The following is a 55771-nucleotide window of genomic DNA, read 5'->3' on the forward strand; positions in this document are numbered from 1 at the left end:
ATTTTGAATAATAGAATTGTAAAACTTCACAGCAGCTCTAAACCAATAAAACTGGAGGGGCTCTTGGCCACACTCGCGCAACACAGCCCAATTTGGGGTACCACTTTCCTATTTAGATTAACAGCCAAATACAAAGGCAATTGAGCAGAAGGCTTGCTCTCAGAGTAATCTCTCAAGGGTAAACCAAACCAGTTGTGGTACACTGTAATCTTCTTCCTGTATGTCCTCAAAAACCCGGGCGGTTCGTCCGCCCCCCGAGCGGGCTCCGGTCGCGGAGTGAATCGTGGCTACCGCCCGTCGTAATCTGGATGCCACCGGGACTGAAATTCGAACCGTGCGCCGTGGGGATCCGTATCCGTGAGTTCGAACCACCAGCCGTGGGCGTCGGCGATTGCCTCGACGATCGTGAGACCGATTCCGGTGCCGCGTTCGAGCGTCGTGTAGCCGAATTCGAAGACCGAATCGCGGTTGTCGGCAGGGATTCCGGAGCCATCGTCCTCGACGTAGAAGCCGCGATCCAACGGACCGACGCGGACGGTTGCGCTCGGACCGACGTGATCGACGGCGTTCCGAAAGAGGTTCTCGAACAGCTGTAGAACGCGGCCACTCTCCCCGTGTATCGTCCCGAGAGCCCCGTCGATGGTGAGAGTCGCCTCGGCCGTCTCCACGTTCGACCACGCGGATTCGACGAGCGGTTCGAGCTCCAACTCTACCATGCCATCGACGGTCTGTCCGTAGCGACCGAGGGAGCGGAGATCGGTGATGAGCGTCCCCATCCGCTCGAGGGCGTCGCGGACCTTATCCAGCGGCTCCGTCGAATCCTCCTCGATCGCGACGTCGAGCCACCCGGACGCGACCGAGAGCGGGCTTCGAAGATCGTGACTTACCGTCGCGGAGTACTCCTCGAGCCGCTCGTTTTGCTGTTCGAGCAACCGGCGGTACTCGCGGCGCTCAGTGACGTCTGAAACCACCGTTACGACCCGGTCGACCGTCCCGTCGGTGTCGAAGATCGGCGCGGCGTTCACCGAGAGCCAGACGGTAGCTCCGTTTGGGCTCTTGATCCCGTGTTCGAAATCGAAGACCGCCTCACCGTTTTCGAGGGCGATGGCTACAGGCAGTTCCGATTTCGGGAGAGCCGTTCCGTCATTCTTCATCGGATGCCAGCGGTCGTCGCCGTAGGTCCGATCCGTTATTTCGTCGTGATCGAGTCCGAGGACGGATTCCGCGCGATCGTTCGCATCGAGGATAGCACCGTTCGCGTCGACGATGACGATGCCGACCGGACTCGTCTCGAACATCCTACCCAGCATTTCGGTGTGGTTCGATAGTTCCACACGGCCGGGTTCACGTTCGGAGACGTCCCGGATCGCCGAGAGGTGGACCCCGGGACGGATGTCCGCACTCGCGGCGTATTCGACGGTCCGAACCTCCCCGTCGGGACGGTGAATATCGAGTTGTCCTCGGGAGCGACCGTTCGATACGAAGTCTTCCCACATCGCTTCGGCGTCGATATCCGCCGAAACGAAGTCCGCGATCGACCGTCCGATGAGCTCCTCCCTTGAGCAACCGAACAGCTCACAGGAGGCCTCGTTCGCGTGGATATAGATTCCGTCGTCGTCCGTCAAAAGGAGCGCGTCGAGCGTTCCCTCGAACACCGCTCGGAACAACCGGTCATCGGTCGGCACTGCGGCCATACCTGCGACATACACCGGTGGTATCAAAAGGGTTCGTACCGGGGAACCGCCCGTCTCAGTCCTGACAGCAGCCGCCGGCGGTCTGCCCGAACTCGACTTCAAGCGGCTCAGAGATGATGTAATCGATCTCCTGCAGCTGGAGTTCGACGTCCGACTTCGCGCGAAGGTACTCGGCCATCTTGGCGTTGTCGTGGAGTTCCTCCTGGGCGGCCTGCAGTTCCCGGAAGTCGTCGTTCGAGGCGGTCCCGGCCTCTCGAGCCATCAAGAACTCCTCGCGAAGCCGTTCGAACGACTCCATCTCGCGTTGGAGCTGTCTATCCGTCTCGATAGCCTCCTTCGCTTCGATGAAGGCCCCGTAGGCCGGGAGTTCGGTGATCGCTTCGCCGAGTTCCTCGGCGAGTGTCGTCGCCTGTGCTTCGGGGGTCGTCTCGACGCTCATTGGCCGCGCTTCGGATCGGTGTCGTATAGACGTGCCGGATGCGGACAGCTGTCGACCTCGACGCGGCAAAGGGAGCGTACCGAAACGCGGCTGTTTTACGCCCGCACCCACAATCGATCGGTAATGAGCCACGAATCGGACGCCGAACGAACGCCGGGTGACCTCCGGAACACCGGGATGGCGCTCAAACACGAACGCACGTGGGACTACGAACTCGATCGGATCGTCGAGGCGGTCGAAGAACGCGACGCAAAGAAGGTGGGCCTGCAGTTTCCCGAGGGGCTAAAGCGCCGCGCCGGCAGGGTCGCGGACGATCTCCGGGAACTGCTGCCCGAGGGAACGAACGTACTTATCTCGGGACAGCCCTGCTACGGCGCCTGCGACCTCGATACGTATATGATGCGGCGGACGGACGTGTTCGTCCACTTCGGACACTCCCCGATGAAGGAGTCCGAGAAGATCATCTACGTGCCGCTGTTTTCGAACGTGGGCGTGACGTCGATCATGGAGGAATCGCTGGAAGAGCTCACCCCGCCCGACGAAGACGACACCGTCGGCCTCGTGACGACGGCCCAGCACATGAACAAATTCGACGAGATGCAGTCGTGGCTCGAAGCCCGCGGCTACACCGTCGAGACGCGTCGCGGCGACGAGCGATTGACTCACGAGGGGCAAGTGCTCGGCTGCAACTACGCGTCAGCGGACGTCGACGCCGAGCAGATCCTCTATGTCGGCGGCGGGAAGTTCCACCCGCTCGGACTGGCGATGGAGCACCCCGACAAGAGGGTGATCATCGCGGACCCCGTCAACAACGTGGTCACGATCGCCGACACCGAGAAGTTCTTAAAACAGCGTTACGGCGCCGTCCACCGGGCGATGGACGCCGAGGAGTGGGGCGTCGTCTTCTGTACGAAGATCGGGCAGGGGCGGTGGGACGCCGCCGAGGAGATAGTCGAGAACAACGAGAACGCCTACCTGTTGACCATGGACGAGGTCACTCCGGATCGGCTGACCAACTTCGGCTTCGACGCCTACGTCAACACCGGTTGTCCGCGAATTACGACCGACGACGGCCCGCAGTTCAAACAGCCGATGCTCACCCCCGGCGAGTACAAGATCGCCATCGGTGAGGAGCCACTCGACAGCCTCGAATTCGACACGTTCCACGGCACGTGGTAAATCTGTAGTAACGCCGAACCGAAATTATCGCCGAGCGGTATAGGGCGCTCCGAGATATTGATCGGAGACGGGAGAACGAAATACAGAGAGAATCCAGGCATCTGGAAGGACCTCTGGCGTGCACTTCGTCACACCGATCATCTCGGTGTGGGCCCCATCGACAACGCGCTATGGGATCTTGCGGGGCATCACTACGACGAGAGCGTCTCCACGTTACTGGGCGGCTACCGTCATAGTCTCCCTACTTACGCGTCGACCACGTTCGTCGACGACAACCGGGGCCTCGACAGCCCCGGGGCGTTTGCCGACTACGCTGAAGACTACCTGGAACGCGGGTACGAAGGGTTCAAATTTCACGGCCATCCAGATACACGCCCCGAGTTCGATATCGCCATCTGCGAAGCACTGGACGAACGCGTTGGTGGCGAGTTGGACCTGATGATCGACTCCTCGAGCCTCTATGAGACCTACGCTAACGCGGTGAAAGTCGGGCGCGCACTCGATGATCTCGACTTTTTTTGGTACGAGGATCCGCTCTACGACGGCGGCGTGAGTGGGACCGTGGTTCGGAAACTCGTCTCGGAATTCGACACGCCGATTCTGGGGCTCGAACACGTCCGGACCGGGCCATACGGTACCGTCAACCACCTGGCCGACGAGGCGGCTGACCTCGTCCGAGCGAGCGCTCACCTGGACGGCGGCATTACGGGCGTGATGAAGACTGCCAACGCCGTCGAGGGGTTCGGTCTCGACGTGGAACTACTGCTCGGCGGCCCCGCACACATGCACGCGATGAGCGCACTGCGAAACTCCAGTTACTTCGAGCACGGTCTGCTCCACCCCGAGAGCAACTGGTTGCTCAATCAGGGATACGAGGGTGAGCCCGAATCGATCGCTGAGGACGGGACAATGACGGTCCCAGACGGACCGGGTCTCGGGGTCGATATCGACTGGGAGTTCGTCGAGGAACGACTCGCCGATCATACCGCCATCAGCGCGTAGTGTAGGGCGATAGTTAGTTCGAAAATAGTAGCCGTTTCAGTAGCGTTTCGACCGTCGAGTCACTAGTTCTCCGCCTTCTCGATCGACGGAGCCGGGCGGTACAGTTTCGGCCGAGTATACTCGTTCACAAAAATAACTGAAACGATCGCCGACAACGCCGATAGATTCCGAGACGGTAGATTTACCCCGGCCTTGTCGATAACACCGAAACGGTTTCCAGCACAGAGTATGGCCGCCGAAGCGCGTCACCGACAGAGGGTTTCGACGGGATCGAACGGCTCATTTCTACGTGAGTAGGACAGATATCAGGGTAGTGTTTAAGCGAGTACCGTTCGGCCGGAACCACCCTCGGACGGGACTGAAGCGGGCTACACTCGACGAGGTCACTCCTATTTATCCACGACCGCGCGCACAGGCCAAACAGTCATAGGGGTTCGGCCGAAATGGCCGCCAAATGGCTTCCGCCGACACGGCCGACGGGGACCGACTCGTCGGGCTATACCGGACGTACATCGGGGAACCGGACCGCCGGACGGACGTGTATCTCGGGTTCGCGCTCTTTTTCGGCGGCTTGGGTCTCGGAGTTCTCGGACTGTTCCTGTTCGTCCTCGAACGCGCCGTCCTCGACGGGCTTGTCTTTTCGATCCGGGAGATCGCGTTCGCGATCGGCGCGCTCGGGCTCCCGCTCGTGCTGGTCGCCGTCGTCGTCCTCTTGCCCGCCGACCGCCGCGCGCTGTATATCGCGGTGGGTGGGTTCGCCGTGGTTGTCGTAGCGGTCGGGTTCTTTATTGCCGTCTATCCGTCGAACTGGAACTACGGCACGCCGGATTACAGCCTCCACGGCGTGACGGTCTACGCGGTCGGTCTGATAAGCACGCTCGCTGCAACCGGTTCCGCGCTCGTCGGCTACCACGTAGAGCGCGTCGAAGGCGGGACAGCGACCGTCGAAGCGACGGCCGAAACGAACGAGACAGCGGGGACGATCGAGGCCGAAGATCCCGCGGCCACGGCGGCGAAGGTACAACAGGACATCGACGAGGCCATGTCCGAGACCGAGATCAACTGGGGCGGCGTCGAGAAAGTCGAGACGGAGCGGCTCCGGATCACGCCCGACGAGAACCTCGAGGGTGAGTCGCTCGATCGGGAGTCGGCGAAGGTTCATCGCTCGGCGGGCATCGACGACCAGCTCTCGGCGCTTCGGGGGATGAAAGGCGGCGAACAGCGGACCGACAGCGGCAGCGGCGTCGACGAGCAGGCGGCGGCGTTACAGGAGCTTCGAGAGCAGAAACGACGGGAGGCCGAAGCGGAGGAGACTGGGCTCGTCGATCAGGTGAGATCGTATTTCGGCAGGTAGCGACCGATCGGAGTTCGGACGGAGGCGACCGATTACGACGCGATCCATACAGTGTGAACGATACGCATCGGTAGACAACGGGACGGAAAACGGGGACTAGTTTTATTAGGCCACCAGCGACGGTTCTGGTATGGCCCGTGGCATTGACGTCGGGACGATGAATCTCGTCTCGGCCAAACAGGACGGCAGCGAGACGGTCTTCGTATCGCAGCGGAACTCCTTCGTCGAAATCGATTACAGCGACATGGCCGAGCGGATGCTCAGCCGATCCGACGTCCTCCACATCCGAAAGGACGACAACGTCTACGTCGTCGGCGACGACGCATTGAATTTCGCGAACATCTTCAACGAGGAGACGCGTCGCCCGATGAAACACGGGATCCTCTCCTCGGAGGAGAAATCCGCGATCCCGATGATCAAACTCATCCTAGAGCAGGTGGTCGGCGAACCGGACCGGCCGAACGAGCGTGTCTACTTCTCAACGCCGGCAGACCCGATCGACTCGGATCTCTCGACGCTGTACCACCAGAAGACGCTCGAATCGTTCCTCGGCGACATCGGCTACGATCCCGAGCCGATCAACGAGGGGATGGCCGTCATCTACTCCGAACTCGCCGATCACAACTTCACCGGCCTCGGGATCTCTTTCGGCGCGGGGATGACGAACGTCTGTCTATCCTACTACGCGGTCCCAGTCATGACGTTCAGCGTCGCCCGCGGCGGCGACTGGATCGACGAGCAGACCGCGACCGCGACGGGCGAGAACGTCGATAAGGTCACCTCGATCAAAGAGGAGGACTTCCGACTCGACTTCACGACCGACGCCGGCGGGGTCGAGGGCGCGCTGTCGATCTACTACGACAACCTGCTCGATTACGTCATCGAGAACGTGGTTCAGGAGGTCAACGACGAGGACGTAGAGGAGGGTCTCGACGTTCCGGTGGTCGTGACCGGCGGTACCTCCAGCCCGCCGGGCTTCGAAAAACTTTTCCAGGAACGCATGAGCAAAGCCGACATCCCGTTCTCGATCAGCCACGTCAGAAAGGCCGACGAACCGCTCTACAGCGTCGCCCGTGGCGCGTTGGTCGCGTCGCGAACCGAGGAGGGAAGCGGTACTAGCGGAGCCGAAGCCGGGGCCGAAGTCGAAGCCGAGGACTGACGACGGAGAGCCGTACCCCGCTCAGGGCTCCCCGCCCTTTTCGCCCGAGTGGACCGCGAGATGGCTGTAGAGCTCTCGCTGTGTGTCGAACGCCGATCCGCAGATCCCACAGACTAGCCGGTCGGCCGATCCGTCGGCCGCCTCGAACGCCGCCGCGAGGGCGGGGTCGGGACGATCGACGCGGACGACGGTCGGTTGGGGCGCGGCTTCGTCGGCCGGCTCAGCGCCGAGAACGAGTTCGATCGCCGGCTCGCCGTCGATCACCTCGACGGTCACCGAACCGGACGCGGCGGCATCGGGATATCGTTCGATCGCGTCCTCCCACGAGTCGAGCGATCGCTGTTCACCGCGATGTTCGACCGGAACGCCGACGTAGCCGCACGTCTCACAGCCGACGGTCCCGCGCCCCCCGAAGCTGTATCTGTCGAGTTCGCCACCACAGCGGGGACACTCCATACCTGGCGTTACACCGGCGGTGAAAAGAATGTACGCCCACGGGTGAATAACTTTCAAGCATATACAGATTTATACGTATGCCTACAGAGTATTATACGACGATGACAGAGGGGACGCCGGGCGCGACACGACGGCGGTTGGCCCAGGAACTGGCGGTCGTCGCGGGCTTCGAGAATCCGCGTGCGCCGCTCGAACAGTACCACACGCCGCCGGATCTGGCCGCACATATCGTCCACGTCGCCGATCTACAGGGGGACATCGAGGCGCAACCGATACTCGATCTCGGCTGTGGGACGGGAATGCTCGCACTCGGGGCGGCGCTTCGAGGTCCCGAACGGGTCGTCGGGCTGGACATCGATCCGGCACCGCTTGCGACGGCGAGTGAGAACGAGCGGCGCGTGGGCGCGATGACCGACGTCTCGTGGGTTCGCGGCGACGTGACTGCGGTCCCTCTCGTCCGGAACGGGCTGGCCACGGTCCTGATGAATCCGCCGTTCGGTGCACAGTCCGGCAACGAAGGCGCGGACCGGGCGTTTTTGAAAACGGCCGCGGAGATCGCGAGCGTCTCGTACTCGGTACACAACGCGGGCAGCGAATCGTTCGTCGAAGCGTTCGCCGCCGACAACGGCGGCACCGTGACGCACGCCTTCGCTGCCGAGTTCGAACTGCCGAAACAGTTCGACCACCACACGTCGGCGTCCCGATCGATCGACACCGAGGTGTACCGAATCGAGTGGACCACCTAACTACCGGGGCTTTTGGGCGATTCGTACCCGCGTCTCATCCCGTTCGACGAACAGGCTTCGCTCCTCACGAGCGAAGGTGAGTCCGCCAGCGGTCGCCGTTTCGTTGTCGGCCGGGAGCGCCGTCGAACCGATCAGATCGCCCCGGTAGTACACCGTGGCCTCGAACCGGTCCTCGACGGGGACGATCGAGACGTTTCGACCGTCGACGATCGCATCCGAACGCGCGGGATCGGCTCTGAATACGATCGGTCGCTCCTCGGCGGTCGTGGGGCCGAGACGGACGTTGTGCGTCGAGTTCCCACCGGCGACGGCCCACGCGTTTCGCGTCGCGCGAAGGTCCTCGTTCCAGGTGAGTCCGCCGATCCGGATGGTGGCGGCCTCGTTCGCTTCGAGACGCGCAGCGGAGACCTCTTCCCACCAGATGTTCCGTCGTTCAGAGACGACGATAACGCCGCTCGCGTTGATGCGTCCGTCGGTCACGTTTTCGCCGCCGGGGATCGGGATCGCGGGGACGAACTGGTTTCCGACATCCTCGGCGTAGAAGACGGTATAATCTCTGACTTGGATCGGCTCGGCGTCATCGAAGCCGGTGGCTGGATCCTCCACCGTATAGAGGTTTAGCGGGACAGCTACGAACGAGATCGACAAGAGCACGGCCAAGACCAAACCGAACGCCGCCTCCCGACGCGAGAGGTTGATACTCGGGAGCAGCTCGCGGGGCGTCGCGGTCGCACCGCTCGCCACGAGCGCCGCGAGGACGAAGACCGAAGCCATTCCGAGCGCGCGAAAGAGCCGAAAGGTCTCAGAGCCCTCCGGGACGTAAATCGCCCACAGCCCTCGATCGACGGCGAACGCGAGCGCCGCGAGCCAGACGTGTTCCGGTTTCGGCCGAACGTTGCGGTGATACAACAGCGCGGTCCCGGCCGTCACCCCGACCAGGAGGCCGAGCGCGTGGCCCTGGATCGCGACCCCTGCCCACCACGGCCGTGAAAAGGTTTCGATGGCAGTTCGCTGGAGTTCGGGGACCAACACCGCGTTGTACAGTTGCGTGACGATCCGGGTCGAGAGAGCCACGACAGCGGTCGCGATCGGGAATCGAACGAGGGCGAACCCGACGAAGGCGAAGACGACACCTGAGAAACCGATCACGGGACCGAGCCCGAAGACCGACGTCAAAATGGCTACCGTGGCGATCGCACAGACCCAGAGTACGATCCTGACGAAGGGGTTCGAAAGCGGCGACGAAAACGAGGCGCTCCCCCGACGACGCGGGAAGTGACTCCACGCGTACTCCGCGAGCGAACCGAACACAAGCGTCGAGAGCAGATTGCTCGTGACGTGTCCAAATCCAGAGTGGGCGAAACCCGACGTGAGCATCCCGAGCGGGTACAGATAGCTGTACGCTCGAAACGGGATATCGATCGGGTTTCGCGGATTCGCGAGGCCGTCTTGGACGAACAGATAAAAGCAGGCCACACCGACGACGGCAATGAGCGTTCCCCAGGGAACGCCCATGACGAGCCGTTTTCGAGCCACCAGTCCCCACCGACCGCGAGGGTGGCTCAGGTACACGAGCGCGGCGAGAGAGACGAGAACCCCCACGACGAGGACGAGATACCACGCGAGGGTCACCGAATCCATACCCGGAGCGTGGATCGGGCGGACAAATAAGCTCCCGGTTGCGTCAATGGGGCCGCTTAGATCGTCATCTCGCCGTCGATGATGGCGAGCGCCTGCTCTGCGAGCGCGGGAACACCATCCCGCATCTTCGGGTACATCGGGTCGTCAGCGTTCCCTTCGAGGTGTCGGCGGAAGAACATCTCACCGAGCCCCGCGAGCTTGTACGTCGCGAGCACCCAGTAGAACGTCGGGTCGTCGTATTCGAAGCCGGTCTTTCGCTCGTAGCGATCGATGAGGTCCCGGCGCGTCGGATAGCCCTCGCGCGTGATGAACGGCTGTGCGAGCGACGGTGTGGCTGGTTCGGGATCCTTCCGTTCGCGCCAGTAAAAAAGCATCCAACCGAGGTCGGTGAACGGGTCACCGAGCGTCGATAGTTCCCAATCGAAGATCGCCGCGATCTCCGGGGCGTCAGAGGGACCGAACATCACGTTGTCGAGTTTGTAGTCGCCGTGAACGAGCGTGTGGGGGTATTTTTCATCAGCGGGGACGTTCGCCTCGAGCCACTCCATGACCTCGTATAACTCCTCGACCTCGCGTTCGTCTTCCGTGACTTTGAACGCCCACTTCAACTGTTTCGACCACCGCTTGACCTGCCGTTCGGTGAACCCCGGCGGGTAGCCGAAGTCGCCCTCTTTGAGCCCCACGGCGTCGTAATCGACGTTGTGAATCTCGACGAGCCGATCGACCATCTCGTAGCCGATCCGCTCTCGCTTTTCCGGCGTGCCGAACCGCTCCGGTTCGGTGTCGCGGAGCACGTCACCGTCCTGTCGCTCCATCGCGTAGAACTCACTGCCAGTGACCGATTCGTCCTCGCACGCGAGAACTGTCCTCGGGACGCGCACGTCGGTGTCCTGAAGCGCGTGGATGACCCGGTACTCCCGAAGTACGTCGTGGGCGTTTTCGGCGATGTCGCCCGGCGGAGGACGGCGAATGACCAACTCCAGATCGCCCCAGGTGACGAACAGCGTCTCGTTCGAGTGACCTTCCTGGTGGTGTCGGACATCGTACTCGTCGACGGAGCCCAACTCGGCCGTCAGATACGATCGGAGCGAGTCCTCGTCGACGATTCGACCGAAGTACTCGGGGTCGGTCTCCGTCATGTCGACTCACCACCCGATGTTACTAACATTGTAAGATCACATGTGAGATACTCTCCCAAATATCTGCCGAAGTGCCTCGAAATACGGGCGCGAACGCGGAAATCGGACGGCTATACCGAGCCACGGGATTTACAATGTTTTACACACAAGCGGTGACATGGACTATCACGAGTCACCCGAAGCGACGAAACTCGCCGAACGCGCCCGCGAGTTCGTCGACGAGATCGTCATTCCGACGGAGCGCGAACAGCTCGGCGGTGGGCCACCGGACGACGACGTGATCGCCGATCTCCGCGAGAAAGCCCGCGACAGAGCGGTGTATTGCCCACAGATTGACGAGGAATACGGTGGGATGGGACTGGAGTTTCGGGACGTGTTGCCGCTGTTCGAGGAGGCCGGCCGATCGCTTCTCGGTCCAGCCGCGATGCGCGTCGACGCACCGGACGAAGGCAACATGCACACGTTGGAACTCGTGGGTACCGAGAGACAGAAGGCGGAGTACCTCGCGCCGCTCGTCTCGGGTGAGATTCGGTCGGCGTTCGCGATGACCGAGCCGCGAGACGGCGGTGGTTCGGATCCGAAGATGCTCTCGACGACGGCCGAGTCCGACGGCGACGAATACGTGATCAACGGCCACAAGTGGTGGACGACGCAGGGACGCCACGCCGATGTGTTGCTCACGATGGCGATCACCGACCCCGATGCACACCCGTACAACGGTGCCTCGATTGTTCTGGTTCCAGCGGACGCCGACGGCGTCGAATTCGTTCGCGATATCCCACACCTCGGCCCTGATCTGGACGGACACGGCCACTCGGAGTTCCGTTTCGACGACGTTCGGGTCCCCCGTGAGAACCTTCTCGGCGAGGAACACACCGGATTCACGATCGCCCAACAGCGACTCGGGCCGGCCCGATTGACCCACTGTATGCGGTTTTCAGGTATGGCGACGCGCGCACTCACCATCGCAAAGGCGTACATGTCCGACCGCTCGGCGTTCGGGACGAGTCTCTCGAACAAGCAGTCGCTGCGGTACGAGATCGCCGACGCCGAGACCGGCCTTCACGGTGCGCGAACGATGATACGTCACGCGGCCCGTGAGATCACGCGCGGCGAAGAGTCTCGAATTCCAGTCTCGATGTCAAAAGTCTTCGCCGCGGATGTCGCACAGGACGCGATCGATCTCGCCATTCAGTGCTGCGGCGGTGCCGGGATGTCTCGCGATCTGCCGCTGGCCGACTTTTATGAGGCCGTCCGTGCGTTCCGGCTCGTCGACGGCGCGGACGAGGTGCACAAACGCGTCATCGCTCGCGACGCCTTCGACGGTGCGGTCGATCACCTCGACGAACTGGAGAACTTGCCGAGGTTTTAATCGCGTCGGGGAGCTCACCGAGGGGCCACGTCAACCGTCGATCCCAACGATCCCCAGCAGTTCGTCGAGACCGTCTATCTCGTACGTCGTCTTCGGTCCCGTCGCGTCCGATCCGTACCCCACGGTGTCGATACCGAGTGCCGCCGCGCCGACGATATCGTGACCGTACCGATCGCCGATCATGAGCGTCGCGGACGGATCCGCGTCCAGCGCGTCGAGCGCGTTCCGAAACATCCGTTCGTCCGGTTTCGTGTACCCGACGGCTTCGGACGTCGTAACGTGATCGAAGCGTTCGCGAACGTCGAAGGCATCGAGTATCAGGTGGGCTTCCCGCGTGTCGATATCGGAGACGATCGACTGTCGAACCCCGGTCTCCGAGAGTCGAGTGATCGTCTCGACCGCGCGTGGTTTGGGTCGAACCGCGGCCGACACCGCCGCTTCGAGTCGGTCCATCCAATCGGTTGGTGGGGTCTGGTCGAAGAGTTCCGCCGTCGCTTTCTCGTAGCCGTCGCGAGCGAGGCGGTATCGGGGCTTCTCCCGCCGTTTAAAGTGCTCACCGAGGGTCGAGGTCCACCGATCAAGCGCAACGTCCGAATCTAGCCCCGCTTCGGCCGAAATACCCTCGATAAACGCCGCATATCCCTCCCGAATCGATCGAAGTTCCACAATGACGCCGCCGATATCCCAAAACACCGTTCGGTACGACCTCATACGTGGTATCGCTGGACTCCGTCGATACTATCGCTTTCGAGTCGTCCCGTCGTTTCGAGGTACGCCAGGGCGCTCATCGTCTCAGGGATGAGGTAGTTGACATCGTGTTCACCAGCGATGGCCGCCGCGAGCGAGGGCGCCGTCTCGGTCCCCTCGGCGACCAGTTCGACGAGTCGATCGAGGCGACGATTGAGGCTCGATCGGTGGTGCTCGACAACCGCGTCGAGATCGTCGTGAACGGGTCCATGACCGGGGTAAACCCGATCGACCTCGAGGTCGGCCAGTCGATCGAGTGCGGTGTAAAACGCGCCGAACGCGTCGCGATAGCCGTCGTCGAGTCCGTCGTGTATGACGATCGGCCGGAACGAGCGAATACCCATATCCCCGGCTAAAAGCACTCGTTCACCGTCGATGGTCGTCCGATAACCCAGGTGATCCGCTTGATGGCCAGGCAGATGGACCGCGTCAACGGTGAGGTCGCCGACCGTTGTCGAATCGTCGGGCTCGATCCACGTGTCGACGGCTGAGGACGGCAGCAGTTCGGCATTCCGTTCGAGTGATCTGACGGCCATCCCGACGACGGTTTCGAGTCGTTCCCCCGAAAAGCCCGCCTTGAGGCAGTTACGTCGGACACGATCACCGAGTGCATCGGGCGACCCCCCGAATCGCTCGCGCACACTCGCAGGCGCGTATACGGTCGGATCCGTCGCTTGGAGAACGTTCGAGACGCCACCAATGTGATCGATATGTGGGTGTGTGATCAGGACGTGTTCGATCTCGGAGAGCGAACACCCATGTTCCGCGAGGGGCGCTTGAAACGCGTCATCACCCTGCGGGAACGCCGCGTCGACGAGAATCGGTTCGGGCCCATCGATGAGATAGCACGCGACGTGACCCGGTGGCCACTCGACGTCGAACTCCAACCGATGAATTCGCCACCGCCTGCTCCGTGTTTCCATTCGCTGAAATCTCGATTTCCCGGCGGTATAAATCTTTGTTTCGTACAACCTCTTTTTTGTTTACCAATGTTTGAAAAACCCACCTCGAACTTACCTTTATTAATGGTTGGGGCGAAGCGAGGAGTACATGCCATCGACGAATCTCCGGGCGGGGACGAGGAGTGAGAGACGGTGACTCAACGGTTTTCGGTCGACGGGAAGACGGCCGTGATTACCGGATCGAGCCAGGGAATCGGCGCTGTCACGGCAAAACAGTTCGCCGCTGAGGGCGCGAACGTCGTCGTCACGTCGCGATCACGAGACCGGATCGAAGCGGTCGCGACGGAAATCAACGGAAGTGACAGCCCCGGCGAGGCGATCGCACTCGAGTGCGACGTGCGCGATCGCGACGCCGTCGCGAGCCTCGTCGACGGGACCATCGACGAGTTCGGCCGGATCGACTCGATGATCAACAACGCCGGCGCGTCGTTCATGGCGAACGTCGACGACATCTCCGAAAACGGCTGGAAGACGATCGTCGACATCAACCTCCACGGTACGTTTCACTGCGCACAGATCGCCGGACAGCGGATGCAACAGCAGGACCACGGCGGGACGATAATCAACTTCTCGTCGATCGCGGGGACGATGGGCTCACAGTATATGAGCCACTACGGGGCGGCGAAGGCCGCGGTCGTCAACTTCACCACGTCGCTGTCGGCCGCCTACGCGGAACATGGGATCCGCGTCAACTGCGTCGCACCAGGACTCGTCGGAACGCCGGGGGTCGCGTCCCAGATGGGGATCGATCCTGCCGATGTCGATCGCGAGGATATCCCGAAGGAGATCGGGCTTCCCGAAGAGATCGCCGACATCGTCCAATTCCTCGCGAGCGACGCCTCATCGTACATTGTCGGCGAAACGATAACCGCACAGGGCGTTCCACCGCTAGAGGACGCCCACCTGTAACCGACCATGACAGACCGAGACCTATTCTTGCCGGTGGCGGCACAGCCCAGCGTCGACTCGCTCGTCGATCAAGCGCGGCTCGCCGAGGAGGCCGGTTACGATACGGCGTGGCTCCCGGAAACGTGGGGACGCGACGCCGTCACGACGTTGAGTTGTATCGCCCGTCAAACCGACGAGATCGATATCGGAACGTCGATCATGCCCGTGTACTCGCGATCGCCGGCGCTCATCGGCCAGACCGCGGCGACCCTTCAGGAAGTATCGGAGGGACGATTTCGGCTCGGACTCGGGCCGTCAGGGCCGATCGTCATCGAAAACTGGCACGGAGCCGAGTTCGGGAACCCGCTGCGCCGAACGCGCGAAACGGTCGAAATCGTCAAGAAGGTGCTCTCCGGAGACGAAGTGACCTACGACGGCGAGTACTTCGATCTCGGCGGATTCCGCCTTCGGTGTGAGCCACCGAATCCGGCACCACCGGTCGACACGGCGGGCATGGGACCCAAAGCCGTCGAGTTGGCCGGGCGGTTCGCCGACGGTTGGCACGCCCTGTTATTTACCAGAGCGGGACTGAGAGATCGGCTCGAAGACTTCGATCGCGGGTCGGATCTCGGCGAGCGTGATCGATCCGAACAGCGAGTCACCCTCTCGTTGACCTGCTGTGTCGACGACGATCCGGAGACCGCCAAGCGACTCGTCAAGCAGCACACCGCGTTCTACGTCGGGGGGATGGGAACGTTCTATCGGGATAACCTCGCCAGGCAGGGGCACGAGGAAGTCGCCCACGAGGTCCACGAAAGTTGGCAAGCGGGTGAAAAAGAGACGGCCATGGACTCACTTCACGATGATCTGCTCTCGAAACTCGCCGTCTGGGGACCCCCCGAGACAGCGCGCGAACGCTTCCGGCAGTTCACCGATATCGATGGCCTCGATGCGACCTCGGTGTCGTTCCCTCGAGCCGCTGACTCGGCGCAGATCGAGACGACGCTGCGAGCGCTCGCCCCTGAGTGAGCACACATCGGCGGGCGGATTTATATCGCTGGCCTCACCAGCAGGTTCCATGACGGATTCGTACACCGGCGCGGACCTCTTCGTGGATGCGCTCGAACGGTACGGCGTTCGCCACGTGTTCGGTAACCCCGGAACGACCGAACTCCCGTTGATGAACGCTCTCTCGGCGAGCGACGTCGAGTACGTTCTCGGTCTTCAAGAAGACATCGCGACGGGGATGGCTGCGGGTTACGCCTCGACGCGAAGATATCACGCCGATCGCGATTCGAGTATCCGCCCAGTCGGCGTCGCGAACCTGCACGTCACGCCGGGACTTGCCCACGGACTCGGGAACGTCTTCGGCGCGATGTACGGCGGCGCGCCCGTGGTCGTCACGGCCGGCAATCACGAACTCGATTTTCGACACGAAGAGCCGATACTGACCGGCGACCTGGAGAAGTTAGTCGAACAGTTCTGTAAGTACTCCGCGGAAGTCACGCACGTCGAGGCGCTGCCGATGCTCGTCCGCCGGGCGTTCCGAACCGCGTTGACGCCGCCGACCGGTCCGGTCTTTCTCGCCCTCCCAGCGGACGTACTGATGACCGAAACGGACGCTGCTCCCGAACGGCTCGGTCCGATACCCGACGCCGGTCGCGGCGATCCGACACAGATCGAAACGGCGGCGGACGCCTTCGTCGAAGCCGATCGGCCGGTGCTCGTGCTCGGCGATCAGGTGGCCCGTGCCGGCACCGGTGCGATAGAAGCGGCGATCGAACTCGCCGAATCGGCGGGCTGTCGCGTCCACGGGGAGATCCTCGCGAGCGAGGTAAACTTCCCGACCGACCACGACCAGTGGGTCTCGTTTATCGGCCCGAGCGAAGGGATCGCATCGGCACTGATGAACACTGACACCCTCGCGTTGGTCGGCTGTTCGACCAATACGACGCTGCTCCGCCACGAAAATCCGCTCATTTCCGAGGAGACGACGACCATCCAGCTGTCGAGCGACGCCTTCGAGGTCGGGAAGAACCATCCAGCAGACGCTGCCATCGTCGGCGATCCGGGACACGTCATGCGCGAAATCGCGACACTGGTCTCCGATCGTCTCGACGAAGACGAGCGAACTGCTCGGCTCGATACCGTTGCCAACGCGAAGGCGAGCCTCGAATCGACGATGAAAGCACTCGGCGAGGACGAAGCCCCCGAAGGTGATTCTCGTGCGTCGAAGGGCGAACTCGTCGACGCCATGCGAGCGGTCGACCCCGACGTATACGTCGTCGACGAAGGTATCACTTCGACGTTCGCGCTGTTGACCCGATTTCCACTCCACGCCGAACAGTACCTCTCGAACAAGGGGGGCGGGCTGGGGTATGGACTCCCGGCCGCCGTGGGGGCCGCGCTGGCCGAATCGCTCCGGGACGATCCGCGGCGGGTCGTCGGTTACATCGGGGACGGATCGTATCTGTACTACCCGAACAGCATATATTCCGCCGTTCGCCACGATCTCGATCTGACCGTCGTGGTTTCCGATAACCGGAACTACCGCATTCTGAAGGAGAACACCGTGAAGATGCTGGGCGGCGACGAAGACGGCTACGAGTTCGTCGGGATGGATTTCGAACCGGCGGTCGACATCCCGGCGAACGCCGAGAGCCACGGCGCCCGCGGCCACCTCGTCGAGACCCCCGAGGCGTTCCACGACGTGTACGAGCGAGCGCTCGAGCGCGATGGAACGGACGTTATCGACGTTCTCGTTCACGATTGAGCGCCGGGCGATTTATATACAAGCACGGGGCCACACCGACCCATGCGCTGAACCATCGCCGGCGGATCGCCGAGGCCGTAGCGTGACGCATTCGCGTCCGCGATCCACGTCCGCCGATCGAGTCCGGATCGCCTGCTCGTAAGTCGGCAGGGATTTGTTCGCCGCGCTACAACGCCGTATCGTGTCACAGCGTTTGCAGCGGTATCTCCCCGCGTTGCTCCTCATCCTCGCGATTTTGTGGGGACTGTCGTTCCCAGCGATTTCCCTCGGACTGGAGTACCTCCCACCGCTGCTGTTCGCCGCGTTCAGGTACGACGTCGCTGCTGTGTTGCTGTTGGGATACACCGTCGTAACGAGCGACCACTGGTTCCCCTCGGGTCGGGACAACGCCGTCGCGATCGTTGGCGGTGGCGTATTTCTCATCGGCGGGAACGGGCTCTTATTTATCGGTCAACAGACCGTTCCGAGCGGCGTCGCTGCAATCTTACAGGCGCTCATCCCGATCGTCACCGCGCTGTGGGCGCTCGTTTTACTCGGCGAGCGCCTCTCGACGATGGGTATCGTGGGCGTCGCCGTTGGCTTTGTCGGGATCGGACTTATCGTCCAACCCGATTCGGGGAATCTACTCGACGGCGACACCGTCGGTCGGCTCATTATCCTCGGACAGATCGTGAGCGTCTCCCTCGGGGGCGTGCTCATCCAGCGTGCGAAACCGTCTATGGATCGCATCGCGATGACCGGCTGGGCGATGCTGGTCGGGGGCATCGTGCTCCACGCACTGAGCCTCACGTGGCGAGAGCGCGTTACGATGACCGCGACCGAACCGTTGGCGCTCGCCTCGATCCTCTATCTCGGCGTCTTTTCGACCGCTATCGCGTACATCATCTACTTTTTTGTGCTCGAGGAGCGCGGCGCGTTCGAAGCGAGTCTCGTCACGTATCTCGTTCCGATCGTCGGCACCACCGCTGGAGTATTCTTCCTCGACGAATCGATCGGTGTGGGATCGATCGTCGGCTTCGTCGTCGTGGTCACCGGATTTGCGCTGATGAAACGGCACGTCGTCGAAGATATGATAGCAGCGACCGGATAGGGGGGAACGCCGTCCGAGTCGAGTTCACGTAATGTCTGCAACGTCCGGCGGCGCGTACTGACCACCGAACCAGGCACGGTGAGTCCTCCCGACGGCGCTCGTCAAAGCTCGTCGATCGCCGCTTCGATCTCGGCTCTCGGAACCGGATCGATCCACTCGTCGGTCTCCCACGCGTACAGGATGACTCCGTCGTCGTCGAGGACGAACACCGCTCGCCTCGACGTCTCCGCTCCCGCCATTCCATCGCGTTCGACGAGTAAATCGTACGCATCAGCGACACCGCCGTCGCTGTCCGAGAAGATCGAAAAGGGGCTGTCGAGCTGGCGAAGAAATTCGTTAATCGAGTAGGGCCCATCGCGAGCGATTCCGTAGACGGCGAGACCGTCGAACGTGTCCCAACCGCGGGCGTCGTATCGCGTCCACCAATTCCGTGCGATGGCCGAAAAGACGAATCCGTCGAAGACCAGAACGCATCCTCGATCGCCGAGCGAATCGGACAGTGCGGCCGGGCGAAACGTTTCTCCGTTACACAACAGGGCTTCGAACGACGGTGCGGTCTCACCGACGGATGGTGGCATATCGAGGGATACGATCGCAGTCACTTAATTACGTGGCTGAAACGCCGTGGTATTGATCCCACACTCACCGGCCGGAATCGAAGGCAACGCCAGCCTCCGTCGTTCCGTGGCGGACGAAGGAGAGATAAAAGGGCTCTCCACAGCCATCCGCGTCCGGTTCCTGCGTCGATCCATCCGCTCCACAGACTAATCGGACGCCGTCCACGTCGTCGGCGTCGTAGTCTGCATCGACGGAGACGTACGTCCATCCCTCCAGCGGATACGGTGTGACCGATTTATCCGCGAGATAGCCATCGCGTTGTAGTTCGACGACGGTCTCACATCTGGGGCAGTAGTACGTAACGGGATGCGTCATACCGATCTTACGAGTCGAACCCGTTTGGGCGTATCGCTCGGGGCAGTCAATCACAACGGCCGCAAGCCAGCGTGGGTTTTTACCCCCTGCGATCGATACAACGGTATGACCGCGACGCTGTATCGACTGGAGGGGTGTCCGTACTGCGAATACGTCGTCGACGAGCTCGATGAACTGGGTGTCGAGTTCGAAAGCGTCTGGGTCGAAGGGCTCCACTCCAAACGCGACGAGGTGAAAGCCGTCACGGGACAACGACAAGTCCCGGTACTCGTCGACGACGAGTACGGCGTCTCGATGAGCCAATCGGTCCGGATAATCGAATACGTACAGACGACGTACGGTGACGCTGCTTCGAACGAAACCGCCGAGGGAGAAAGCTAGCGCGAGCGAATCAGCCGTCGAGGCTATGAGGGTCCAAACCGGGATCATCGACCGGCGGCGCACCGAGCGATAGAACGACGCCGCGCTCCTCGCCCACATTTCGGTGTCCGTGTCCGACTTCGGGTTCCGCAACCCAGAACGTGCCGGGACCGGCGTCGACGTATTCGGTCTCGCCCGATCGGCCGAGTTTCAGCGAGAATTCGCCCTCGAGAACGAAATAGAACTCTTCTTGTTCGCTGTGAGCGTGATACTGGATCTCCTCACCGGGGGCAAAATACCAGACAGTCGCGCGCATCTCGGACAGCCCCAGATGTTCACCGACGGGGCGGATATCGAGATCAGGCGGGACGTTTTCGATCTCCGAGAGATCTGTCAACGGGACGTCGTCGAGGTCGATTACGTTGTAGTCCATGACACGCGTAGCCACGAGGTACGGGGAGTAAAAAGTACGTGTTTAGTGCGTTGAATGAGACCGGGGCGTCGGCAATACGTCTCGAACTATCGGGGGAGCCGTTTTGACCGTCGGGTCCGCAGAACGACCATGGACCACGAGCAACTCGGCCCAGTCGTAGACGCGATTCGAGCCGCCGATTCCGTCGTCGCGATGACCGGCGCGGGTGTCTCGACCGCATCGGGGATCCCCGACTTCAGGTCGGAGGACGGCATCTGGACCGAGTACGATCCGAACGATTTTCACATATCACGGTTCCGTTCCGATCCCGAGGGATTCTGGCGAGAACGGGTCGAGATGGTCGAGGAGATGTTTCTCGGGGACATCGAGCCCAATGCGGCACACGAGGCACTCGCGAAACTCGAATCGAACGGCCATCTCCGGACCCTCATCACACAGAACGTGGATGGACTACACCAAGACGCCGGAAGCGAGGAGTTGATCGAGATTCACGGGAACGGTCAACGCGTCGTCTGCACCGGCTGTGAACAGCGGTTCGAGATCGATCCGGTCATGAACCGTGTTCGAGACGGCGCAGCGCCGCCGACCTGCGGCCACTGCGGCGACGTGCTCAAACCCGACGTAGTTCTCTTCGGCGAACGGCTTCCGGAAGAAGACCTGTACCGGGCTCGATCGGCCGCTCGTTCCGCCGACGTGTTTCTCGCGATCGGATCCTCGCTCACCGTCGAGCCGGCGGCATCACTACCGCGGCACGCCCGAACCAACGGCGGGACGCTCTGTATCGTCAACTTCGACCGGACCGAGCTCTCCGACCGTGCCGCGTTCGATTTTCGGGGTGACGTGACGGAGATCCTTCCGCGTATCGCCGAATCACTCGACGAGGGCCCCTGAAACGCGGCGTTATGACGATCCGTATCAATGCTCGGCCAACCGAACTCTAACACCGTCCTCGTCCGTTTCGGGGAAGATCTTCCCGGGGTTGAGTACGTCCTTCGGGTCGAACGCGGCCTTTATTTTCCGCATCATCTCGACGCCGGACTTGCCGTGTTCGGCCTCGAGGAATCGGCGCTTTCCCATCCCGATCCCGTGTTCACCGGTCGCAGTACCCCCGTACTCGAGTGCTCGGTTTACGACCGCGTCGTAGATTTCCTCCGCGGATCGGATCATCGCCTCGTCGTCGGGATCGACGAGCGCCGTATAGTGGACGTTCCCGTCACCAGCGTGACCGAAGCAGGGGAACAGGATATCGCGATCGTCGGCGAGATCCTTCGCGAACCGGATGATCTCCGGATATTTGCTGATCGGGACCGTCACGTCGCCGGGATGTCTCGGTGAGAGATCCGGGTCGTACTGCTGTACAGCGAATGCGAGATCGTCTCTGGCGCGCCACAACTCATCCATGCGATCGTCGCTCGATATTTCGAACTCGACGACACCGTGGGATTCGATCACCGACCGGAAGAACTCGATCTCTTCGTCGATGCCGTGGTTCGCGTGAAATTCGAAGAATATCATCGATCCGTCGGGGAGTCCGGCATCGAGGTAGTCGTTCGCCATCTCCGCGGCCAGTGGATCGATGAGTTCGATCTTTGCGGTGTCGACTCCGGATCGAACGGTATCGAAGACCGCCGCAGCGGCATCGTCCATCGATTCGAAGACCGCGCGTCCGCCTTTGATCTGCTCCGGCAGACCTTCGAGTTCGAGCGTCGCGCGCGTGACGACGCCGAGCGTTCCTTCGCTCCCGATAATGAGATTTTTCAGGTTGTATCCGGACGATGTCTTGACGGCTCTGCTTCCGGGCTCGATAACCGTTCCATCGGCGAGGACGACTTCGAGGTCCAACACCCAATCAGCGACCTCGCCGTATTTGACCGTCTTTTTGCCGGAAGCGTCGTTGACGATCATCCCGCCGATCGTCGAGAGGTTCGCCGACGACGGCATCGGCGGGAAGAACATGCCGTACTCCTCGACGGTTTCGTTTATTACGTTCCCCATCACGCCGGGTTCCACGTCGATCTGGAAGTCGTCGGGCCGAACCTCCAGCACGGCGTTCATTTTCGTCATGTCCATACTGATTCCGTTGAATAGGGGAACTGGATTTCCTTCGAGGGACGTTCCGGCGGCATACGGCGTCACTGGGACGCCTCTGTCGTTTGCGGCGCTGAGAATCGTCGAGACATCGGCCGTCGATTCGGGCCACACGACTGCATCGGGCGTGACTCCCTCACCGGTCTCCGCCGTCAGCCAATCGGTCGCATGATTGTCTAGCGCGGACGGTTCGAACGAGACCGTTCCGTCGATCTCGAGATCATCGAGAAACGAGCAATCGTAGGGCATATACAGAACGGATGACGCAATCGCTATAAACCTATCCGCGATGATCTCGGTATCGCTTACGCTGCGCGTTCGCGCGGCCGTGATAGCGGTGAGCCTCTCGACCGATCCGGAACCGCAATCGGCAAGAACGACCAATCGACCCGAATTTAATACAGTTCGTCCACGAAGATGACTACGATGGAAGCACTCACCGTCACCGAGTACGGCGATGCTAACGTGCTAGTAGTCGATGAGGCCGATCGTCCCGAACCGCAAAATGGACAGGTTCTCATCGAAGTCAAAGCGGCCGGTGTCAACTTCGCCGACATAATGCAGCGACGAGGACACTACCACGGTGGTCCGAAACCGCCATACACGCCGGGAATGGAAGTAGCCGGAGTGATCGCCGAAGTCGGCGAGAACGTCAACCGCGAGCCGGGAGAACGCGTCGTGTCGCTCGTCAACGGCGGAGGCTACGCCGAATATGCGATCGCGGACGCACGCGGTCTCCTCGAGATTCCCGACGGATTGAGTTTCGAAGAGGCCGCGGGGTTTCCCGTTCAATGGCTCACGGCACACAACTGCCTCCACGAGTGGGGTGAACTCGAATCGGACGAAACGGTGTTGATCCACGCGGCGGCGGGCGGCGTCGGAAGCGCGGCCGTGCAACTGGCTGACGAAGCAGGAGCGACTGTGATCGGAACCGCTTCCACGGACGAGAAACTCTCCCTCGCTTCGGACCTCGGAATGGATCACGGGATCAAGTACACTGAGGTCGATTTTACCGATCGGGTGGACGAGCTCACCGACGGCGATGGCGTCAATCTGGTGTTAGACGGAATCGGCGGTGAGACCACTGACCATAGTCTCGGTGCGCTGAAATCGTTCGGGAGGATGGTTTCGTTCGGCGCCGCCTCCGGCGAGCCGGGACGGCCGAACACCGCGGATCTGCTGTTCGGAAACAAGCGAGTCATCGGCTACCACCTCGGCCGCGCGTTGGACGAACGCCCGATGAAAGTAATGGGAGCAGTGCCGGAACTAACCGAACTCCTCGCGGGAGACGACCTCGAAGTGCAGATCGGAGACACGTTCGAGCTATCCGAAGCCGCCGAGGCACATCGGTTCATCGAGGAGCGTAAGTCGAGCGGCAAAGTCGTGTTACGTCCGTGATCCAATTGCAGCCGTACAATACACAGCCCGTGACTCACGTCGGCATATCCCGTTTACCGTGACTCGTAAGGACGTTTTCGGAGTCCAAATCGATTCCGAAACCAGGTGCACACACTACCACACCGAGGAGGACATCGTGGCCCTCCGCTTCGGCTGCTGTGGATCCTACTACGCCTGTTATAACTGTCATGCGGAACTCGCCGAGCACGATGCCGAACCCTGGCCGACGAAGCGTCGTAACGAACCGGCGGCCTACTGTGGCGTCTGTGAGACGACACTCACAGCAGCGGAGTACATGTCAGCAGAGAAGTGTCCCCACTGTGAAGCGGCGTTCAATCCCGGTTGTACAGCCCACTACGATCTGTACTTCGAGTGGATCGGGGAATAGCCCCAAGTTGCGGCTACTCGAACGTCGTCCGGCACGCGCATTTATATAAGAAAGCGAAACCAGACGACGTGTGCGCTAACCGACGACCGTCGACGATCACGGTGAATGTGTGGGGCATCGTCGCCGGACGGACACGCAATCGCTCCACCTGTTCGCCATTCGAGCGGGTAGACACCGTTTTGATCGACCCGTCCCAAGTCGTTACACATGGACGAGATTGACCTCACGTGGCAGACCCTCGGCTCCGAAACCGACTACACGTGCCCCGGATTCGACGTCGTTCGTGACGACGTTCGGCTTCCCGACGGAACTGAGACTGAGTTTCACTACGTCACGGAGACGCCGTCCGTCGTGATACTTCCGTTCACCGAGCAGGGCGACGTTATCGTCATTCGGGAGTGGCGGCAAGCGGTCGGTCGGGTCAACTACGGACTGCCGGCGGGGGGTATCGAAGACGAGGATAGCGATATTCGGTCGGCAGCTCGTCGAGAATTGGCCGAGGAAACGGGATACGAGGCGGATACGGTCGAGTTACTGACTGCGTACGAGCCAGCCAACGGTCTCTTCGACTCGACACATCATTACGCAGTCGCCCACGGCTGTGTGCCGAACAGCACCCAGCAACTCGATGACAACGAATCCATCGCGGTCGAGACGACGACGTTCGAGAAAATAAAAGACATGTCGGCACGTGGAGAGTTACGCGACGGACGATCCGCCCTGGCCGTGTTGCACTACACCGCCCATATCGAGCCGTAGAGCCTACCGATCGATGGAAATCGATCCGATTTCGACGTCTTCGCGGGGCGCGTCGTTGCGGCCGGTCGGCACGGAGCCGATCTCCTCGACGACGCTCATACCATCTACGACCTGTCCGAAGACCGCGTGTCGGCCGTCGAGGTGCGGTTGCGCACCGAGCGTGATGAAGAACTGGCTCCCGTTCGTGTTCGGCCCGGAGTTCGCCATTGAGAGTATCCCGGGTGCTTCGTGAGTCAACTCGTCGTGGAACTCATCGTCGAACTGATAGCCAGGGCCGCCGCGACCCGTTCCAGTTGGATCCCCAGCTTGAATCATGAAGTCGTCGATGATTCGGTGGAACGGGACGCCCTCGTAGAGCGAGTCGATTCGTTTTTCACTGGTTTCTGGATCTTCCCACGCCCCCGTTCCGGGAGCGACCTCGGTCCCGTTGTAATCATCGGTCCCCGTCGCGAGACCGATGAAGTTCTCGACGGTTCGGGGCGCCCGTTCTTCGAACAGTTCGACGGTTATTTCCCCGTGGGTGGTTTCGATCGTCGCTATCGGGTTGTCGGGATCGGATATCGATCTATCGCTCATAATCGAACCAGGTGTCGGCCTCGCAAAAGACTGCCGGCTTTCGGGCTCGGATTCGTCACGACTCGCATCGCCAGCTCCGAGGCAGCCAACCGTAACGACACCGAACACAACGGCCACGTGTTACCACAAACGTCCGCCGCGTCCATCGCATAGATTCAGGAACACCCGAGATCAAAGGGCGTGCCTATCGTCTCGGTGAGAGCGCGAATCCACAGCCGTTTAAGTTCTCTCAGGGAAACCGATTGATATGGTCCGGGATCCGGTGGTCCGAGACGACGCTCCAGACCTAGAGACCGTGTTGGGAGCGTTACACGACGAGGACTGCCGAGCTATTCTCGCCCAGTTAACGGAACCGCGGACGGCACGAGCGCTTCTCGAACGGTGCGATGTCCCCCGATCGACGTTGTACAGAAAACTCGACCAACTGGTGGAGGCCACACTCGTCCAGGAGGGAACGGAGATCCGCGAGGACGGCAGCCACGCGAACAGATACGAGTTGGATTTCGAGGAAGTGGTAATCTCTCGAAACGAACAAGTAGATCTCGAGCTCGAAATAAAACGGCCGTCCCGTCGAGCCGACGAACAACTCGCCGAAATGTGGTCCGAAGTACGAAAGGAATTATAAACATGGTACACTCGACAACCGGAACGGGGATTCAAGTTGCAGTCGCCGTAGTGAAGACGCTCATCCTCATCGTTGGAGGGCTCGTCACCTACCTCGCGTTCAGCGCGTATCGGCGCACGTACGATCGGTCGCTCGGCTTTCTCGCAGTCGGCTTTGGACTCATCGTCGTGGGTGTGCTACTGGCCGGAGTTACGTTCGAACTGCTGAACGTGGCCCTCGGCGTCGGGGTGCTCATCGAGAGTCTGTTCGTACTCTTCGGGTTGGCGACCATCGCCTACTCACTGCGGGTACGATGAGCCAGCGCTCGATCGTGTTCGTGGGTTACTTCCCAAACCGAAATCGGCTCATTCGGTCGCAATCGGTCGTTTCAAGCGACGATCAGAAGGCGCGAAGCGCGTCGAGGCGATCCGCCGGCTCGGCCGATTCGATCGCCTCCCGCGCGACGTCGAGACCCTCGGAGATGTCCGAGACACCCCCGCCGGCGTAGATCCGCAACGCGGCGTTGACCGCGACGGCGTCGGCGAACTGATCTCGGCGGTCGCCTCGGAGGATTTCTTCGGTGATCGCCGCCGAGTCGACGGCGACGTCGTCGACCCCGAGGTCGTCGCTTTCGAGATCCATGCCGTATTCGGGCGTCTCGATGTCGAAGTCTTCGATCTCCGAGCCGTGGTCCCAGACGGCGACCTTCGTGGATCCGGGGCGAATGTCGTCGTAGCCTTCCAGTCCCTGGAACATGACGACTCGCTCGATATCGGACGTTTCGGATGCGCCGAAGGTGTCGATGATCCGCTTCGCGTACGGGAGGTGGTAGAACGACCCGAGATGGACGGACGCGGATGCGGGATTCGCGAGCGTCTCGATCGTGTTGACGAACGTCCGGACGCCCATCTTATCGCGGCGATCGAACAGCGCGTCGACTTCGGGAGCGAACGCTGGCTGATAATAGAACCCGAAGCCGACCTCGTCAGTCATTTCTGCGGATTCGTCCGGGGACAGTTCGGTCCGGACACCGAGTTCGTCGAGAACGTGTTTGTACGCGTCCTGCTTTTGCGTCGGTACCCGATCGCCCGAGTGGACGACGACCGGGGTGCCCGCCGCGGCGGCGACGAGCCCGGCGGCGACACCGAGAAGCGCGGTTCGACCCTTCCCGTCGTAATTCGCCCCGCAGTCGACGGGGTCACAATCCGGCTCGGCGGTTTCGACGCCCGCTGCCATCACGTCGACGTACGCACCGAGTTCTTCGGGCGTGTTCCGTTTCCAGCGGTTCGCGAGCCAAAACGCGCCGAGCGTCGTTCGGTCCGGGTCGTCGTCTAGGATTCGGCGAAACGCCTCGGACGCTTGATCACGCGTCATATCGTCCGCCGATTTGTGTCCCGAGCCGACGACCTCGGTCATCAACCGCTTCAGCGGCCAGTCACCGTATCGTTCCGTCGCGGATGCCATACGTAATGTGTGGGCTTCGGCGTCAAAAATACTCCCAATTCAGCGAGGGACCACCGTTCCGGGACCGACGGAGCCTAATCCCTCCGCCCCGTACTGGGGCCAATGAGTGAGTCGGCGACCGATGCCAACGACTGGCGGGCGCATATTGATTCGACCGACGCGGCGCTTATCGACGGCTATCAGTCGGGGTTCCCGGTCGTCGAACGGCCGTTTCGGAGCGTCGGAGAGTCGCTCGGGATCAGCGAATCGGAGGCGCTCGAACGGGTCGAACGGCTCCGAGAGTCGGGCGTGTTTCGACGCTTCGGTGCGGTGCTCAACCCACCCGTCATCGGTGCGTCGACACTCGCGGCGGTACGAGCACCGGAGGACCATTTCGACGAAGTCGCGGCGATCATCAACGAGTACCGGCAAGTCAACCATAACTACCGACGCGATCACGAGTGGAACATGTGGTTCGTCGTGACCGCTGGATCACTCGAAACGCGCGATCGAATCATCGCCGAGATCGAGGAACGGACCGGTTGCAGAGTTCTTGTGTTGCCGATGTTGACCGATTTCTACATCGACCTGGAGTTCCCGGTCGTCAACGGTGATCGGTTCGCTCGGGAGTCGATCGATTCGACGAGCGTCACCGCAACCAGGATCTCGGAGACGGCGACAGCCGATCTCTCCGCGCTTGATCGTCGGCTGTTGCTCGAAATTCAGGATGGATTCCCGCTCTCTGCGACGCCGTATCGCGACGTCGCAAACGAGATCGATTCGCCCGTCGATGACGTGTTGGCCGCCATCGAAGGGCTTCTGGAAAGTGGCTGTATCAAACGCATCGGATGCGTCGTCAACCACGTCGTAACGGGGTTCGACGCTAACTGCATGGTCGTCTGGGACGTCCCGGTGGACGAACTGGATCGGCTCGGAGAGGCGGTCGGTGAACTCCCCTACGTGACGCTGTGTTATCACCGGCCGCGCAGACCGGAACTGGGATGGACGTACAACCTCTTTACCATGATCCACGGTCGCGAGTCGGAGATCGTAGACGAGAAGATCGATGAACTAGCGGAGGAGTACCTCCCGTTCGACCACGAACGTCTATACTCGACGGAGACGTTGAAACAGACCGGGGCCCAGTACGACGATATCGTCAGCAACGGGAAGTGACGGGATCGTTGGGTGCATCCGATCGCGGACAGCTACGATCCGAAGCTCTTGAGACCGTCGACACGTTCCGCGAGTGCGTCCAATCCCGCGTTGATTTCTTCGACCTGTTTGAGGGCGCCGTCGGCCGGGACAGCTCCGTCGGGAGTCGGATCCACGAGTCCGCCGTCCTCGAGCATGCGGAGGGAGTATCTCGTCTTGTGTTCGTCGACCCCAGTCACCTCGGCGATTCTGGGGATACCGATCGGGTGATGCGAAAGGACGGCCTCCAAGACGAGGAGATCCCGCTCTTCTTTCCGAAGCTGTCTCGCCAGCCGATCAATCATTCGACCATCGGTACCGACCGAACGGTCAAAACGATATCGGAGTCGAACGCGATCGATAGTCGGGGTCGATCACGCCCAATTGTCCGGGTGCTACATCGGCGTGAGCAGTTCATCGAGCCACGGCTCGTCTCGACACGCCTCGAAGGGGATCGGCTCCGACGGTGACGCCGAACGCGCACCGAGAGACCGTTGGTACCACGCGACGTCGTGCCACTCGCCGAGTTTGTACCCGGCCTTCGGAAAGAGCCCGACCCGTTCGAATCCGAGCGCCTCGTGAAAGCCGGCGCTTTCGGGGTTCGGAAGCGTGACGACGCCGTAAGCGCTTTCGAATCCCTGTCGTTCGAGCGTTTCGAGAAGTGCAGTGTACAGCGCCGATCCGAGCCCCCGTCTCCGTCGATCGCGATCGACGTATACCGAGAGTTCGACGGTCCACCGATAGGCATCCCGTTTCCGAAGCGGGGCCGCGTACGCGTAGCCGAGAACGCCATCGTCGGCTTCGGCGACGAACCACGGATACGTGTCGAGTCGCGTCTCGATATCGGATGCAATGGATTCCGGAGCGGGCGGCTCTTCCTCGAACGTGATCGCGGTCGTCTCGACGTACGGTCGATATATCCACGCGATCGCCTCCGCATCCGATGTCCCCGCGATTCGGAGCGTGAAACCGTCCATGTCGCTCGTTTGGCGTTCGGTGCCAAATCGGTAACGAGATCGTGACAGTGACCGAATCGGACGGCCCCGGTGAGCAAAAAGCCTATCTCTCGGCGGAACGGAGTGTCTATATCAGGATGAACGAGGTTCAACTCGAGGTCGCAAAGGCGTACCCCAACGACTCCGGGCGGGGGATCGCACGCCTCGATCCGGACACCCTGCTCCACCTCAAGCTGTCGCCGGGTGACATAATCGAGATCGAAGGCTCCGACACGACGGCGGCGAAGGTCTGGCGGGCCGACCGACAGGACTGGAACACGGACACGGTACGGATCGACGGATTCACCAGACAAAACGCCGACATTGGGATCGGCGAACGGGTGACGATCAGAAAGGCCGAGGCAACGAAAGCGGAGCGACTGGTCCTCGCGCCGCCCGAAGAGGCGTCGGTCCAGTTCGGCTCGGATGCGGCAGGTATGGTCAAACGGCAGATACTCAAACGGCCGGTGGTCGAGCGCGACATCGTGCCCGTGATGAGTTCGACGAACCACCCGTTCATGCGTTCACCGGGACAGGCGATCCCGCTCATCGCCGTCGAGACCGATCCCGAGGGGGTCTGTCTCATCACGGAGGACACGGAGGTGGAACTCCGCGAGGAACCGATCGCAGGGTTCGAAAAGACGGGCGGCGGCATCACCTACGAGGACATCGGCGGCCTTCAAAGCGAGATACAGCGGGTCCGTGAAATGGTCGAGTTGCCGATGAAGCATCCGCAGATCTTCAAAAAGCTCGGCATCGAACCGCCCCAAGGCGTCCTCCTCCACGGGCCACCCGGGACCGGCAAGACGCTGCTAGCGAAAGCGGTCGCCAACGAGACGTCGGCGAGTTTCTTCTCGATCGCCGGGCCCGAGATAATCTCGAAGTACTACGGCGAGTCCGAACAGCAACTCCGCGAGATCTTCGAAGACGCGACCGAGGAAGCGCCCTCAATCGTATTCATCGACGAACTGGATTCGATCGCGCCCAAGCGCGAGGACGTGACCGGTGAGGTCGAACGCCGTGTCGTCGCTCAGTTGTTGACTATGATGGACGGACTCGAATCGCGCGGACAGGTCATCGTCATCGCCGCGACGAACCGCGTCGATTCGGTCGACCCGGCGCTTCGACGCCCCGGTCGATTCGATCGGGAGATCGAGATCGGCGTTCCGGACGAGACGGGACGAAAGGAGATCCTCCAGATCCACACCCGAGGGATGCCGCTCGCCGACGACGTCTCGCTCGATCACATGGCCGACGAGACGCACGGGTTCGTCGGGGCGGACATCGAGAGCCTGACCAAGGAGGCGGCGATGAAGGCGCTTCGACGGTACCTTCCCGAGATCGATCTCGACGAGGAGGACATCCCGCCGAGCCTCATCGATCGGATGATCATCAAACGCGGTGACTTCCGCGGTGCGCTGAATGAAGTTGATCCCTCCGCAATGCGGGAGGTCCTCGTCGAACTCCCGAAGATATCGTGGGACGACGTCGGTGGCCTCGACGACGCGAAGGGACAGGTCAAAGAGTCCGTCGAGTGGCCGATGAATTCCCCGGAGAAGTTCGAACGGATGGGAATCAGTCCGCCCGCGGGCGTCCTGCTATACGGCCCACCCGGGACAGGCAAGACGCTTATGGCGAAGGCCGTCGCCAACGAGACGAACGCGAACTTCATTTCAGTCCGCGGTCCGCAACTGCTCTCGAAATGGGTCGGCGAGAGCGAGAAGGCGATCCGACAGACGTTCCGAAAGGCCAGACAGGTCTCGCCGACGGTGATCTTCTTCGACGAGCTCGACTCGTTGGCACCGGGACGCGGCACCGACACCGGTTCGAACGTCTCCGAGCGGGTCGTCAACCAACTTCTGACAGAACTCGACGGGCTCGAAGATATGGGCGACGTGATGGTCATCGGCGCGACGAACCGTCCCGACATGATCGATCCGGCGCTCATTCGATCGGGGCGCTTCGACCGACTCGTCATGATCGGCGAACCCGACACCGAGGGCCGCGAGCAGATCCTTCGGATCCACACCAGCGAAACCCCGTTGGCACCCGACGTGAGTCTGCGCGAAATCGCGGAGATCACCGGCGGCTACGTCGGTTCCGACCTCGAATCGATCGCCCGAGAAGCCGCGATCGAGGCGCTCAGGGAGGACGACGGCGCCAACGAGGTCGAGATGCGCCACTTCCGGCAGGCGCTCGAATCGGTTCGGCCGACGATCACGGACGACATCCGCGAGTACTACGAACAGGTCGAAGATCAGTTCCGCGGCGGCAGCCCGGACGGTCGTCAACAGCGCGGCGGTCGAATCGGCTTCCAGTAAGATGTTCGATCAGCGTTCTTTGGGATTCCCGTTCAGCCCTGAGCACGCTCGATCGATGGTCAGGATCGAAAACCCATTTCCGCAGCGAGCACACGTCCTTTTATTACGACGAACCCGCCCGCGATGAGGACGAAGCCGACGATCATCGCGGATGTCAACGCTTCGTCGAGTAGCACGATGCCGCCGAGGGTGGCGAAGATCGGCACGACGTAGGAGACGAGATTGATTTCCAGCGGTCCGAACTCGGCCAAGAGTGCGAAGTAAATCACATACGCGACGGCGCTCCCGAGTACCGCGAGATACAGGATCGAGATCGCACCGAGAAGCGTCGGGGTGATATCGGCGAACCGCTCGCCGATCCCCAGGCTGGCAAGATGGAGCAAGCCACCCCCAACGAGCATCGCCCACGCGGTCATCGCCCCGACACCGAGCGTCGGAGCGAGTCGCCGAAGCAACACGCTCCCGAAGGCGACACTCACCGCAGCGGCGAGGACGAACCCCGTCCCGATCAGTTCGGCGGTGAACAGGTTTGCTGGGTCCGGCTGTGCGATGGCGACAACACCGGCGAGACCGGCACCGACGCCGAGACCTCGTCGCAACGTGATCGGTTCGGACGGCAGAAGGACAGCGGCGAAGCCGGCCGTCAAAAGCGGGATGAGTCCGTAGAGTATGGATGCGATGCCGCCCGGGACGGTCTGTTGGCCGATAAATAGCAAGCTGTTCCCGGCGATCAGAAACGTCCCGGCGATCGCGATGGCGAGCCCATCGCTTTGCGTCCTCGGCATCCACTCAGCCCCGCGAACGACGAGATAGCCGAGCAGCATCACGCCGGCGACGTCGTATCGGAATGCGGCGAACAGGAGCGGTGGAAACGAATCGAGGCCGATGGTGATCGCGGGAAAGGTGAGGCCCCAAAGTGTAGCCAGCGCAACGAACAGCCCGACATTTCGCCCCCGACTCATCAATGAGCCTGCCCGAGGGAGACGGAGGACGGTTCGGGTTGGCGCGGTTGCATATCGGACCGTCGCGTAGGGAGGGACATACCGGAGAGTCCACGCACTCGCTAAAAAACCATCCGAGTTCGTTCCGAGCGCCGAGCCTGGGAGTTCCGAGATCGAACCCGAAACCGGTTCGACGCACCGAACCGCTGGGATTATCACCGCCGCGGTCGGTCGTGTACCATGGTGCTCCTACACACCTGTCTGAACGTTTCCGATGTCGAACAGTCCGTCGAGTGGTACGTCGAGAATCTCGGATTCGAGGACTCGTGGGGCTTCGAAACCGAGGACGGCGAGACGGTTAACCGGTACGTCGCCGACGAAAACGGGTTCGAACTGCAGTTGTCCGAAACGGAGGGGAAGACGCCGTCGGATGCCGGAGACCTCTGGGATCACGTCGCAGTGGAGGTCGACGACGTCGATGCTGCCTTCGAGGAGATCGACGATCACGGCGTCCGACAGAAGCCGGCCGACCAGTCCGTCGTGGGCGCTCGAACTGCCTTCCTCGAGGATCCCGACGGACACGTCGTCGAACTGGTGGAATTCCTCGACGAGTAACCGTCCGAACTAGTCGGTTTTATCCCCGGTCCCGATTCGAACCTGATTGCGCAGTGACTCATCGGACTCCAACCGGCCGACGTTCTCGGCGACGATGTCGGCGAGCCGCTCGTAGTACTTCGGCGTCGACCCGGCCGAGTGGGGCGTGATCAGCACGTCGTCGAGTCCCCACAACGGGTGATCATCCGGGAGCGGCTCCGGGTCCGTCACGTCTAGGACTGCTCCGCCGATCCAGCCACGGCGGAGGTTCTCGACCAGGGCGTCGGTGTCGATTACCTCGCCGCGGGCGACGTTGACGATGACGGCGTCCGGCGGAAGCGTTCCGAGTTCCTCGCCACCGATGAGCCCCTGCGTCGATTCGGTGAGCGGACAGCACAAGACGACGAACTGACTGCGAGCGAGCGCATCGTGGAGCCGGTGCGGACCGATCACCTCGTCCGTCGGTCCACCCGATTCCGGCGTTCGACGCACGCCGATCGTCGTGACGCCGAACGGTTCGAGCCGTTTTGCGATCCCCCGTCCGATCGCCCCCAACCCGACGATCGTAACGGTCGACTCGGCGAACTCGGTCGGCGTGACCGGCTGCCAAGTGGCCGTGCGCGCCGCCTCGTGCAGGCGGCGCGAGAAGGCCAGCATGGACCCGATGGCCTGTTCGGACGCGTTCGGCGCGTGGACGCCTGCAGCGTTCGTCACGCGGACGCCGTGCTTGGCGAGAGCATCGAGTGGGAGGTGACCGGTCCCTGCGTACGCACACGCGAACACGTCGAGGTTCTCGGCGTGCTCCAACAGCGACGGATCGATCCGGAGGCCGGTGACCACGCCGGCCGTCGGGATCGCCTCGCGTTCCTCCGAAGGCGTTCGCGCATAGCGGATCGTGTGCCCGTCGAGACGCGTTCGAAGCGCTTCAGCGTACGATTCCGTTGGAATCCCGTGGACCCCCTCGCGTAAGACGAGTAACTCCATGGCGCCGGTTTCACCGGGGGAATATTTGAATCCCGGCGGACGAGCCCGGGGAGATCAAAACGAGAGTGGAACGACGACGACGGGGACGTCGACCCCCTCGATGATCCCTCGAGCAGTGCTTCCGAGCCTCGGGCCCGCCTCGGGACTCCCGGCGTGTTGACCGACGACCACGATCTCCGGCGTGCGATCGGCTACCGCCGAGAGGATCGCGCTCGTGGGATCACCGTCGGATGCGAGGCGGTCAGTTTCGACGGTCGCGTACCCGAGCAGCCGAGCGTTCGCGACGTTCAACGCGTCGTCCGCGTCGCGGGCATCGGTACCTGGAACCGAGACGACGGTGACCGTATCCTCCGGGTCGAGTCTGGATTCGAGGTAGTCACAGGCCGCCGCCGTCGTGTGGACCGAGTCGGTTGCGATCAGAACGTGCATACGGACACGTTGGGCGCAATCCGTTCGAACGTTGCGGTGATAGTCTGGGCGCCGACCGGTCAGCGATCGTCGTGAGTGCGGACCGACAGGAGCGAACCACGTCGCTTAGGAGGGCACCTCCCGACCCACCGGTATGACGAGTCGTCGGCAGTGGATCGCGCTCGGATTGGCCACGTTCACCCGGTTTTCCGGGGCGATCCTCATGGGGACGGTCCTGGCAGTCATCGTCGAGGCGCGTGCGTCGGCCTTCGCGGCGGGACTCGTTGGGACGGCGTACTACGCGGGGTTAATGTCGTTCTCGCCGTTCTGGGGCGCGCTCGCGGACATAACCGGTCGCAGACGGCTCGTGTTGATCCTCACCGGTATCGGCGGTCTGTTAGCCGTCCTCCCGCTTGTCATCGCCGACAGCGTCCCAGTCGCGATCGGCTCTCGGGGGGTGTATGCCGTATTTCTCGCTGGCTTTACGCCCGTAGCGCTCGCGATCGCGAGCCACCACGGGGGAACCACCGGCCGAGGTCGATCGATCGGACTGCTAAACAGCGCCAGATCCGGCGGCTTCTCGTTCGGATACGTCGTCTCGGGCGCGCTCTTGGAGTACGTCACCCCGGTGGATATATACTGGATAATCGCGGCGATCACCGCGGTTTCGACGGTCGCGCTGGTCGCCGTTGACGACCCGACGCCGACACACAGCCCAACGATCACGGGGCTCCTCGCCGAGACGCGACGTCGTCTCTTTCCCGCCCCCGCCGACCGTCGCCATCTCTTTCGAAACGGTCTCGTGTGGTTGTACGTCGCCGTCGCCTTGCGGAACGTCGCCGTCCTCGGAATCATGGCGATCATCGCGCCGTATCTCATTCGTGTGGTCGGCGTGGCGGAGTTCACCATGGGCGTGTTGCTCGCGTTCAATCACGGGTCACAGGTCGGATTCATGTACGCGCTGGGGATCGTGTCCGATCGGACGGGACGGAAGGCGTTCGTCGTCGTCGGCATGGCCGGAAGCGCTGTGTTCGGACTGTTAGCCGCCGGATTGACGCTCGTTCCCGCCGGTGCGCTCCGGCTTCTGTTCGGGGCGGGAACGTTCGTGGTGTTGGGCGCTTCGTTTTCGGCCATGACGATCGGCGGTCTCGCATTCATAAGCGATGTGGCACCGCCGGGCCGAGAATCCGAGCTTATGGGTCTCCGCGAGACGGCCAAAGGCGTCGGCGGTGTCGTCGGGCCGGCGGCGGTTGGCGCGGTCGCGACCGTTTCCGGCTACGAAGCCGCGTTCGCCGCTGCGAGCCTCCTCGCGATTATCGCAACGGCCGTCGTCGCACGAGGGCTGCGAGAGACGTACGACGGGAAATCGGGGACGGTCGTCGTCGATCCCTGATCGATCCGGCTACTCGCCGACGAACTCGGGCGGTTCATCGCCGCCGAACGCGGCGTGTCCGCGAGCGAAGTCGGTCGTGTTGGTGAGTTCAGCGATCGTCTCCCCCTCGTTGGCCAACTGCGCTTCGAGCGGGTTGTCGAAACTCTCCGCGAGCAATCGCTTCGTCGCTGCGTATCCTTTCGTCGGCCCCGACGCGAGCCGGGAGGCTTCCTCGGAGAGCCGCGCGTCGAGTTCGTCGTCGGGGACGACGTCCGTCACGAGTCCTATATCGGCCGCCTCCTCGGCACCGATCGGCTCGTCGCGGAACGCGAGCTCTTGGGCGCGCCGTAGTCCCACGAGTCGAGGGAGAAGATACGTCGAACCACCGTCACCGGAGAGCCCGATCCGGGGGTAGGCGAACTCGAATCGAGCAGATTCGGCCGCCAGAACGATATCGCCGCAGATTGACGGACCGAGACCGCCGCCGGCGGCGACGCCGTTGACCCCGATGGCGACGGGTTTCGGTGCCCGAACGAGTTGGCTCACGAACTCGTGAAGCCCCGCGGCGAGGCTCCGGATGTGGGCTTCGTCAGTTCCGTCCGCGGAGAGCTCCGTCAGGTCCGCGCCAGTGTTGAATACGGGGCCGTTCGATGTCACGGCGATCGCTCGAACCGCATCGTCGCTCGCGAGTTCGTGGGCGACAGCGGGAAGCTCCTCGCCCATGCGCGTGTTTATCGAATTGTACGCGTCGGGACGATCGAAGGTGATGGTTCCGACGCCGTCTTCTCGCTCACACTCGAGTGTTTCGTATGCCATACGTCCCCGATCGACGGCCGGCCTCTTAACAACTGGCTGCCCCGTGGTTCACTCGAACCGCTTCTCGACGCTCTCGGCGTGAGCTTCGAGGCCCTCGGTTCGGGCGAGCGTCGTCACCGTGGATCGAATGTCAGCGAGTGCGTCCCAGTCGAGTTTCTGCACCGTCGTCGAGCGCAGGAAGTGGTCGACAGACAATCCACCGGCGACTTTCGCCAAGCCACCAGTCGGGAGCACGTGGTTAGGCCCCGAGGCGTAATCGCCGGCCGCGACCGGAGCCATGTCACCGAGAAAGACGCTTCCGGCGGAATCGATTCGACTCAACAGTTCCTCGTCGTCTTCGGCGACGATCGAGAGGTGTTCGGCGGCGTACTCCTCCGCGAAGAGAACGGCTTCCGACATCGATCTGGCCGAAAGGACGCCCGACGCATCGCTGTCGAGAGCCGCCTCGATGATCTCGGATCTGACGCGTTCCGTCAATTGTTCTTCACAAGCCGTTGCCACCGCCTCAGCGGTTTCGTCGTCGTCGGTCACGCAGACGACGGACGCGTTCGGATCGTGCTCGGCCTGCGCCAGCATGTCCGCTGCGACGAGATCGGGGTCGGCTGTATCGTCGCAGACGACGAGCAGTTCCGAGGGCCCGGCCAAAAAGTCGATCTCGACGTCGCCGCGAACCTCGGCTTTCGCCGCCGTGACCCACTTGTTCCCGGGACCGACGATCTTCTCGACGGACGAGATCGTCTCCGTTCCGTACGCCAGCGCCGCGACCGCCTGCGCGCCGCCGACCTGATAGACAGCGTCAGCGCCCGCGACGTGTGCAGCCGCCAGGGTCGCTGGGTTGAGGTCTTCCGCCGGAGGCGTCGCGACGGCGACGTGATCGACGCCCGCGACTTTCGCGGGGATCACGCCCATCAAGACGCTGGATGGGTAGGCTGCCGTGCCGCCGGGTGCGTAGACGCCGACGCGGGAGATCGGCCGGTACCGACGTCCGAGTTCGCGGCCATCGAACGATTCGCGCCAGTCGTCGGGGACCTGCCGTTCGTGGAACGCGCGGATGTTTTCCACCGCCGCTTCGATCGCGTCGCGAACTTCGGTATCGACGCGGTCGTACGCGCGTTCGGCGTCGTCGGTGACGTCGAGATTGCCGACAGTCACGTCGTCAAACTCACTGGCATACGAGCGAAGGGCAACGTCACCCTCGTCGCGGACGCTCGAGAGTATCTCTCGCACCGTCGTCCGAGCGTCGTCAACGCCCGCGTCGCGGTCGAAAAACGCCGCCCGTTCATCAGGCGATAGGTCGGCAACAGCTCTCACGTTCATGATCGGGATTACATCGCAGTGTGCAAAGCGGTTTCCTTCCAGCCACCGCAGTTCGGGACCGTCGATGACGAAAAATACTTTCCCTTCCCGTCGCCTATCCGGTCGCAATGTTGAGCGCCGTCATGGAGGATTACATCAAAGCGATATACGCGATCGGGAACGATACCGGTGAGCGTGTCGGAACGTCGGAGCTTGCCGAGTATCTGGGCGTCACCTCCCCGACGGTCTCCAGTATGGTGAAGAAACTCGAAGAGCGTGGGCTCGTAGACCGTGAGGAGTATCGTGGCGTGACGCTCACCGAGGAAGGTGAGGTCGTCGCCCTCGAAATACTCCGCCATCACCGCCTGCTTGAGTCGTATTTGACCGAACATCTCGATTACGACTGGGCAGACGTTCACGAGGAGGCCGACCGGCTCGAACACCACGTCTCCGAGGAGCTGACGGCGCGGATAGCGGACGCACTCGACAATCCAGGCGTGGACCCACACGGCGATCCGATACCCGATGCCGACCTCAAACTCCCCGAGGAGACGGGACGTTCGCGGCTCTCGGACGCATCCGAGGGGGACCGAGCCATCGTCAGACGCATCCGCCACCAAGGCGACGAAGAACTCCGATATCTCTCGGACGCCGGTATCGAACCGGGTACCGAGATCGAGGTCCTCGAAGTCGCCCCGTTCGGTCTCGTAACCGTGCGGACCCCGAACGGCGAGCAGAGCCTCCCGAAAGAGATCGCACGGTTGATCGAGACGACGCCGGCGACCGAAGCCGAGGCGTGAGTGAAGCGATAGGAGCTATTCGAGCGGCCGGAGTCCGGATACCGCAGCCACCGACCGAAACGTCAGAAAGATGATAAGCGCACCGCCGGCGAGCATCGTCGGTGCCGAAATCATCGCGGCCGTTTGGGGTGAAACGACGAGCCTCGAAAAGCCGCGGATTACGAAACTCAGCGCCACGAGTCCGAACGCGAGCGCTGAGAGTTTCACGAACGTGTTCCGTCGCATCGGCTATCTTGTGGCCGTGGGTTCCATACGAGCAAAACGCTACCGGTGTCGACGGGGGCGTTAGATCAACTCTTGATCTTCGAGGCCGGCGATGAGGTCGTCGACGAGTTCTTCCACGGACTCGTACGGGAAGTCCTGGCTGCCGCCTGCTTTGGCGTTGAGTTCCATCGCCGTCATCGAGAAGTCGCCGGATTCGAACTTCGTTCCGGGACCCTGCGGCAGGGCAGGGAGGAGGTCCATCGGGCTGTTAACAGGGTACTCGGCACCCTCGAACGCCTCGGTGAACTGCTGTCGGAGCTCGTCTTTATCTACCATCGTATCAGTTTATTCAACATACACTTAGTTTAACGTTGTGATTTGAGAGGTGAGGATAGGTATTGAACCGTCCTCGTGGTCGCTTCAACGCAACTACCGAGGTTTAACGTCCTCACAGCACTGGTACAGACACATGAAAGGGGACGCGGCGTCGGATCGAGACTCACCCGGGGAAACGCGGACGAAACCACCCGCTGAACCGGACGACCTGCTCGCGGCGTTGTTTCGTAGCGGCCGGGCGAACGCGCTCATCGCGTGGCCTTTCGTCGGCATTCTGGGCCTCGTTCTCGTCGAAAGCGTCCTCGATTTCGACCGTCTCTGGATCCTCTTCGTGACGACGACCGGGCTCATCGTGGTCATTCCGCCGATCGCGTATAGAGATTGGCGAGTGATGCTCCCCTGGGAGGTCCTGCTCCTCGCGCTCGCGCCCGTTTTGGTTCGAGGGCTCTTCGGCGGTGAACTCGGGACGTTCGCTTACTACCTGTCGATCGCCGGTTTGGCGCTCATCGTCACCGTCGAATTACATATGTTCACCCGAATGCGCATGACCCATTGGTTTGCCGTCGTGTTCGTCGTGATGGCGACGCTCGCTTCGGCGGCGGCATGGGCGGTCATACGGTGGAACGCCGACCGGTTGCTCGGAACTGAATTCCTTTCGACTCCGGGGATCACCGGCGAGGAAGCAAACGCGATACTCATGGCCGAGTTCGTCTGGGTGACGCTCGCCGGAATCGCTGCGGGGCTTCTCTTCGATGCGTACTTCAAACGGCGCGGGCGACTGCTGGGCCGGCGTCTCCGACGGGTGATCCGTCGATGACGCTGCTTCCCAGACCGTCGGTTCGCAATCAGCGACGGCTCACTCGCGGTATGCAGGTGCTCCTTGTCGGACTCGTCGTCTACGGATTGCTCGCGGGTGAGCCGAAAGCGATCACCAACGGAGTTATCTCGCTTTTGATCACGTTCGTCCCGGCGCTCATGGAACGGAATTACAAGCGTCCGCTCGATCCGTGGTTGGGGCTTTGGATCACACTCGCCGTCTTCTTACACACGATGGGATCGGCTGCGCTCTACGCACAACTCGATTGGTGGGACCACTTGACGCACGCGATGTCGGCCTCCCTGATCGCCGGCGTCGGCTACACGTTCGCCCGAGCGGTCGACATTCACAGCGAACGGATCTACCTCCCCCGGCAGTTTTACTTTATCTACTTACTCGTGATCGTCCTCTCTTTCGGCGTGATCTGGGAGCTATTCGAGTTCGGTCTCGATCTCGTCCGCGACGAAACTGGGATTGCGATGCCGCTCGCACAGTACGGTCTCGACGATACGGTACGTGATCTCATGTTCAATTCTCTCGGTGCACTCGCCGTCGCAGCGTTCGGACAGGTTCACCTCTCGGGGATCGCAGAGCAACTGTTGGAGGAATTCATGCCAGAGTATATCCAGGACCGCTGAAGTTCGAGTCGACGACGTAGGTGGTCCGTCGAGCGGGTCTCGATCAGTTGGGTTCTTCGACGACTGCACCCATCAGAGAGCGAATGTTCTCCTCCTCGGATCCTCGAATCTGCGTTGGATACACACCAACCGTGGTGAGGTGGTCGTTGGTCGTCTGAACGCTTTCAGTGATGTGAATATTCACGTCTACAGTCATACCTTCGACCTCGGCCTCTCCCTCGAAGATCGATTCGACCGTCTCCTGTTCGAGAATCGTGACCTCGCCGTCCGAGACGTGTTCAACCTCGTTAATTCCTTCAAACTCGGCTCCGAGCAAATCGACCAGCTCCCCCGTGGACATCTCCGCGATCGGATTGAACCCCCGACCGGCGATCGATATCTGTGGAGACGTGAGAACGACGAACGCCGCTGCTCGGACGCTGCCGAGCGGCCCGAAACTGACCGACTTCTCGTGTTCCGTGAGGTAGTTCGTCACGACGATTTCCTCCGAGACGCCGGCCGCCCCGACCGTCTCCCGGACGACCAACTCCTCGACGTTCGTCCGTTCGTATCCGGTCGACTCGCGGACGCTCGGGTCGACGCCGGCTGGCGCCGCTTCGTGCTCGTCCAATCCGGCAGCACCGAGACATCCAGCAACCGCCGAAAGGGCGACACCGCCTGCGGCCGCGATGATTTCTCTTCGTCTCATTCGGTGTAGTGTGCATTCTCGACGCATATGTGTCTGTTGGCAACCACCTACGATCAGCCGGGGTGTCGATAAGGGATCCCGACCGGTAGTGTTGATATTATCCGTGGAGGTACTCGCTTTCGCCGGACCGGTTGCGGAGACGGCACGGACGGTTTTCATCCGAAACCACCCTCGCTTTCACCACGCAGGATCCGTCGACGATACCGCATGCATCCGTTCCGATGAACCAAACCCCCATCGTCTGATTGGAAGTGACGAAAACAAGTGTGGCCCGTCCAATATGTAACGGATGCTTTTCGTGTGTGCGTCCCTTTATTTAGGTATGGCCGATATCCTCGTTCCTATGGACGGCTCACCCGACGCAGAGAAAGCGCTCGAGAAGGCGTTAGATATGTTTCCGACGGATACGATCCACGTATTGAACGTCATTCAGATAACAAAAATTCCTGACGACCCGACGACCTCGGGTCTCGATCACGCGGTCTCGGAGTCCGAAGGGGTTCTCGCCAGGGCGACGGAGATCGCAGACGAACACGGTGGAAAAGTAACGACGCATTCGACGGAAGGTCACGCGGCAAAAACCATCAATTCGTACGCCGAAGAACACGACATCGATCACATCGTCATGGGGAGTACGGGTCGAAGCGGCGTTCGACGACTGTTGCTCGGAAGCGTCGCCGAGACCGTGATCCGGCGCGCACCCTGTTCTGTGACCGTGGTCCGTGACTGATAGGACAGACACGTCACCGTGAAGAGGGTTGGCGGGAAACGAAAGACATGGCCCGGCGGGTTACGGACGGCGTCATGCTACTCGAGATCGCGTGGCCCGAGCCGATCGGGGCGAACGCGTACCTCGTCGACGACGGAGCGGTAACGCTCGTCGACGCGGGAGTTCCGATCCCGCGTCGTTCGATGGCCGGTGAGATAAGCGACGCCGGTTATGAACTCTCGGATATCGATCGAGTACTTTTGACGCACTACGATATAGATCACGTCGGGGGACTGGGCCGGATCGATCTCGATGTCCCGGTCTACCTCGGTGCCCTTGATCGGCGTCTCGTCCGCCGAACGTGGTCGCCACCGTGGAGCCATCACAAGGGTGCGTTTCACCGGGCTGTGAGACGGGTCTACTCGCTGTCGGGTGTGGATCTCAGAGCCGTCCACGACGACGACCGAATCGGTGGGTTTCGTGCGTTTCACACGCCTGGCCACAATCCGGGACACACCGTGTTCCTTCACGCGGGTCTGGACGTGGTGATGCTCGGCGATCTGGTGTGGAACACGTCAAAAGGGTTCGTTTCCCCGCCGTGGGTCGACTCGTACGACACGAAGCGAATCGCCGACAGCGTCGCCCGAATCGCGGAGGAGCGCTTCGAGGCCGCATGTATGGGCCACGGACCTCCACTTTCGAGTGGTGGGGACCGCGCACTCAGAGATCTCTCCGGAAGATTATCCGATCGAGAATCGTCGACGAAACCGTGATTTTGAAGCGCGAGGGCGGCACATCCGACGGTATGCACCCGCGAGCAGAGGAATTCAAGCGAACGGCCAAAGCGGAGTACGGGTTCGACGTCGACGTCAAAGAGTTTCCCGAAGGGACGAAGACGGCGGCCGACGCGGCCGAGGCGGTCGGTTGTTCCGTCGAACAGATCGCGAGTGGTATCGTCCTCTCGACCGGTGACGGACTGGTCGTCTCCATCACGAGCGGCGCAAACCGCGTCAGCATGGCGAAGATCGCATCACTCGTCGACGCCGACGAATCAGACGTTTCGATGGCCGAGGCGGACGCAATAAAGGGGGCGCTCGGCTGGTCTATCGGCGGCGTCCCGCCGTTCTGTCACGACACTGATGTACCGGTGTACATGGACGAAACGCTCGCCGAATTCGAGACCGTGTGGGCCGCGGCGGGCACCCCGACGGCAGTATTCCCGATCGATCCACGGACGCTTTCGGAACTCGCCGGCGCGCCGCTGACCGACGTTCGGGAGTGAGCCGCTGTCGAGGGGGGCCAACGAGCCGGGAGCATATTATTAAAGTAGACCTCCGTATCAGTAGTTGTTATTAAAATGTTTCATGTAATGGTAAACTTATTATAACTACAGACTAATTTGATAATCAGATGATGGAGCTAACCAGACGACGGCTGCTAACCACCGGAACGGCAGTTGCCGGGATCGGCGGGCTCGCCGGCTGTGTCGACGGTTCGATCGGACAGAACGCGGACTCAAACACGGCTGACACGACGACGGCACGGTCCTCATTTTTCGTCTTCGGAGATGTTGCGTCCCGGATCGCAGGGAGTGCCGCAGACGCAGAGCTCCTCGTCCCGGTCGGCCAGCACGGCCACGGCTGGGAACCCGGACCGAGCGTACGCGAGGAGATTCACGAGGCGGATCTATTCGTCCACGGTATGGAGGGCTTCCAACCGTGGGTCGATACCATCAAGCATGACCTCGAAGCGGATGGGTCCGACGTGGTTCCGATCGATGCGAGCGCGGGGATTTCGCTGATAGAGGCCGGAGATTCGGGCCACGACCACGACGACGAACACGGCGACGACCACACCGACGACGAACACGGCGACGACCACACCGACGAACACGGCGACGACCACACCGACGACGAACACGGCCACGACCACGACGACGAACACGGCGACGACCACACCGACGAACACGACGACGAACACGGTGAGGGCATGGATCCACACTTCTGGATGGACCCGCTTCGGATGAAGGATACGGTCGAAACGGTCCGCCAGGGACTGACCGACGTCGATCCGGAAAACGCCGACGTGTACGCGGAGAACGCCGAGTCCTTCAGCGATCGACTCGACGAGTTACACGGGGAGATCGAATCGATCGTGGCGAACGCATCCAACGACGTTATCTTGATCGCAGGACACGACTCGTTCGGCTACTTTTCGGACCGATACGACGTGCGCGTCGAAGCGCTCACCAGCGTGTCACCCGACGATATACCGACTCCCCAAGACATACAGAACGCCCAGGAAATCATCTCGACACACGATCTGCGCTACATCTGTGCGGATCCCCTAGAATCACAGCAGGCGGCCGAACAGCTGGTCGCCGAGACCGACATCGAGGAGGTGCTACCGCTGACCGCGATGCCCGGACTGACCGACGAGTGGGCGGCGGACGACTGGGGGTATCTCGACGTGATGGAAAGCGTTAACCTTCCGACGATAGAGCGAATAGTGAACACATAATGGCAGCCGTCGAGGTCGACGACGTAACGTTCGCCTACGGTGAACAGCCGGTCGTCGAACGAGTGACGCTCGAAGTCGACGACGGGGAGTTTCTCGGCCTCGTCGGGCCGAACGGCTCCGGGAAGACGACGCTCCTGAAACTTATGATCGGGCTCCACCGGCCCGATAGTGGATCCGTGAAACTGTTCCGGGAGCCCGCCCATTCGTTCGCCGATGGTGAACGGATCGGGTACGTCCCACAGGACGTATCGGCCGCACAGAGCGAGATGCCGATCACGGTCCGAGAGGCGGTCCGAATGGGTCGGTATCCGCATCGATGGATCGGCCGATTCGGCGACGACGACCACAGGGCGGTCGACGAGGCGATGGAACGAGTCGGAATCACGGATCTCGCGCCCCGACGCGTCGGTCGCCTCTCGGGCGGTCAGAGACAGCGAGTGTTCATCGCCCGCGCGATCGCCTCCGAGGCGGATCTGTTGGCGCTCGACGAACCGACCGTCGGCGTAGACGCGGAATCGCGTGAGGCGTTCTACGACCTTCTACACGGACTCAACGACGAGGGGCTCACGATCATTCTCATCGAGCACGACATCGGCGTCGTGACCACCCACGCTTCCGAAATCGCCTGTCTCAATAGGGAGTTGTTCTTTCATGGCGACCCCGAACGATTCGTCGAAACTGACGCGCTCGCCGACGCCTACGGCGGCTCACAGGGCGTCGTTCACCACGATCACTGATGTACACGAACGTAGTTACAGACGCGACGGTCGCCCCGACGTATGCAGTCGTCGGAGCCGCCGAGAGGGTACTGGATACGATTCTCAGCGGTCTCTGGGGGCGCGGTCTTGATATCGTAGCTGAGTTGACGGGGATCTCGATGCTCGGCTTTCCGTTCATGCAGCGAGCTTACCTGGCCGCGATCTGCATCGCGCTCATCGGGCCGCTCGTCGGGACGTTTCTCGTTCACCGCGAGATGGCGATGATCGGCGATACGCTCGCACACTCGGCGTTCGCTGGCGTCGCCGCCGGACTGTTCGCGAACGCGGTACTCGCGGTGACCGTCCCGCCTCTGCTCGTGGCGCTCGTCGTCGCCTCGGTCGCTGCGTTACTCGTTCAGGTACTCGTCGACTACGCTGGCGCGTATCGGGACACGTCACTCGCAATCGTCTTGACCGGCTCGTTCGCGATCGGAAGCGTGCTGATCACGGCGACCGATGGAGGGATCTCCGTGGGGATCAACGCGTATCTCTTCGGATCGCTCGCGACGGTCTCGCGGACGAACGCCGGGATCTTGCTAGCGATGACTGTCGTCGTCGTCTTCGCAGTCATCATCGCGTATCGGCCGCTGCTCTACGTAACATTCGACGAAACGGGAGCCCGTGCGGCCGGACTCGACGTCGCACGATACAACCGGCTGCTCGCGGTGTTGACCGCGGTCGTCGTCGTCGGGGCGATGCAGATCATGGGCGTCATCCTCGTTGCCGCAATGCTGGTGATACCTGTGGCGACGACGACTGCAGTGGGCGGATTCAAACGTTCCGTCGTGGCAGCGGTCGCGGTCGGACAGTTCGCGACGGTTGCCGGCGTCACGCTCTCGTATCGCTACGATGTCGCCGCGGGCGGAACGATCGTACTCGTTGCCATCGCAGCCTACCTCGCCGTCGGGATGGGAAACCGTGCCCGACGACGGATAGCAGACGTTCAGCGAAAGCGGACAAGTACCGAACGATCCACGCCTGCCGTCACCCGCGGCGACGGGGAGGGCGACTGAGCGCTCGAACGGTTCCGGAGAGTTCGCGACGCGGCGTTGATAACCGGCGGTGACCGTACCGACGTTCAGACGGCCGCACTGGAAGCCTCCGGGATCGAGTGCATCCTCTTGACCGGGGGATTTCGCCCGCCCGATGCCGTGTTGGGACTCGCCGCCTCGGCGGGCGTCCCGATTCTGTTGGCGCAGACGGATACGATCACGACGCTCGATATGGCAGAGGCCGTCGTGACGGCACACCGAACGCGAGACCGGAGGGCGGTCGATCGAATGGGGCGGCTGCTCAACGATTACGCCGACGTCGACGCGATGTTGATCGAGTAGGCGCCGTGCTTCTCAGGCGATGGCCTCGATCTTCTGGACCAGCGTCCCCTTGTCTTGGACGCCGACCATCCGTTCTTTGACTTCGCCGTCGCCGAACAGATAGAGCGTCGGGACGCCTTGGACTTGGTATTCGGCGGCCAGATCTTGGTGCGCGTCGATGTCGACTTTCAGCGCGGCGGCGTCGGTCTCGGCGGCGACTTCGTCGACAGTCGGTGCGAGCATCTTGCACGGTCCACACCAATCCGCATAGAAGTCCACGAGCGCGATTCGGTTCTCGCTCAGCAGCTCGTCGAGGTGTGCAGCGCTCCGTACGTCGATCGGGGATTCCGGAGAATCCGCTCTCGAAGCCAGTTCTTCGCGCTTCTGTTGTCTGATCTTCTCAATATCGTCTGAGTCGCTCATACTGGCCGTACGTCCGTGACCGGATTAATTCCTTCGGGGGTGTGCGGGTTGCCTACCGATCCCCACCGACAACAGTTAAGGGGAATCCATACGACCGTTCGGCATGGACACGGACTCTGCACCGCAGGAGATCACGTCACTGGTGGGTCGGGAAGTGTATTCGAACAACGGCGTATTCGTCGGGGAAATCGAGGACATCCGGCTGAACTTGGAGCGCGAGGTCGTCACCGGGCTCGCGCTGGGGGATATAAATCGGGAACTGTTCAGTAGCCGCGTCTCGGGCCGAGAAGGCGTCATCGTTCCGTATCGGTGGGTCCGATCGGTGGGCGACATCGTTCTCGTCAACGACATCGTCGAGCGACTCAGAGAGCCGGAGAGCGAAGAGGCAGCCGCCTAACTTCCGTTCGACCCTTCGTTACTGCTTCCGCCCTCGACGCCCATCGCCTCGAAGAGCTTCGAGCGGACCGCTTGTTCGGTGAGTTGGAGCAGTGTCTCACGGTTATCGCCCGTTATCTCCAGTCCGGTAAAGATCCCGAGCGGGATCTCGACGGAGGCGTCAGTCGAGTGGCCGCGAACGTCTCCAATCTCGGCGAACGCGTCCTGTAGCACGTTCCCGATGTTGATTCGGATATCCTTCGAGCGCGCCGCGAGGTAGATCGTATCGTCGGCGATGGCGAACACCGCCGAAGTCGTGATACCTTCGAGGTTCAACAGGTGTTGGGCGGCCTGCGAGAGCGCATCCCGATCGCGAATGAATCCGGCGTTCGAAACGAGATGTGATCCTTTCACCTCGCGACTCCGGATCGCTTCGGCGAGTACGTCGAGCGTCTCGGGGCTCATCGACGGAGACTCGACCTGTTCGAGCGTGTCGTGATTCGCGAACGGGTACAGATACGCCGCCGCGGTCAGGTCGGCTGGCGTCGTATCTCGCTTGAAATCGAGCGTCTCCGCACGAATCCCGTACAGAAGCGCAGTCGCGACTTCTTCCGAGAGGCTCAAATCGAACTCCTGAACGTACTTCGTCAGGATCGTCGAGGTCGAGGAGACGTTCGATCGGACATCGACGAACGACGCCCCGTAATCGACTTCCGGTTCGAAGTGATCGATCAGGATGTCCACGTCGCCGTCGATGACCGGTTCGGTCGCCTTCGCACAGTCGACGAGCGCGAGCGTGTCGTAGACGTCGAGATCGGTCTCGGCGAGCGAGACGAGTTCGATGCCGAGGAGATTGACGAAGGCGCGGTTTTCCTGGTGGCCGATCTCGCCCTCGTAGAGGATGTCCGCCTCGACGCCACGGGCCTCGGCGATGGCCTGTAGCGCGACCGCGGACGCGATCGAATCCGGACCGGGGGAGCGATGTGCGAGGATCGCGAGCGAGTCCCCTCGATCGATTATGTCGGCGAGTTGGTTCGCTTTGTACTCGAGTTCGCCCTGTTCGAGCGCTCTGAGCGCCGAGTCGGCAATGACCACCGAGGGATTTATCACGACGTCGGCACCTGCGCCTCTGAGTTCGTCGGCCGTGACGGGATCGGACGCGCGAACGATAAGAAACCGATCGCCCTCCCGACGATTGATGTTCTCGACGGCCGCAACGTTCGCCTCGATATCGGGCGAAAGGATCAGCACGACGTCTCTGTCGGCGACAGCCTCGGCTGCCGCTTCATTTTGTATATCCGCACGGCGGGCGTCGAGGTCCTGATCTCTGAGCGCCTCGACGCGACCCTCATCTCGGTCGAGGATGAGCACGTCCTTTCCCTCCTCGACCAGTTCCTCCGCGACGGCGTGGCCGACGCTGCCGCAGCCGAGAATCGCGTACGTCGACATCGACGCCATCGAGATGGCGGTACTCATGATAGCGACGACGAAGGGCGGCGGACACTTAATTCGACCGTACGGTTCCCGGCGTGCCACGGCGTCCCCACCGGACCGGGGAACGCAACCTATTTCACGCGACCGCGGATACGTTCGAGCGCGGGGCCGATAGCTCAGCCAGGGAGAGCATCTGGCTCTTAACCAGACGGTCGGGGGTTCAAATCCCCCTCGGCCCGTGATTTCTCCGACGAACGGGCGTGAGGAGCGAAATCACTACTAGGAGACGCACCCCACGCGAGGCGAGCGACGCGAGTCCCCGACCGGGCCAAAATCCCCTCGACCCGGTTCGGTTCGATCTAAGGGAGCCACGAGTTCATGGCCCTACGTTTCCCGTCACAGGTGTTCTCCGTTCCCGGCTGCATCCGGATCACCGGTAATTCAGCGCCAAAGTGTTATATTGAGCTCTTCCTACATGTATCCGGTAGCAGTGCAGTACACCTGAAAACGTTCACGAATACCATGATGGCAAACGATTTGAAAGGCGATACACTCGTCGAAACCCGTAGCGTATCTGATTTCTCGAGAAAGCCGACGCCCACTGTTGGGCGATCACCCGACGAGGCGACGAAAGCGTGTGTGTCAGAAGCTTTACCGGGATGTCGCAAAGATCGCTTCGAACGTTCGAGCGACGATACCGCCCCCCGGACATCGGATCACGACTCGGCCTTCGACGCTATCGATAGGAGAGCGGTATAATGGGGCGATCTACCCCCAGTTACCAAGAGCGGGTTGCGGAGATCACTCCGAACTCGGAACTGGCGTACGCCGGCTTGAACACCTTCTTCAAAAGCGAATACCGAGCGCTCGATGATTTAACGGACCTAGATGCAGCAGTCATTGGAGCGCCGTATGATGGGGCTGTCAGCAATCGACCCGGCGCGCGATTTGGCCCCACTGCGATCCGGAAGGCCAGCGCCTGGTGGTCGTACCTGTCCGGATATAAAGGTGGGTTGACGAATATGCGGACGGGGAATCAGGTCGACTTTTCGGATCTCGATATCGCCGACTGTGGGGATATCCCCGTCTTCCCGATGGACGAAGGGCGTACAGCCGAAAGTATAGAAGCCCACGTAGCGGCCATTGCCGACCAGACGTTCCCGGTGGTATTAGGCGGCGATCATTTCTGCACAGCCCCCTCATTCATCGGATTCGCGGAGGGGGCGGACTACGATACCGTCGGCCTGGTTCAAATCGACGCTCACTCGGATACGAGTACGAACAGCCCCATATTCGGCGAACAATTTCATGGGTCCAGTACTGCCCTCATCGCGAACTCCGAATACAGCGGTTACGAACACGTGAGTCAAGTAGGGATCAGAGGATACGAAGCCCCGGGGTTCAACGAGTTCGCGGAGGAGAAGGGCCTTTCACTGTATACGATGCGAGACGTGAATGAAAACGGCATCAGTGACGTGGTATCGAGAGCGATCGAGGACGCAGCCTCGGATGCTGATGCCGTCTATGTCACGTTTGATATCGATAGTGTCGATCCAAGCGTCGCTCCCGGGACCGGAACTCCCGAACCGGGAGGGCTATCGGCGTACCAGGCGCTTACATCGATCGAAATGATTGGGAGCCACGATTCGGTTCAAGCAGCAGATATGATGGAAGTGTCCCCGCCGTACGATAGTAACACTGTGACGGAGCAATTGGCCGCGTATCTCCTCGTCACACTCCTCGAACGCCGATTCCTGGAATAGGTGTTCGAACGATGGTGTGTTATCGAATCGGCCCGTACGAACGGTCAGCGACGACCGGGAACGCACGGCGTTGGCATAGGGGTCGCCCGCCCCGACGACGCCGCCGTGACCGACGCGCGACATCCCGCCGGTTGGTCGTAGCCAGCTTGGACCTCGTCGACTATCCGCAGGCCACCGTGGTCACGAATACTCCCCTTGATCCGCTCCCGTACTTTCTGAACTCGAGAACGTATCCACAACGAGAATCGCGACGTACAACAGACAAAAGCCGAAAAGAAACAGCAGAACGACGAGATTCGGATCGACGTAGGCGATATCGGGCGAGGTCTCGGCCGTCGCGATCGGTATCGGGGCGATCGCCGGGAAGCGTCGAGCGGTCGATGTGTGGGGGTGTTTCTCGGACATCACTGGACCCTGTCGGCTATCGACGCCCCACCGATATGATCGCTGCTAGGAGGACAACGTAGCGCTCCTGAGCCATTAGTAGCTGTATTCGGGGTAGATTTCGATATCGAACCACGTGTCGGGGCTGGTCATGAGGTGCATCTGATCGGTCACGTCCTCCATCGCATCGAGGACGCCGTCCAACAGGACCGCGAGTTGTCGATACGCGACCGCATGTGCGTCGCTGTCTCGGTCGAACGCCGCTTCGAGGACCTGGTTTCGAACGGCGTCGGCCTCACCTTCGAGCGCGCGGATCGCGCTCACGCCCCCGGTGATCGACGTGCTGTACTCCGGGCGACACAGCGTTCGGACGAACTCCCGAACGACGTACTCGAGTTCGAGCATCGCCGCTGCGGCGAGTTCTGACATCCTCGTTAGTCCGTCGAGACAGTCGTTCTGCTGTCTTGGGGACATGGCGACGAGTTCTTCGGCGAACTGCTCGGAGGCGTTCGCGATCGTATCGAGGTGGCCGTAGAGTTCCAGCATCCGGTCTGCATGGAGGTGGACCCACGTCATTCTGATTCCGACGTCCTTGCCGTCCGCCGTCGTGACGAGCTTTCCGAGTTCCAGTTTGATCCCGTCACAGTCGCTTTCGAGGTGTTGTATCCGCTCCACGGTCGGCTGATACTCCGCACCCATCGTATATTCCTCAACGAGCGTGGGAAGTGTCGCGACGCAATCCTCCAACCGATCGAGGTAGCGATCAGTCGCAGATTCGAGCCGTTCTCCGAAGGGGAGGGTCCTGTCTGCTGGCATCGTTTGTCCCTGCGGAACCCGAAGCAAGACCGTTGCTATGAGCCGCCCGTGGCTCCCGATAGCTCGACTGACCAACACGTAGGGCTATGGAGAAGATCGCGGCTATCCGTCGAACGGATCGGTCGTGTACACTTCGTCGAGATCGATACTGGGCTCACGACCGGGGTCGCTGCCGGGATGAGAGCGGTCGTCCGGAGCCGTTCGCCGGGCACGGTCCATCAACACGCCGTGTGTCCCTCGTGACGGTTCGCCCGGTTCGGGCCGCCGCTGGACGTAACTTCCGTCCCGTCGCATCGTCCACCGCGTCCGATTGTCGGCCAGCATGACCGACAGGACGGCATCGAGTTCCGATCGGAGCGTCGGATCCTCGACCGGCGCGACCGCTTCGACTCGGCGATCGAGGTTTCTCGTCATCCAATCCGCCGAACCGATAAAGTACGCCGGGTCGTCCCCGCCGAACCGGAAGATCCTCGAATGCTCGAGGAACCGACCGACGACGCTGTGGACGCGGACGGTGTCGCTGACTCCGACGATTCCGGGACGCAGTCGACAGATACCGCGAACGATGAGGTCGACTTCGACCCTCGCTCGGCCCGCTTCGTAGAGTTTTTCCACCACGCCGGGATCTTCGAGCGCGTTCATTTTGGCGACGATTCGACCGCAATCGCCCGTCTCGGCGCGTTGGATCTCCCGGTCGATCAGTTCGTAGATCCGGGAGCGAAGCGTTTCCGGCGCGACAAGCAGTTTCCGATACTGGTCGTGACGCGAGTGACCGGTAAAGGAATTGAACAGTCGGATGAGGTCCTGGCCGATGTCCGGATCGACGGTAAAGAGGCCCAGATCGACGTATCCCTTGGCCGTCTCGGAATGATAGTTACCGCTGGCGACGTGCGAGTAGATGCGGACGCTGTCGGCTTCCTCCCGCACCGCGAGCGCGACCTTGCTGTGGGTTTTGAGCCCGATAGAACCGTAGGCGACGTGGATTCCCTCCTCTTCGAGGCGTTTGACCCATCGAAGGTTGTTCTCCTCGTCGAAGCGGGCTTTTAGCTCGACCATGACCGCGACCTGTTTGCCGTTCTTCGCCGCGTCGATGAGGCTTCGGATGACCTTCGAATCGGGGGCGGTCCGATAAATCGCGACCTTTATCGCGAGCGTATCCGGATCGTGGGCCGCGGCATCGAGAAAGCGTTGAACCGTCTCTCTGAACGAGTGATAGGGATGATGAACCAGTTTATCGCGCTCGCGCAGTGCCTCGAACACGTCCCCGGGGGCGTCGGGGGACAGCCCAGCGAACTGGGGATGTTGTCTCGGCGTCCACGGGTCGAGTTTCAGTTCGGGGTAGTCGAGTTCGCAGAGTTCAGCAAAGTCCCCCAATGCGAGCGGTCCGGAGCGACGGAACACCTCGGACTCATCGACTTCGAGATGTGTAACGAGGAGATCGAGAACCGGATCGGGTACGCACTCCGTGACTTCGAGACGAACGACGGTGGCGAACCGACGTTGTCGGAGTACGTCTTCGATCCTGTCGATGAGCCCCTCGGCGACGTCCTCGTTTCGTCTGACTTCCGCGTTCCGCGTGACCCGAAACGTCGACGTGTGGCGTATCTCGACGTTCGGGAAGAGCAGGTCGAGGTTGGCTTCGATCACCTCCTCGATCTTGACCACCCGGTGGTCGTCGGAGCGCTCCTCGAGGGGGGTCCCGGGATCCGCCACGGAGATGAGCCGCGGTCGGTTCGCGGGGATCTTGATCCGCGAGAAGCGTTCGTCCCCCGCATCGTCCTCCGAAAGTACCGCGAGCGACAGGGATAGATTCGAAATGAACGGGAACGGGTGTGCGGGATCGAACGTCAGCGGGGTCAACGTCGGGAGCACCGACGATTCGAAGTACGACCGTAGCCGATCGATGTCGGCGTCCGAGAGTTCGGCATAGCCCGAGATCTCGATGCCGGCCTCCGAAAGCAGCGGTCGAACGTCGCGGGTGAAACACTGCGACTGCGTTTCGAAGAGTTCGGCGGCCGTCTCGAGCGAAGCCGTCCACTGGTCTCGCGGCGTTCGTCCGTCGACGGTCGGTTCGGTGACGTTGGCGGCGAGTTGCTGTTTGAGCCCCCCGATCCGTTTCATGAAGAACTCGTCCATATTGCGCGTCAGAATGCTGAGAAATCGGAGCCGTTCGAGCGGTGGGTTTCTATCGTCGAGCGCTTCGTACAGAACTCGCCACTGGAAGCTCAACTCCGACAGCTCTCGATTTAAATACCACTCCGGGGAGTCGAGATCGAGGTCAGAATCGGGTATCGACTCGTCGATCGGTGGGGTTCGGGCGGAAACCCCCTGTGCGAACTCCGAGGGGCCGATCGTCGCCGTCTCCGGAGGGTCCCGCCTCGCGTTGCTCTCATCTTCCGCGGCCCCACGTTCGTCAGACGAGTCTTCCTCGTGGTTCGGTTCGGTTCGCTCGGGGGTCGACTCTACGTCGGATTCAGACTCCGGGTCTGTACCGTCCATATCACTCGAAGATGGTACGCGTGGAGACGATTTTCGAGTCGCTCCGAGAGCGGCCGGAACGGCGGGCCGGAACGTCGTGGAAGCGTTTCCGGCGAAGATCGTACGCGGAGAGCGAGCCGCCGTAGACGCAGCCGGTGTCCAATCCGACGGCCCACTGCGTCTCGACCGGCTCACCCAAAACCGTGTGACCGAAGAAGATCCGCGGTACCCGAGCGTATCGTTCGTACCAGAACGGGCGATTGTAGCCGCCATCGGGGGAGAGAGACCGGGCGTTCTGGAGATCGTCGACCGTGTGCTCGTCGAGGGGTTTGCGTGGATCCACGCCGCCGTGGACGATCAACCCGCCGTCCCAACTGATCGCGACCGGTAGCGATCGAAGCCACGCAAGGTCGTCCTCGTCGAGGCTCGGCACCGTCTTTTCGCCACGAAGGACTTTTTGCTCGTTGTTACCGCGGACGCTATACATGTTATCGGCGTTCCGGAGCCGACGAACGACCCGTCCACTATCCGGACCTTTGCGGATCAAGTCCCCGACGAACAACACGAGATCGTCCTCGGTCACCTCGAGTACCGAGAGGAGGCGGTCGAGGGCGTCAGCGCAGCCGTGAACGTCGCCGACGACGTAGACGCCAGCCCACTCCGTGAGGTCGACACGGAGATGATCGGAAGCCACGTCCGGCCGGAACGCGAGTGTCATACGTTCGATTATAACGACACGGGATGGCTTAAAAGAAACTAAGAGAGATATAT

At 61.7% G+C, this 55771-nt stretch carries 60 protein-coding genes, 1 tRNA gene and 2 pseudogenes; 34 read left to right on the forward strand and 29 right to left on the reverse strand.

Translation table 11 applies throughout. The features are described 5' to 3' along the window. Nucleotides 1–287 precede the first annotated feature (287 nt). Nucleotides 288–1694, reverse strand: a complete 1407-nt coding sequence (locus R6U53_RS14405; RefSeq protein WP_410323069.1) for a PAS domain S-box protein — start codon at nt 1692–1694, stop codon at nt 288–290. A 55-nt stretch (nt 1695–1749) separates the two neighbouring features. Next, entirely contained in the window at nt 1750–2133 is a 384-nt protein-coding gene (locus R6U53_RS14410) for a YlbF family regulator (RefSeq protein WP_410323070.1), read from the reverse strand. Between the two features lie 123 nt (nt 2134–2256). On the opposite strand from R6U53_RS14410, the gene dph2 reads away from it, so the two are divergent. The 4 genes from dph2 to R6U53_RS14430 all read left to right on the forward strand — a co-directional run bounded on the left by dph2 (nt 2257) and on the right by R6U53_RS14430 (nt 6827). Further along, complete coding sequence (dph2, locus tag R6U53_RS14415; protein ID WP_410323071.1) at nt 2257–3312, forward strand: diphthamide biosynthesis enzyme Dph2; 1056 nt, start codon at nt 2257–2259, stop codon at nt 3310–3312. 147 nt (nt 3313–3459) lie between these two features. Beyond that, nucleotides 3460–4314 (forward strand): enolase C-terminal domain-like protein, encoded by an 855-nt coding sequence (locus R6U53_RS14420; protein ID WP_410323072.1) that lies wholly within the window; start codon nt 3460–3462, stop codon nt 4312–4314. 454 nt (nt 4315–4768) lie between these two features. Further along, nucleotides 4769–5668: a permease gene (locus R6U53_RS14425; RefSeq protein WP_410323073.1), complete on the forward strand. Its 900-nt coding sequence runs from the start codon at nt 4769–4771 to the stop codon at nt 5666–5668. A gap of 130 nt (nt 5669–5798) precedes the next feature. Then, the gene (locus R6U53_RS14430; protein ID WP_410323074.1) at nt 5799–6827 is read left to right on the forward strand and encodes a hypothetical protein; all 1029 of its coding nucleotides are present in this window, start codon (nt 5799–5801) and stop codon (nt 6825–6827) included. Between the two features lie 21 nt (nt 6828–6848). Here R6U53_RS14430 and R6U53_RS14435 read toward each other — a convergent pair whose 3' ends face one another. Continuing rightward, the gene (locus R6U53_RS14435; protein ID WP_410323075.1) at nt 6849–7283 is read right to left on the reverse strand and encodes a hypothetical protein; all 435 of its coding nucleotides are present in this window, start codon (nt 7281–7283) and stop codon (nt 6849–6851) included. A 101-nt stretch (nt 7284–7384) separates the two neighbouring features. Here R6U53_RS14435 and R6U53_RS14440 point away from each other — a divergent pair, with 101 nt between their 5' ends. After that, nucleotides 7385–8029, forward strand: a complete 645-nt coding sequence (locus R6U53_RS14440) for an METTL5 family protein (protein WP_410323076.1) — start codon at nt 7385–7387, stop codon at nt 8027–8029. On the opposite strand, the gene R6U53_RS14445 is transcribed toward R6U53_RS14440, so the two are convergent. Beyond that, on the reverse strand, nt 8030–9670 hold the full coding sequence (locus R6U53_RS14445) for a rhomboid family intramembrane serine protease (RefSeq protein WP_410323077.1): 1641 nt from the start codon (nt 9668–9670) through the stop codon (nt 8030–8032). It lies immediately after the preceding gene. A gap of 56 nt (nt 9671–9726) precedes the next feature. Beyond that, nucleotides 9727–10809 (reverse strand): phosphotransferase family protein, encoded by a 1083-nt coding sequence (locus R6U53_RS14450; RefSeq protein ID WP_410323078.1) that lies wholly within the window; start codon nt 10807–10809, stop codon nt 9727–9729. 157 nt (nt 10810–10966) lie between these two features. Between R6U53_RS14450 and R6U53_RS14455 the strand changes: the two genes are divergently transcribed. After that, the gene (locus R6U53_RS14455; RefSeq protein WP_410323079.1) at nt 10967–12181 is read left to right on the forward strand and encodes an acyl-CoA dehydrogenase family protein; all 1215 of its coding nucleotides are present in this window, start codon (nt 10967–10969) and stop codon (nt 12179–12181) included. A gap of 30 nt (nt 12182–12211) precedes the next feature. On the opposite strand, the gene R6U53_RS14460 is transcribed toward R6U53_RS14455, so the two are convergent. Both R6U53_RS14460 and R6U53_RS14465 read right to left on the reverse strand, forming a co-directional pair. Further along, nucleotides 12212–12892 carry an HAD family hydrolase gene (locus R6U53_RS14460; RefSeq protein ID WP_410323080.1) on the reverse strand — a complete coding sequence of 227 codons (681 nt, stop codon included), beginning with the start codon at nt 12890–12892 and terminating at the stop codon, nt 12212–12214. Next, complete coding sequence (locus R6U53_RS14465) at nt 12889–13851, reverse strand: MBL fold metallo-hydrolase (protein WP_410323081.1); 963 nt, start codon at nt 13849–13851, stop codon at nt 12889–12891. The genes R6U53_RS14460 and R6U53_RS14465 overlap by 4 nt, the downstream gene beginning before the upstream one ends. A gap of 171 nt (nt 13852–14022) precedes the next feature. On the opposite strand from R6U53_RS14465, the gene R6U53_RS14470 reads away from it, so the two are divergent. The 4 genes from R6U53_RS14470 (at nt 14023) to R6U53_RS14485 (ending at nt 18641) form a co-directional block, all read left to right on the forward strand. Then, nucleotides 14023–14799, forward strand: a complete 777-nt coding sequence (locus R6U53_RS14470; protein ID WP_410323082.1) for an SDR family NAD(P)-dependent oxidoreductase — start codon at nt 14023–14025, stop codon at nt 14797–14799. A gap of 6 nt (nt 14800–14805) precedes the next feature. Next, on the forward strand, nt 14806–15807 hold the full coding sequence (locus tag R6U53_RS14475) for a TIGR04024 family LLM class F420-dependent oxidoreductase (RefSeq protein WP_410323083.1): 1002 nt from the start codon (nt 14806–14808) through the stop codon (nt 15805–15807). A 49-nt stretch (nt 15808–15856) separates the two neighbouring features. Continuing rightward, complete coding sequence (locus tag R6U53_RS14480; protein ID WP_410323084.1) at nt 15857–17551, forward strand: thiamine pyrophosphate-binding protein; 1695 nt, start codon at nt 15857–15859, stop codon at nt 17549–17551. 193 nt (nt 17552–17744) lie between these two features. Next, nucleotides 17745–18641: a DMT family transporter gene (locus R6U53_RS14485; RefSeq protein WP_410323196.1), complete on the forward strand. Its 897-nt coding sequence runs from the start codon at nt 17745–17747 to the stop codon at nt 18639–18641. Nucleotides 18642–18742: 101 nt separating this feature from the next. Here R6U53_RS14485 and R6U53_RS14490 read toward each other — a convergent pair whose 3' ends face one another. Both R6U53_RS14490 and R6U53_RS14495 read right to left on the reverse strand, forming a co-directional pair. Next, entirely contained in the window at nt 18743–19219 is a 477-nt protein-coding gene (locus tag R6U53_RS14490) for a redoxin domain-containing protein (protein WP_410323085.1), read from the reverse strand. Nucleotides 19220–19325: 106 nt separating this feature from the next. Next, nucleotides 19326–19574: pseudogene (locus R6U53_RS14495) on the reverse strand (hypothetical protein); the annotation flags it as partial. 105 nt (nt 19575–19679) lie between these two features. Between R6U53_RS14495 and R6U53_RS14500 the strand changes: the two are divergent. Continuing rightward, nucleotides 19680–19955 (forward strand): glutaredoxin family protein, encoded by a 276-nt coding sequence (locus tag R6U53_RS14500; RefSeq protein ID WP_410323086.1) that lies wholly within the window; start codon nt 19680–19682, stop codon nt 19953–19955. A gap of 10 nt (nt 19956–19965) precedes the next feature. On the opposite strand, the gene R6U53_RS14505 is transcribed toward R6U53_RS14500, so the two are convergent. Then, nucleotides 19966–20367 (reverse strand): cupin domain-containing protein, encoded by a 402-nt coding sequence (locus tag R6U53_RS14505; protein WP_410323087.1) that lies wholly within the window; start codon nt 20365–20367, stop codon nt 19966–19968. A 129-nt stretch (nt 20368–20496) separates the two neighbouring features. Between R6U53_RS14505 and R6U53_RS14510 the strand changes: the two genes are divergently transcribed. Continuing rightward, nucleotides 20497–21258: an SIR2 family NAD-dependent protein deacylase gene (locus R6U53_RS14510; protein WP_410323088.1), complete on the forward strand. Its 762-nt coding sequence runs from the start codon at nt 20497–20499 to the stop codon at nt 21256–21258. 24 nt (nt 21259–21282) lie between these two features. Here the strand turns inward: R6U53_RS14510 and R6U53_RS14515 are convergent, their stop codons facing one another. Next, entirely contained in the window at nt 21283–22704 is a 1422-nt protein-coding gene (locus R6U53_RS14515; RefSeq protein ID WP_410323089.1) for an FAD-binding oxidoreductase, read from the reverse strand. A 177-nt stretch (nt 22705–22881) separates the two neighbouring features. On the opposite strand from R6U53_RS14515, the gene R6U53_RS14520 reads away from it, so the two are divergent. From R6U53_RS14520 to R6U53_RS14530, 3 genes are all read left to right on the forward strand, one after another. After that, on the forward strand, nt 22882–23853 hold the full coding sequence (locus R6U53_RS14520) for a zinc-binding alcohol dehydrogenase family protein (protein ID WP_410323090.1): 972 nt from the start codon (nt 22882–22884) through the stop codon (nt 23851–23853). A gap of 58 nt (nt 23854–23911) precedes the next feature. After that, a complete protein-coding gene (locus R6U53_RS14525; RefSeq protein ID WP_410323091.1) occupies nt 23912–24241 on the forward strand; it encodes a CHY zinc finger protein in 330 nt (109 codons plus the stop codon). 207 nt (nt 24242–24448) lie between these two features. Further along, on the forward strand, nt 24449–25000 hold the full coding sequence (locus R6U53_RS14530) for an NUDIX hydrolase (protein WP_410323092.1): 552 nt from the start codon (nt 24449–24451) through the stop codon (nt 24998–25000). Nucleotides 25001–25003: 3 nt separating this feature from the next. Here R6U53_RS14530 and R6U53_RS14535 read toward each other — a convergent pair whose 3' ends face one another. After that, nucleotides 25004–25576, reverse strand: coding sequence for a peptidylprolyl isomerase (locus R6U53_RS14535; RefSeq protein WP_410323093.1), 573 nt, complete (start codon nt 25574–25576; stop codon nt 25004–25006). A gap of 247 nt (nt 25577–25823) precedes the next feature. On the opposite strand from R6U53_RS14535, the gene R6U53_RS14540 reads away from it, so the two are divergent. Together R6U53_RS14540 and R6U53_RS14545 are read left to right on the forward strand one after the other, a co-directional pair. Further along, nucleotides 25824–26201: a helix-turn-helix domain-containing protein gene (locus tag R6U53_RS14540; protein ID WP_410323094.1), complete on the forward strand. Its 378-nt coding sequence runs from the start codon at nt 25824–25826 to the stop codon at nt 26199–26201. A gap of 2 nt (nt 26202–26203) precedes the next feature. After that, on the forward strand, nt 26204–26497 hold the full coding sequence (locus R6U53_RS14545) for a hypothetical protein (RefSeq protein ID WP_410323095.1): 294 nt from the start codon (nt 26204–26206) through the stop codon (nt 26495–26497). An 82-nt stretch (nt 26498–26579) separates the two neighbouring features. Here the strand turns inward: R6U53_RS14545 and R6U53_RS14550 are convergent, their stop codons facing one another. After that, entirely contained in the window at nt 26580–27644 is a 1065-nt protein-coding gene (locus tag R6U53_RS14550) for an anthranilate phosphoribosyltransferase (RefSeq protein WP_410323096.1), read from the reverse strand. Between the two features lie 102 nt (nt 27645–27746). Here R6U53_RS14550 and R6U53_RS14555 point away from each other — a divergent pair, with 102 nt between their 5' ends. After that, nucleotides 27747–28799 (forward strand): Lrp/AsnC family transcriptional regulator, encoded by a 1053-nt coding sequence (locus R6U53_RS14555; RefSeq protein WP_410323097.1) that lies wholly within the window; start codon nt 27747–27749, stop codon nt 28797–28799. A 32-nt stretch (nt 28800–28831) separates the two neighbouring features. Here the strand turns inward: R6U53_RS14555 and R6U53_RS14560 are convergent, their stop codons facing one another. Further along, nucleotides 28832–29122: a hypothetical protein gene (locus R6U53_RS14560; RefSeq protein WP_410323098.1), complete on the reverse strand. Its 291-nt coding sequence runs from the start codon at nt 29120–29122 to the stop codon at nt 28832–28834. A 90-nt stretch (nt 29123–29212) separates the two neighbouring features. Beyond that, entirely contained in the window at nt 29213–29794 is a 582-nt protein-coding gene (locus tag R6U53_RS14565; protein WP_410323099.1) for an N-acetyltransferase family protein, read from the reverse strand. Nucleotides 29795–29910: 116 nt separating this feature from the next. Between R6U53_RS14565 and R6U53_RS14570 the strand changes: the two genes are divergently transcribed. Beyond that, nucleotides 29911–32133: a CDC48 family AAA ATPase gene (locus tag R6U53_RS14570; protein WP_410323100.1), complete on the forward strand. Its 2223-nt coding sequence runs from the start codon at nt 29911–29913 to the stop codon at nt 32131–32133. 59 nt (nt 32134–32192) lie between these two features. Here R6U53_RS14570 and R6U53_RS14575 read toward each other — a convergent pair whose 3' ends face one another. Continuing rightward, a complete protein-coding gene (locus tag R6U53_RS14575) occupies nt 32193–33095 on the reverse strand; it encodes a DMT family transporter (protein WP_410323101.1) in 903 nt (300 codons plus the stop codon). Nucleotides 33096–33314: 219 nt separating this feature from the next. On the opposite strand from R6U53_RS14575, the gene R6U53_RS14580 reads away from it, so the two are divergent. Further along, nucleotides 33315–33689: a VOC family protein gene (locus R6U53_RS14580; RefSeq protein ID WP_410323102.1), complete on the forward strand. Its 375-nt coding sequence runs from the start codon at nt 33315–33317 to the stop codon at nt 33687–33689. Between the two features lie 9 nt (nt 33690–33698). Here the strand turns inward: R6U53_RS14580 and R6U53_RS14585 are convergent, their stop codons facing one another. Together R6U53_RS14585 and R6U53_RS14590 are read right to left on the reverse strand one after the other, a co-directional pair. Further along, nucleotides 33699–34652 (reverse strand): D-2-hydroxyacid dehydrogenase, encoded by a 954-nt coding sequence (locus R6U53_RS14585; RefSeq protein ID WP_410323103.1) that lies wholly within the window; start codon nt 34650–34652, stop codon nt 33699–33701. Between the two features lie 54 nt (nt 34653–34706). Next, nucleotides 34707–35081 carry a universal stress protein gene (locus tag R6U53_RS14590; RefSeq protein WP_410323104.1) on the reverse strand — a complete coding sequence of 125 codons (375 nt, stop codon included), beginning with the start codon at nt 35079–35081 and terminating at the stop codon, nt 34707–34709. 133 nt (nt 35082–35214) lie between these two features. On the opposite strand from R6U53_RS14590, the gene R6U53_RS14595 reads away from it, so the two are divergent. After that, nucleotides 35215–36453 carry an MFS transporter gene (locus R6U53_RS14595; RefSeq protein ID WP_410323105.1) on the forward strand — a complete coding sequence of 413 codons (1239 nt, stop codon included), beginning with the start codon at nt 35215–35217 and terminating at the stop codon, nt 36451–36453. Nucleotides 36454–36462: 9 nt separating this feature from the next. Here the strand turns inward: R6U53_RS14595 and R6U53_RS14600 are convergent, their stop codons facing one another. Then, nucleotides 36463–37248, reverse strand: coding sequence for an enoyl-CoA hydratase/isomerase family protein (locus R6U53_RS14600; protein WP_410323106.1), 786 nt, complete (start codon nt 37246–37248; stop codon nt 36463–36465). 48 nt (nt 37249–37296) lie between these two features. Then, nucleotides 37297–38565 carry a histidinol dehydrogenase gene (gene hisD, locus R6U53_RS14605; protein WP_410323107.1) on the reverse strand — a complete coding sequence of 423 codons (1269 nt, stop codon included), beginning with the start codon at nt 38563–38565 and terminating at the stop codon, nt 37297–37299. A gap of 107 nt (nt 38566–38672) precedes the next feature. Here hisD and R6U53_RS14610 point away from each other — a divergent pair, with 107 nt between their 5' ends. Next, a complete protein-coding gene (locus R6U53_RS14610) occupies nt 38673–39344 on the forward strand; it encodes a metal-dependent transcriptional regulator (RefSeq protein ID WP_410323108.1) in 672 nt (223 codons plus the stop codon). A gap of 15 nt (nt 39345–39359) precedes the next feature. Here R6U53_RS14610 and R6U53_RS14615 read toward each other — a convergent pair whose 3' ends face one another. Both R6U53_RS14615 and R6U53_RS14620 read right to left on the reverse strand, forming a co-directional pair. Further along, a complete protein-coding gene (locus tag R6U53_RS14615; protein WP_410323109.1) occupies nt 39360–39551 on the reverse strand; it encodes a hypothetical protein in 192 nt (63 codons plus the stop codon). A 78-nt stretch (nt 39552–39629) separates the two neighbouring features. Continuing rightward, nucleotides 39630–39884, reverse strand: a complete 255-nt coding sequence (locus R6U53_RS14620) for an MTH865 family protein (protein ID WP_410323110.1) — start codon at nt 39882–39884, stop codon at nt 39630–39632. 133 nt (nt 39885–40017) lie between these two features. On the opposite strand from R6U53_RS14620, the gene R6U53_RS14625 reads away from it, so the two are divergent. Next, the gene (locus R6U53_RS14625) at nt 40018–40701 is read left to right on the forward strand and encodes a hypothetical protein (RefSeq protein WP_410323111.1); all 684 of its coding nucleotides are present in this window, start codon (nt 40018–40020) and stop codon (nt 40699–40701) included. 50 nt (nt 40702–40751) lie between these two features. Next, the gene (locus R6U53_RS14630) at nt 40752–41339 is read left to right on the forward strand and encodes a hypothetical protein (protein WP_410323112.1); all 588 of its coding nucleotides are present in this window, start codon (nt 40752–40754) and stop codon (nt 41337–41339) included. A gap of 43 nt (nt 41340–41382) precedes the next feature. Here R6U53_RS14630 and R6U53_RS14635 read toward each other — a convergent pair whose 3' ends face one another. Then, entirely contained in the window at nt 41383–42027 is a 645-nt protein-coding gene (locus R6U53_RS14635) for a DUF6517 family protein (protein ID WP_410323113.1), read from the reverse strand. 322 nt (nt 42028–42349) lie between these two features. Between R6U53_RS14635 and R6U53_RS14640 the strand changes: the two genes are divergently transcribed. The 7 genes and pseudogenes from R6U53_RS14640 to R6U53_RS14670 form a co-directional block, all read left to right on the forward strand. Further along, nucleotides 42350–42757: a universal stress protein gene (locus R6U53_RS14640; RefSeq protein WP_410323114.1), complete on the forward strand. Its 408-nt coding sequence runs from the start codon at nt 42350–42352 to the stop codon at nt 42755–42757. A gap of 47 nt (nt 42758–42804) precedes the next feature. Next, a complete protein-coding gene (locus tag R6U53_RS14645) occupies nt 42805–43509 on the forward strand; it encodes an MBL fold metallo-hydrolase (RefSeq protein ID WP_410323115.1) in 705 nt (234 codons plus the stop codon). Nucleotides 43510–43541: 32 nt separating this feature from the next. Then, nucleotides 43542–44018, forward strand: coding sequence for a YbaK/EbsC family protein (locus R6U53_RS14650; RefSeq protein WP_410323116.1), 477 nt, complete (start codon nt 43542–43544; stop codon nt 44016–44018). Nucleotides 44019–44149: 131 nt separating this feature from the next. After that, nucleotides 44150–45256 carry a metal ABC transporter substrate-binding protein gene (locus tag R6U53_RS14655; RefSeq protein WP_410323117.1) on the forward strand — a complete coding sequence of 369 codons (1107 nt, stop codon included), beginning with the start codon at nt 44150–44152 and terminating at the stop codon, nt 45254–45256. Continuing rightward, entirely contained in the window at nt 45256–45993 is a 738-nt protein-coding gene (locus R6U53_RS14660; protein ID WP_410323118.1) for a metal ABC transporter ATP-binding protein, read from the forward strand. Before R6U53_RS14655 ends, R6U53_RS14660 begins: the two co-directional genes overlap by 1 nt. After that, nucleotides 45993–47027 carry a metal ABC transporter permease gene (locus R6U53_RS14665; RefSeq protein WP_410323119.1) on the forward strand — a complete coding sequence of 345 codons (1035 nt, stop codon included), beginning with the start codon at nt 45993–45995 and terminating at the stop codon, nt 47025–47027. The genes R6U53_RS14660 and R6U53_RS14665 overlap by 1 nt, the downstream gene beginning before the upstream one ends. Then, nucleotides 47028–47348: pseudogene (locus tag R6U53_RS14670) on the forward strand (DRTGG domain-containing protein); the annotation flags it as partial. It abuts the gene before it with no gap. A 12-nt stretch (nt 47349–47360) separates the two neighbouring features. Here R6U53_RS14670 and trxA read toward each other — a convergent pair. After that, complete coding sequence (gene trxA, locus R6U53_RS14675) at nt 47361–47750, reverse strand: thioredoxin (RefSeq protein ID WP_410323120.1); 390 nt, start codon at nt 47748–47750, stop codon at nt 47361–47363. Nucleotides 47751–47853: 103 nt separating this feature from the next. On the opposite strand from trxA, the gene R6U53_RS14680 reads away from it, so the two are divergent. Beyond that, entirely contained in the window at nt 47854–48147 is a 294-nt protein-coding gene (locus tag R6U53_RS14680; RefSeq protein ID WP_410323121.1) for a PRC-barrel domain-containing protein, read from the forward strand. On the opposite strand, the gene R6U53_RS14685 is transcribed toward R6U53_RS14680, so the two are convergent. Continuing rightward, on the reverse strand, nt 48144–49601 hold the full coding sequence (locus R6U53_RS14685; RefSeq protein ID WP_410323122.1) for a DHH family phosphoesterase: 1458 nt from the start codon (nt 49599–49601) through the stop codon (nt 48144–48146). The genes R6U53_RS14680 and R6U53_RS14685 overlap by 4 nt on opposite strands. A gap of 123 nt (nt 49602–49724) precedes the next feature. Here R6U53_RS14685 and R6U53_RS14690 point away from each other — a divergent pair. Together R6U53_RS14690 and R6U53_RS14695 are read left to right on the forward strand one after the other, a co-directional pair. After that, nucleotides 49725–49798: transfer RNA gene (locus R6U53_RS14690), tRNA-Lys, on the forward strand. A gap of 519 nt (nt 49799–50317) precedes the next feature. After that, nucleotides 50318–51322 carry an agmatinase family protein gene (locus R6U53_RS14695; protein WP_410323123.1) on the forward strand — a complete coding sequence of 335 codons (1005 nt, stop codon included), beginning with the start codon at nt 50318–50320 and terminating at the stop codon, nt 51320–51322. A 180-nt stretch (nt 51323–51502) separates the two neighbouring features. On the opposite strand, the gene R6U53_RS14700 is transcribed toward R6U53_RS14695, so the two are convergent. The 4 genes from R6U53_RS14700 to R6U53_RS14715 all read right to left on the reverse strand — a co-directional run bounded on the left by R6U53_RS14700 (nt 51503) and on the right by R6U53_RS14715 (nt 55718). Then, complete coding sequence (locus R6U53_RS14700) at nt 51503–51727, reverse strand: hypothetical protein (RefSeq protein ID WP_410323124.1); 225 nt, start codon at nt 51725–51727, stop codon at nt 51503–51505. A 75-nt stretch (nt 51728–51802) separates the two neighbouring features. After that, nucleotides 51803–52522, reverse strand: a complete 720-nt coding sequence (locus tag R6U53_RS14705; protein ID WP_410323125.1) for a DUF47 domain-containing protein — start codon at nt 52520–52522, stop codon at nt 51803–51805. Between the two features lie 102 nt (nt 52523–52624). Further along, entirely contained in the window at nt 52625–55021 is a 2397-nt protein-coding gene (gene ppk1 / locus R6U53_RS14710) for a polyphosphate kinase 1 (RefSeq protein ID WP_410323126.1), read from the reverse strand. A gap of 1 nt (nt 55022) precedes the next feature. Then, a complete protein-coding gene (locus R6U53_RS14715; protein WP_410323127.1) occupies nt 55023–55718 on the reverse strand; it encodes a metallophosphoesterase family protein in 696 nt (231 codons plus the stop codon). Nucleotides 55719–55771: the final 53 nt, after the last annotated feature.

The sequence above is a fragment of the Natronomonas sp. genome (genome assembly GCF_046483325.1).
Lineage (GTDB): Archaea > Halobacteriota > Halobacteria > Halobacteriales > Haloarculaceae > Natronomonas.

Coding starts and splice junctions, on each gene's coding strand:
- R6U53_RS14705 (WP_410323125.1), bottom strand. CDS start 52,522: ATGCCAGCAGACAGGACCCTCCCCTTCGGAGAACGGCTCGAATCTGCG.
- R6U53_RS14435 (WP_410323075.1), bottom strand. CDS start 7,283: ATGGAGTGTCCCCGCTGTGGTGGCGAACTCGACAGATACAGCTTCGGG.
- R6U53_RS14635 (WP_410323113.1), bottom strand. CDS start 42,027: ATGAGACGAAGAGAAATCATCGCGGCCGCAGGCGGTGTCGCCCTTTCG.
- R6U53_RS14570 (WP_410323100.1), top strand. CDS start 29,911: ATGAACGAGGTTCAACTCGAGGTCGCAAAGGCGTACCCCAACGACTCC.
- R6U53_RS14425 (WP_410323073.1), top strand. CDS start 4,769: ATGGCTTCCGCCGACACGGCCGACGGGGACCGACTCGTCGGGCTATAC.
- R6U53_RS14535 (WP_410323093.1), bottom strand. CDS start 25,576: ATGAGCGATAGATCGATATCCGATCCCGACAACCCGATAGCGACGATC.
- R6U53_RS14590 (WP_410323104.1), bottom strand. CDS start 35,081: ATGCACGTTCTGATCGCAACCGACTCGGTCCACACGACGGCGGCGGCC.
- trxA (WP_410323120.1), bottom strand. CDS start 47,750: ATGAGCGACTCAGACGATATTGAGAAGATCAGACAACAGAAGCGCGAA.
- R6U53_RS14430 (WP_410323074.1), top strand. CDS start 5,799: ATGGCCCGTGGCATTGACGTCGGGACGATGAATCTCGTCTCGGCCAAA.
- R6U53_RS14440 (WP_410323076.1), top strand. CDS start 7,385: ATGACAGAGGGGACGCCGGGCGCGACACGACGGCGGTTGGCCCAGGAA.
- R6U53_RS14575 (WP_410323101.1), bottom strand. CDS start 33,095: ATGAGTCGGGGGCGAAATGTCGGGCTGTTCGTTGCGCTGGCTACACTT.
- R6U53_RS14560 (WP_410323098.1), bottom strand. CDS start 29,122: ATGATTGATCGGCTGGCGAGACAGCTTCGGAAAGAAGAGCGGGATCTC.
- R6U53_RS14695 (WP_410323123.1), top strand. CDS start 50,318: ATGGGGCGATCTACCCCCAGTTACCAAGAGCGGGTTGCGGAGATCACT.
- R6U53_RS14565 (WP_410323099.1), bottom strand. CDS start 29,794: ATGGACGGTTTCACGCTCCGAATCGCGGGGACATCGGATGCGGAGGCG.
- R6U53_RS14465 (WP_410323081.1), bottom strand. CDS start 13,851: ATGGAAACACGGAGCAGGCGGTGGCGAATTCATCGGTTGGAGTTCGAC.
- R6U53_RS14700 (WP_410323124.1), bottom strand. CDS start 51,727: ATGTCCGAGAAACACCCCCACACATCGACCGCTCGACGCTTCCCGGCG.
- R6U53_RS14625 (WP_410323111.1), top strand. CDS start 40,018: ATGAAAGGGGACGCGGCGTCGGATCGAGACTCACCCGGGGAAACGCGG.
- R6U53_RS14510 (WP_410323088.1), top strand. CDS start 20,497: ATGGACCACGAGCAACTCGGCCCAGTCGTAGACGCGATTCGAGCCGCC.
- R6U53_RS14650 (WP_410323116.1), top strand. CDS start 43,542: ATGCACCCGCGAGCAGAGGAATTCAAGCGAACGGCCAAAGCGGAGTAC.
- R6U53_RS14685 (WP_410323122.1), bottom strand. CDS start 49,601: ATGAGTACCGCCATCTCGATGGCGTCGATGTCGACGTACGCGATTCTC.
- R6U53_RS14450 (WP_410323078.1), bottom strand. CDS start 10,809: ATGACGGAGACCGACCCCGAGTACTTCGGTCGAATCGTCGACGAGGAC.
- R6U53_RS14475 (WP_410323083.1), top strand. CDS start 14,806: ATGACAGACCGAGACCTATTCTTGCCGGTGGCGGCACAGCCCAGCGTC.
- R6U53_RS14585 (WP_410323103.1), bottom strand. CDS start 34,652: ATGGAGTTACTCGTCTTACGCGAGGGGGTCCACGGGATTCCAACGGAA.
- R6U53_RS14405 (WP_410323069.1), bottom strand. CDS start 1,694: ATGGCCGCAGTGCCGACCGATGACCGGTTGTTCCGAGCGGTGTTCGAG.
- R6U53_RS14545 (WP_410323095.1), top strand. CDS start 26,204: ATGGTACACTCGACAACCGGAACGGGGATTCAAGTTGCAGTCGCCGTA.
- hisD (WP_410323107.1), bottom strand. CDS start 38,565: ATGAACGTGAGAGCTGTTGCCGACCTATCGCCTGATGAACGGGCGGCG.
- R6U53_RS14630 (WP_410323112.1), top strand. CDS start 40,752: ATGCAGGTGCTCCTTGTCGGACTCGTCGTCTACGGATTGCTCGCGGGT.
- R6U53_RS14455 (WP_410323079.1), top strand. CDS start 10,967: ATGGACTATCACGAGTCACCCGAAGCGACGAAACTCGCCGAACGCGCC.
- R6U53_RS14520 (WP_410323090.1), top strand. CDS start 22,882: ATGGAAGCACTCACCGTCACCGAGTACGGCGATGCTAACGTGCTAGTA.
- R6U53_RS14620 (WP_410323110.1), bottom strand. CDS start 39,884: ATGGTAGATAAAGACGAGCTCCGACAGCAGTTCACCGAGGCGTTCGAG.
- R6U53_RS14600 (WP_410323106.1), bottom strand. CDS start 37,248: ATGGCATACGAAACACTCGAGTGTGAGCGAGAAGACGGCGTCGGAACC.
- R6U53_RS14580 (WP_410323102.1), top strand. CDS start 33,315: ATGGTGCTCCTACACACCTGTCTGAACGTTTCCGATGTCGAACAGTCC.
- R6U53_RS14660 (WP_410323118.1), top strand. CDS start 45,256: ATGGCAGCCGTCGAGGTCGACGACGTAACGTTCGCCTACGGTGAACAG.
- R6U53_RS14680 (WP_410323121.1), top strand. CDS start 47,854: ATGGACACGGACTCTGCACCGCAGGAGATCACGTCACTGGTGGGTCGG.
- R6U53_RS14460 (WP_410323080.1), bottom strand. CDS start 12,892: ATGAGGTCGTACCGAACGGTGTTTTGGGATATCGGCGGCGTCATTGTG.
- R6U53_RS14715 (WP_410323127.1), bottom strand. CDS start 55,718: ATGACACTCGCGTTCCGGCCGGACGTGGCTTCCGATCATCTCCGTGTC.
- R6U53_RS14555 (WP_410323097.1), top strand. CDS start 27,747: ATGAGTGAGTCGGCGACCGATGCCAACGACTGGCGGGCGCATATTGAT.
- R6U53_RS14550 (WP_410323096.1), bottom strand. CDS start 27,644: ATGGCATCCGCGACGGAACGATACGGTGACTGGCCGCTGAAGCGGTTG.
- R6U53_RS14540 (WP_410323094.1), top strand. CDS start 25,824: ATGGTCCGGGATCCGGTGGTCCGAGACGACGCTCCAGACCTAGAGACC.
- R6U53_RS14655 (WP_410323117.1), top strand. CDS start 44,150: ATGGAGCTAACCAGACGACGGCTGCTAACCACCGGAACGGCAGTTGCC.
- R6U53_RS14640 (WP_410323114.1), top strand. CDS start 42,350: ATGGCCGATATCCTCGTTCCTATGGACGGCTCACCCGACGCAGAGAAA.
- R6U53_RS14480 (WP_410323084.1), top strand. CDS start 15,857: ATGACGGATTCGTACACCGGCGCGGACCTCTTCGTGGATGCGCTCGAA.
- ppk1 (WP_410323126.1), bottom strand. CDS start 55,021: ATGGACGGTACAGACCCGGAGTCTGAATCCGACGTAGAGTCGACCCCC.
- R6U53_RS14665 (WP_410323119.1), top strand. CDS start 45,993: ATGTACACGAACGTAGTTACAGACGCGACGGTCGCCCCGACGTATGCA.
- R6U53_RS14445 (WP_410323077.1), bottom strand. CDS start 9,670: ATGGATTCGGTGACCCTCGCGTGGTATCTCGTCCTCGTCGTGGGGGTT.
- R6U53_RS14595 (WP_410323105.1), top strand. CDS start 35,215: ATGACGAGTCGTCGGCAGTGGATCGCGCTCGGATTGGCCACGTTCACC.
- R6U53_RS14645 (WP_410323115.1), top strand. CDS start 42,805: ATGGCCCGGCGGGTTACGGACGGCGTCATGCTACTCGAGATCGCGTGG.
- R6U53_RS14610 (WP_410323108.1), top strand. CDS start 38,673: ATGTTGAGCGCCGTCATGGAGGATTACATCAAAGCGATATACGCGATC.
- R6U53_RS14410 (WP_410323070.1), bottom strand. CDS start 2,133: ATGAGCGTCGAGACGACCCCCGAAGCACAGGCGACGACACTCGCCGAG.
- R6U53_RS14505 (WP_410323087.1), bottom strand. CDS start 20,367: ATGGACTACAACGTAATCGACCTCGACGACGTCCCGTTGACAGATCTC.
- dph2 (WP_410323071.1), top strand. CDS start 2,257: ATGAGCCACGAATCGGACGCCGAACGAACGCCGGGTGACCTCCGGAAC.
- R6U53_RS14515 (WP_410323089.1), bottom strand. CDS start 22,704: ATGCCCTACGATTGCTCGTTTCTCGATGATCTCGAGATCGACGGAACG.
- R6U53_RS14500 (WP_410323086.1), top strand. CDS start 19,680: ATGACCGCGACGCTGTATCGACTGGAGGGGTGTCCGTACTGCGAATAC.
- R6U53_RS14530 (WP_410323092.1), top strand. CDS start 24,449: ATGGACGAGATTGACCTCACGTGGCAGACCCTCGGCTCCGAAACCGAC.
- R6U53_RS14490 (WP_410323085.1), bottom strand. CDS start 19,219: ATGCCACCATCCGTCGGTGAGACCGCACCGTCGTTCGAAGCCCTGTTG.